The sequence below is a fragment of the Skermanella rosea genome (assembly GCF_016806835.2).
Classification (GTDB): domain Bacteria; phylum Pseudomonadota; class Alphaproteobacteria; order Azospirillales; family Azospirillaceae; genus Skermanella; species Skermanella rosea.
The window spans coordinates 2371530-2426542 of the sequence record NZ_CP086111.1; the positions used below are offsets into that span (position 1 = coordinate 2371530).

General features: G+C 67.3%; 59 protein-coding genes (2 of these 59 cut by a window edge). 37 read left to right on the forward strand and 22 right to left on the reverse strand.

Annotated elements, in window-relative coordinates; translation table 11 throughout:
• From JL101_RS10815 to JL101_RS10825, 3 genes are all read left to right on the forward strand, one after another.
• Positions 1 to 10: the final stretch of an RT0821/Lpp0805 family surface protein gene (locus JL101_RS10815; protein WP_203098972.1), read on the forward strand. 467 nt of this gene lie to the left of the window's left edge; only the last 10 of its 477 coding nucleotides appear in the window; its start codon lies beyond the left edge, outside the window; the stop codon is at positions 8 to 10.
• Positions 11 to 57: 47 nt separating this feature from the next.
• On the forward strand, positions 58 to 621 hold the full coding sequence (locus JL101_RS10820) for an RT0821/Lpp0805 family surface protein (RefSeq protein WP_228435401.1): 564 nt from the start codon (positions 58 to 60) through the stop codon (positions 619 to 621).
• Between the two features lie 86 nt (positions 622 to 707).
• Entirely contained in the window at positions 708 to 1391 is a 684-nt protein-coding gene (locus tag JL101_RS10825) for a response regulator transcription factor (protein WP_203098971.1), read from the forward strand.
• Positions 1392 to 1417: 26 nt separating this feature from the next.
• Here JL101_RS10825 and JL101_RS10830 read toward each other — a convergent pair whose 3' ends face one another.
• Positions 1418 to 4792, reverse strand: a complete 3375-nt coding sequence (locus JL101_RS10830) for a PAS domain-containing hybrid sensor histidine kinase/response regulator (RefSeq protein ID WP_203098970.1) — start codon at positions 4790 to 4792, stop codon at positions 1418 to 1420.
• A 129-nt stretch (positions 4793 to 4921) separates the two neighbouring features.
• On the opposite strand from JL101_RS10830, the gene JL101_RS10835 reads away from it, so the two are divergent.
• The 3 genes from JL101_RS10835 (at position 4922) to JL101_RS10845 (ending at position 7591) form a co-directional block, all read left to right on the forward strand.
• Positions 4922 to 5227, forward strand: coding sequence for a DUF485 domain-containing protein (locus tag JL101_RS10835; protein WP_203098969.1), 306 nt, complete (start codon positions 4922 to 4924; stop codon positions 5225 to 5227).
• Positions 5224 to 6945, forward strand: coding sequence for a cation acetate symporter (locus JL101_RS10840; RefSeq protein WP_203098968.1), 1722 nt, complete (start codon positions 5224 to 5226; stop codon positions 6943 to 6945). Before JL101_RS10835 ends, JL101_RS10840 begins: the two co-directional genes overlap by 4 nt.
• Before the next feature lie 229 nt (positions 6946 to 7174).
• Positions 7175 to 7591, forward strand: a complete 417-nt coding sequence (locus JL101_RS10845; protein WP_203098967.1) for a DUF2934 domain-containing protein — start codon at positions 7175 to 7177, stop codon at positions 7589 to 7591.
• Positions 7592 to 7697: 106 nt separating this feature from the next.
• Here the strand turns inward: JL101_RS10845 and JL101_RS10850 are convergent, their stop codons facing one another.
• The 3 genes from JL101_RS10850 to JL101_RS10860 all read right to left on the reverse strand — a co-directional run bounded on the left by JL101_RS10850 (position 7698) and on the right by JL101_RS10860 (position 9979).
• Positions 7698 to 8144, reverse strand: coding sequence for a DUF4383 domain-containing protein (locus JL101_RS10850; RefSeq protein ID WP_203098966.1), 447 nt, complete (start codon positions 8142 to 8144; stop codon positions 7698 to 7700).
• A 113-nt stretch (positions 8145 to 8257) separates the two neighbouring features.
• Positions 8258 to 9220, reverse strand: a complete 963-nt coding sequence (locus JL101_RS10855; protein ID WP_203098965.1) for an Rpn family recombination-promoting nuclease/putative transposase — start codon at positions 9218 to 9220, stop codon at positions 8258 to 8260.
• A gap of 75 nt (positions 9221 to 9295) precedes the next feature.
• Positions 9296 to 9979, reverse strand: coding sequence for a FadR/GntR family transcriptional regulator (locus JL101_RS10860; protein ID WP_203098964.1), 684 nt, complete (start codon positions 9977 to 9979; stop codon positions 9296 to 9298).
• Between the two features lie 193 nt (positions 9980 to 10172).
• Here JL101_RS10860 and JL101_RS10865 point away from each other — a divergent pair, with 193 nt between their 5' ends.
• From JL101_RS10865 to JL101_RS10925, 13 genes are all read left to right on the forward strand, one after another.
• Complete coding sequence (locus JL101_RS10865) at positions 10173 to 11189, forward strand: ABC transporter substrate-binding protein (protein ID WP_203098963.1); 1017 nt, start codon at positions 10173 to 10175, stop codon at positions 11187 to 11189.
• Positions 11190 to 11220: 31 nt separating this feature from the next.
• On the forward strand, positions 11221 to 12048 hold the full coding sequence (locus JL101_RS10870; RefSeq protein ID WP_203098962.1) for an ABC transporter permease: 828 nt from the start codon (positions 11221 to 11223) through the stop codon (positions 12046 to 12048).
• Positions 12048 to 12851 (forward strand): ABC transporter ATP-binding protein, encoded by an 804-nt coding sequence (locus tag JL101_RS10875; protein WP_203098961.1) that lies wholly within the window; start codon positions 12048 to 12050, stop codon positions 12849 to 12851. Before JL101_RS10870 ends, JL101_RS10875 begins: the two co-directional genes overlap by 1 nt.
• A 22-nt stretch (positions 12852 to 12873) precedes the next feature.
• Entirely contained in the window at positions 12874 to 13629 is a 756-nt protein-coding gene (locus tag JL101_RS10880) for an ABC transporter permease (protein WP_203098960.1), read from the forward strand.
• On the forward strand, positions 13626 to 14327 hold the full coding sequence (locus JL101_RS10885) for a fumarylacetoacetate hydrolase family protein (RefSeq protein ID WP_203098959.1): 702 nt from the start codon (positions 13626 to 13628) through the stop codon (positions 14325 to 14327). The genes JL101_RS10880 and JL101_RS10885 overlap by 4 nt, the downstream gene beginning before the upstream one ends.
• 124 nt (positions 14328 to 14451) lie before the next feature.
• Positions 14452 to 15621: an aminotransferase gene (locus JL101_RS10890; protein WP_203098958.1), complete on the forward strand. Its 1170-nt coding sequence runs from the start codon at positions 14452 to 14454 to the stop codon at positions 15619 to 15621.
• Between the two features lie 8 nt (positions 15622 to 15629).
• Complete coding sequence (speB, locus tag JL101_RS10895; RefSeq protein ID WP_203098957.1) at positions 15630 to 16682, forward strand: agmatinase; 1053 nt, start codon at positions 15630 to 15632, stop codon at positions 16680 to 16682.
• A 45-nt stretch (positions 16683 to 16727) separates the two neighbouring features.
• Positions 16728 to 17819 carry an ABC transporter substrate-binding protein gene (locus tag JL101_RS10900; protein ID WP_228435402.1) on the forward strand — a complete coding sequence of 364 codons (1092 nt, stop codon included), beginning with the start codon at positions 16728 to 16730 and terminating at the stop codon, positions 17817 to 17819.
• Between the two features lie 22 nt (positions 17820 to 17841).
• Positions 17842 to 18888, forward strand: coding sequence for an ABC transporter ATP-binding protein (locus tag JL101_RS10905; RefSeq protein WP_203098956.1), 1047 nt, complete (start codon positions 17842 to 17844; stop codon positions 18886 to 18888).
• Positions 18885 to 19739 carry an ABC transporter permease gene (locus JL101_RS10910; RefSeq protein ID WP_228435403.1) on the forward strand — a complete coding sequence of 285 codons (855 nt, stop codon included), beginning with the start codon at positions 18885 to 18887 and terminating at the stop codon, positions 19737 to 19739. Before JL101_RS10905 ends, JL101_RS10910 begins: the two co-directional genes overlap by 4 nt.
• Complete coding sequence (locus JL101_RS10915; RefSeq protein WP_203098955.1) at positions 19736 to 20536, forward strand: ABC transporter permease; 801 nt, start codon at positions 19736 to 19738, stop codon at positions 20534 to 20536. The genes JL101_RS10910 and JL101_RS10915 overlap by 4 nt, the downstream gene beginning before the upstream one ends.
• Positions 20533 to 21348: a carbon-nitrogen hydrolase family protein gene (locus JL101_RS10920; RefSeq protein ID WP_203098954.1), complete on the forward strand. Its 816-nt coding sequence runs from the start codon at positions 20533 to 20535 to the stop codon at positions 21346 to 21348. The genes JL101_RS10915 and JL101_RS10920 overlap by 4 nt, the downstream gene beginning before the upstream one ends.
• A 15-nt stretch (positions 21349 to 21363) precedes the next feature.
• Positions 21364 to 22602: a PQQ-dependent sugar dehydrogenase gene (locus tag JL101_RS10925; protein ID WP_203098953.1), complete on the forward strand. Its 1239-nt coding sequence runs from the start codon at positions 21364 to 21366 to the stop codon at positions 22600 to 22602.
• Positions 22603 to 22776: 174 nt separating this feature from the next.
• Here JL101_RS10925 and JL101_RS10930 read toward each other — a convergent pair whose 3' ends face one another.
• A complete protein-coding gene (locus JL101_RS10930; RefSeq protein WP_203098952.1) occupies positions 22777 to 23274 on the reverse strand; it encodes a hypothetical protein in 498 nt (165 codons plus the stop codon).
• 112 nt (positions 23275 to 23386) lie between these two features.
• On the opposite strand from JL101_RS10930, the gene JL101_RS10935 reads away from it, so the two are divergent.
• Positions 23387 to 24229, forward strand: coding sequence for a PfkB family carbohydrate kinase (locus JL101_RS10935; RefSeq protein ID WP_203098951.1), 843 nt, complete (start codon positions 23387 to 23389; stop codon positions 24227 to 24229).
• A 2-nt stretch (positions 24230 to 24231) separates the two neighbouring features.
• Here the strand turns inward: JL101_RS10935 and JL101_RS10940 are convergent, their stop codons facing one another.
• Positions 24232 to 25782, reverse strand: coding sequence for a Ppx/GppA phosphatase family protein (locus JL101_RS10940; RefSeq protein WP_203098950.1), 1551 nt, complete (start codon positions 25780 to 25782; stop codon positions 24232 to 24234).
• Positions 25783 to 25906: 124 nt separating this feature from the next.
• Positions 25907 to 26347 (reverse strand): CBS domain-containing protein, encoded by a 441-nt coding sequence (locus JL101_RS10945; RefSeq protein WP_203098949.1) that lies wholly within the window; start codon positions 26345 to 26347, stop codon positions 25907 to 25909.
• Between the two features lie 438 nt (positions 26348 to 26785).
• On the opposite strand from JL101_RS10945, the gene JL101_RS10950 reads away from it, so the two are divergent.
• On the forward strand, positions 26786 to 27256 hold the full coding sequence (locus JL101_RS10950) for a GerW family sporulation protein (protein WP_203098948.1): 471 nt from the start codon (positions 26786 to 26788) through the stop codon (positions 27254 to 27256).
• A 9-nt stretch (positions 27257 to 27265) separates the two neighbouring features.
• On the opposite strand, the gene JL101_RS10955 is transcribed toward JL101_RS10950, so the two are convergent.
• Positions 27266 to 27970 carry a glutathione binding-like protein gene (locus tag JL101_RS10955; protein ID WP_203098947.1) on the reverse strand — a complete coding sequence of 235 codons (705 nt, stop codon included), beginning with the start codon at positions 27968 to 27970 and terminating at the stop codon, positions 27266 to 27268.
• A 129-nt stretch (positions 27971 to 28099) separates the two neighbouring features.
• Positions 28100 to 30337 carry a methyl-accepting chemotaxis protein gene (locus JL101_RS10960; RefSeq protein WP_203098946.1) on the reverse strand — a complete coding sequence of 746 codons (2238 nt, stop codon included), beginning with the start codon at positions 30335 to 30337 and terminating at the stop codon, positions 28100 to 28102.
• A gap of 324 nt (positions 30338 to 30661) precedes the next feature.
• On the opposite strand from JL101_RS10960, the gene JL101_RS10965 reads away from it, so the two are divergent.
• The 3 genes from JL101_RS10965 (at position 30662) to JL101_RS10975 (ending at position 34162) form a co-directional block, all read left to right on the forward strand.
• The gene (locus JL101_RS10965; protein ID WP_203098945.1) at positions 30662 to 31498 is read left to right on the forward strand and encodes an aldo/keto reductase; all 837 of its coding nucleotides are present in this window, start codon (positions 30662 to 30664) and stop codon (positions 31496 to 31498) included.
• Between the two features lie 598 nt (positions 31499 to 32096).
• A complete protein-coding gene (locus tag JL101_RS10970) occupies positions 32097 to 33386 on the forward strand; it encodes an IS4 family transposase (RefSeq protein WP_228434914.1) in 1290 nt (429 codons plus the stop codon).
• Between the two features lie 125 nt (positions 33387 to 33511).
• Entirely contained in the window at positions 33512 to 34162 is a 651-nt protein-coding gene (locus tag JL101_RS10975) for a terminase small subunit (protein ID WP_203095095.1), read from the forward strand.
• Positions 34163 to 34210: 48 nt separating this feature from the next.
• Here the strand turns inward: JL101_RS10975 and JL101_RS10980 are convergent, their stop codons facing one another.
• The gene (locus JL101_RS10980) at positions 34211 to 34963 is read right to left on the reverse strand and encodes a GNAT family N-acetyltransferase (protein WP_203095096.1); all 753 of its coding nucleotides are present in this window, start codon (positions 34961 to 34963) and stop codon (positions 34211 to 34213) included.
• Positions 34964 to 35088: 125 nt separating this feature from the next.
• Between JL101_RS10980 and JL101_RS10985 the strand changes: the two genes are divergently transcribed.
• On the forward strand, positions 35089 to 35940 hold the full coding sequence (locus JL101_RS10985; protein WP_203095097.1) for a glucose 1-dehydrogenase: 852 nt from the start codon (positions 35089 to 35091) through the stop codon (positions 35938 to 35940).
• Between the two features lie 12 nt (positions 35941 to 35952).
• Here the strand turns inward: JL101_RS10985 and JL101_RS10990 are convergent, their stop codons facing one another.
• Together JL101_RS10990 and JL101_RS10995 are read right to left on the reverse strand one after the other, a co-directional pair.
• The gene (locus JL101_RS10990; RefSeq protein WP_211111076.1) at positions 35953 to 37257 is read right to left on the reverse strand and encodes an Hsp70 family protein; all 1305 of its coding nucleotides are present in this window, start codon (positions 37255 to 37257) and stop codon (positions 35953 to 35955) included.
• Positions 37258 to 37303: 46 nt separating this feature from the next.
• Positions 37304 to 38275 (reverse strand): phosphoribosylaminoimidazolesuccinocarboxamide synthase, encoded by a 972-nt coding sequence (locus tag JL101_RS10995; RefSeq protein ID WP_228435404.1) that lies wholly within the window; start codon positions 38273 to 38275, stop codon positions 37304 to 37306.
• A gap of 144 nt (positions 38276 to 38419) precedes the next feature.
• Here JL101_RS10995 and JL101_RS11000 point away from each other — a divergent pair, with 144 nt between their 5' ends.
• The 3 genes from JL101_RS11000 to JL101_RS11010 are packed head-to-tail and all read left to right on the forward strand — an operon-like array spanning position 38420 to position 39939.
• Complete coding sequence (locus tag JL101_RS11000; protein ID WP_203095099.1) at positions 38420 to 38905, forward strand: YchJ family protein; 486 nt, start codon at positions 38420 to 38422, stop codon at positions 38903 to 38905.
• Positions 38906 to 39145 (forward strand): hypothetical protein, encoded by a 240-nt coding sequence (locus tag JL101_RS11005; protein WP_203095100.1) that lies wholly within the window; start codon positions 38906 to 38908, stop codon positions 39143 to 39145.
• A 17-nt stretch (positions 39146 to 39162) separates the two neighbouring features.
• Positions 39163 to 39939, forward strand: coding sequence for a SapC family protein (locus JL101_RS11010; RefSeq protein ID WP_203095101.1), 777 nt, complete (start codon positions 39163 to 39165; stop codon positions 39937 to 39939).
• Between the two features lie 50 nt (positions 39940 to 39989).
• Here JL101_RS11010 and JL101_RS11015 read toward each other — a convergent pair whose 3' ends face one another.
• Positions 39990 to 40763 carry a ferredoxin--NADP reductase gene (locus JL101_RS11015; protein ID WP_203095102.1) on the reverse strand — a complete coding sequence of 258 codons (774 nt, stop codon included), beginning with the start codon at positions 40761 to 40763 and terminating at the stop codon, positions 39990 to 39992.
• 320 nt (positions 40764 to 41083) lie between these two features.
• Here JL101_RS11015 and JL101_RS11020 point away from each other — a divergent pair, with 320 nt between their 5' ends.
• Positions 41084 to 42250, forward strand: a complete 1167-nt coding sequence (locus JL101_RS11020) for a GNAT family N-acetyltransferase (protein ID WP_203095103.1) — start codon at positions 41084 to 41086, stop codon at positions 42248 to 42250.
• Positions 42251 to 42266: 16 nt separating this feature from the next.
• Here the strand turns inward: JL101_RS11020 and JL101_RS11025 are convergent, their stop codons facing one another.
• From JL101_RS11025 to JL101_RS11035, 3 genes are read right to left on the reverse strand one after another with little or no spacing between them, the layout of a single operon-like run.
• Positions 42267 to 43067 carry a metallophosphoesterase family protein gene (locus JL101_RS11025; protein ID WP_203095104.1) on the reverse strand — a complete coding sequence of 267 codons (801 nt, stop codon included), beginning with the start codon at positions 43065 to 43067 and terminating at the stop codon, positions 42267 to 42269.
• On the reverse strand, positions 43064 to 44227 hold the full coding sequence (locus JL101_RS11030) for a carboxylate--amine ligase (protein WP_203095105.1): 1164 nt from the start codon (positions 44225 to 44227) through the stop codon (positions 43064 to 43066). The genes JL101_RS11025 and JL101_RS11030 overlap by 4 nt, the downstream gene beginning before the upstream one ends.
• Positions 44228 to 44257: 30 nt before the next feature.
• The gene (locus JL101_RS11035; RefSeq protein WP_203095106.1) at positions 44258 to 44989 is read right to left on the reverse strand and encodes a CPBP family intramembrane glutamic endopeptidase; all 732 of its coding nucleotides are present in this window, start codon (positions 44987 to 44989) and stop codon (positions 44258 to 44260) included.
• Between the two features lie 293 nt (positions 44990 to 45282).
• Between JL101_RS11035 and JL101_RS11040 the strand changes: the two genes are divergently transcribed.
• Positions 45283 to 46515, forward strand: a complete 1233-nt coding sequence (locus tag JL101_RS11040) for an ArgE/DapE family deacylase (protein ID WP_203095107.1) — start codon at positions 45283 to 45285, stop codon at positions 46513 to 46515.
• A gap of 428 nt (positions 46516 to 46943) precedes the next feature.
• On the opposite strand, the gene JL101_RS11045 is transcribed toward JL101_RS11040, so the two are convergent.
• Positions 46944 to 47951 (reverse strand): SDR family oxidoreductase, encoded by a 1008-nt coding sequence (locus JL101_RS11045; protein WP_203095108.1) that lies wholly within the window; start codon positions 47949 to 47951, stop codon positions 46944 to 46946.
• Positions 47952 to 48141: 190 nt separating this feature from the next.
• Here JL101_RS11045 and JL101_RS11050 point away from each other — a divergent pair, with 190 nt between their 5' ends.
• On the forward strand, positions 48142 to 48534 hold the full coding sequence (locus tag JL101_RS11050) for a response regulator (protein WP_203095109.1): 393 nt from the start codon (positions 48142 to 48144) through the stop codon (positions 48532 to 48534).
• Here the strand turns inward: JL101_RS11050 and JL101_RS11055 are convergent.
• From JL101_RS11055 to JL101_RS11070, 4 genes are all read right to left on the reverse strand, one after another.
• Complete coding sequence (locus JL101_RS11055; RefSeq protein ID WP_203095110.1) at positions 48518 to 49225, reverse strand: SDR family NAD(P)-dependent oxidoreductase; 708 nt, start codon at positions 49223 to 49225, stop codon at positions 48518 to 48520. The genes JL101_RS11050 and JL101_RS11055 overlap by 17 nt on opposite strands.
• A 28-nt stretch (positions 49226 to 49253) precedes the next feature.
• Positions 49254 to 50132, reverse strand: a complete 879-nt coding sequence (phhA, locus tag JL101_RS11060; RefSeq protein WP_203095111.1) for a phenylalanine 4-monooxygenase — start codon at positions 50130 to 50132, stop codon at positions 49254 to 49256.
• 173 nt (positions 50133 to 50305) lie between these two features.
• Positions 50306 to 50716: a DUF5872 domain-containing protein gene (locus JL101_RS11065; protein WP_203095112.1), complete on the reverse strand. Its 411-nt coding sequence runs from the start codon at positions 50714 to 50716 to the stop codon at positions 50306 to 50308.
• Between the two features lie 49 nt (positions 50717 to 50765).
• A complete protein-coding gene (locus JL101_RS11070; RefSeq protein WP_203095113.1) occupies positions 50766 to 51302 on the reverse strand; it encodes a glycine cleavage system protein R in 537 nt (178 codons plus the stop codon).
• A 441-nt stretch (positions 51303 to 51743) separates the two neighbouring features.
• On the opposite strand from JL101_RS11070, the gene JL101_RS11075 reads away from it, so the two are divergent.
• From JL101_RS11075 to JL101_RS11085, 3 genes are all read left to right on the forward strand, one after another.
• A complete protein-coding gene (locus JL101_RS11075) occupies positions 51744 to 51983 on the forward strand; it encodes a DUF1127 domain-containing protein (RefSeq protein WP_203095114.1) in 240 nt (79 codons plus the stop codon).
• Positions 51984 to 52071: 88 nt separating this feature from the next.
• Positions 52072 to 52362 (forward strand): hypothetical protein, encoded by a 291-nt coding sequence (locus tag JL101_RS11080; protein ID WP_203095115.1) that lies wholly within the window; start codon positions 52072 to 52074, stop codon positions 52360 to 52362.
• 116 nt (positions 52363 to 52478) lie between these two features.
• Positions 52479 to 52871, forward strand: coding sequence for a DUF1127 domain-containing protein (locus JL101_RS11085; protein WP_203096003.1), 393 nt, complete (start codon positions 52479 to 52481; stop codon positions 52869 to 52871).
• Positions 52872 to 53035: 164 nt separating this feature from the next.
• On the opposite strand, the gene JL101_RS11090 is transcribed toward JL101_RS11085, so the two are convergent.
• The gene (locus JL101_RS11090; protein WP_203095116.1) at positions 53036 to 53353 is read right to left on the reverse strand and encodes a hypothetical protein; all 318 of its coding nucleotides are present in this window, start codon (positions 53351 to 53353) and stop codon (positions 53036 to 53038) included.
• Between the two features lie 146 nt (positions 53354 to 53499).
• Here JL101_RS11090 and JL101_RS11095 point away from each other — a divergent pair, with 146 nt between their 5' ends.
• The 3 genes from JL101_RS11095 to JL101_RS11105 all read left to right on the forward strand — a co-directional run.
• Entirely contained in the window at positions 53500 to 54027 is a 528-nt protein-coding gene (locus JL101_RS11095; RefSeq protein WP_203095117.1) for a sigma-70 family RNA polymerase sigma factor, read from the forward strand.
• A 3-nt stretch (positions 54028 to 54030) separates the two neighbouring features.
• A complete protein-coding gene (locus JL101_RS11100) occupies positions 54031 to 54801 on the forward strand; it encodes an anti-sigma factor family protein (RefSeq protein ID WP_203095118.1) in 771 nt (256 codons plus the stop codon).
• A gap of 61 nt (positions 54802 to 54862) precedes the next feature.
• Positions 54863 to 55013: the 5' end (the start) of a Bax inhibitor-1/YccA family protein gene (locus JL101_RS11105; RefSeq protein ID WP_203095119.1), read on the forward strand. The gene runs 587 nt beyond the window's last position; only the first 151 of its 738 coding nucleotides appear in the window; the start codon lies at positions 54863 to 54865; its stop codon lies beyond the right edge, outside the window.

Genomic DNA, 55013 nt, shown 5'->3' on the forward strand with positions numbered 1-55013 from the left:
CGTCCCCTGACGCTGCCGGGCATCCGGGAGCGGAGGAACCGCCGGGGAGGGGACTCCATGAGAAATCCGATCGCGGCGATCACCGTCATGGCACTGGTCGCCGGATGCACGCCCTACGCCGGCGTCGGCTATGGCACCGGCTACAAAGGCTTCAACGTGGGAACCGGGGTCAGTCTCTCCCCCGGTCTCCTGTCCGGCGGCGCCCTCGGGCTCGGCTCGGGAACCAAGCAGACCTTCGGGACGCTGGGCGGCGCGGCATTGGGCGGCTTCGCCGGGTCCCGCATCGGCGGCGGGACCGGCAGGCTGGCGGCGGTCGGTGCCGGCACGCTGCTGGGCGCCTTTCTCGGCTCCGGCATCGGCGGATCGCTGGACCGGGCCGACGAGGCCTACGCCCGCCAGGCGGCGGCGCACGCCTATTCGGCGCCGATCGGGATGCCGGTCCAGTGGAGCAATCCCCAGACCGGGAACATGGGCGCCATCCGGACCACGCGGGACGGGTGGTCTACCTCGGGCGCCTATTGCCGGGAGTTCCAGCAGCAGGTGGTCGTCGGCGGCAGGGTGCAGTCGGCTTTCGGGCAGGCCTGCCAGCAGCCGGACGGGACCTGGAGAATCGTCGGCTGATGCGGATATAGCCGTATGCTTTCGTTGTCGCGGCCGGCCCGAAATCCGATAATCGGCTTCCGGGAGCGAAACGCGAAAGAGCCGACATGCCGGCATATCGTATACTCATAGCCGACGACCATCCGCTGATGCGGGCGGCTCTCCGGCACGCCGTCGCCCAGTCCCTGCCGGACGCCGCCCTGATCGAGGCCGGGAACTTCGACCAGGTGATGGACATCGTCGGCAGCCGGCGTGACGCCATCGACCTGATTCTGCTCGACCTGCACATGCCGGGCATGAACGGCTTCATCGGCCTGTTCCTTCTGCGCGGCGAACATCCGGCGATCCCGGTGATCGTCGTCTCCGCGCTGGAGGACGGGATGACCATCCAGCGCTCGCTGGAATACGGCGCATCGGGCTTCGTTCCGAAATCGGCGCCGATCGAGACGATCTCCGAGGCGCTGCACGCCGTCCTGGAAGGCGGCGACTGGTTTCCCGCGATCGAGGGGGAAGCCCCGCCCGAACCGGTTCCCGATTCGGACTTCGCGGAACGCATCGCCTCCCTGACGCCGCAGCAGCTCCGCGTCCTCTCGGGGATCACGGCGGGCAAGCTGAACAAGCAGATCGCCTTCGAACTCGCCGTATCCGAGGCGACCGTGAAGGCCCACGTGACCGTCATCCTGCGCAAGCTGGGCCTGCACAGCCGCACGCAGGTGATCATCGCCGCCGGGCGCCTCGTGGTCGAGGCTCCCCGCGAGGAGTCCGCGACCGGGCGGATCTCGCCGGCTTGACGGGATCGCCGGTCGCAAGGGGCGGACTACTCCGCGGCCTGGCGGGCGCGTGCGACCAGCTGCGCCACGAGGGCCCGCAAGGCGCCGGGGCGGAGCGGTTTGCGGGCCAGCGCGATGCCCCGGGCGGCAACCTCTTCCTGGACCGCGTGACCGTGGTCGGCGGTGATCAGGGCGGCCGGAACGGACGTTCCCAGGTGCTTCTCCAGTTCGCTCAGCGCCTCGAGCCCGGTCGAGCCGAAATCGAGGTGGTAATCGGTCAGGATGGCGTCGGGAATCCGCCCGTCCAGCGCCGCCAGCGCGCTCCCGGCGTCGGCGGCGGTCACCACGCGGCAGCCCCAGCCCTCCAGAAGCGTCGCCATGCCGCGCGACACGGCGGGGTCGTTGTCGATGCACAGGACGAGCGCCGCGCCGAAATCCCGGCTGGGTCGCCGGGAAGGCTGGCGCCGCAGGATCACGGCGGCGGCGGCGTAGGGCACTTCGATCGCGAAGCAGCTTCCGCGGCCGCGCTCTGACCGGACCGTCACCTTTTGGCCCAGGATGCCGGCCAGGCGCTCGACGATGCTCAAGCCCAGCCCCAGCCCCTTGCCGCGTTCCGCCGGGACGTCGTCGAGCTGCCGGAACTCCACGAAGATATCCTTCAGCTTGTCGTCGGGAATGCCGACGCCGGTGTCCCATACCTCGATCCGCAATCCGCCGCGCTTCCGGCGGCAGCCGAGCAGGACCCGGCCGGACCCGGTATAGCGGATCGCGTTCGCCAGGAAATTCTGCAGGATACGGCGGAGAAGGGCTGGATCGCTGCTCACCGCCGCGGTCGAGGCGACCATGCGAAGACCCAGCCCGTGCCGCGCGGCGAGCACGGTGAACTCGTCGCGGAGCGGACCCAGCACGTCGTCGATCCGGAAATCGACCGTCTTGGCGGTCACGACGCCGGAATCCAGTTTGGAGACGTCAAGCAATTCGCCGAGCAGTTCCTCCACCGACCGCAGGGACGCGTCGACCTGGCCGATCAGCGGATCGGCGTCCCGCTCCGCCAGGGCCGAAAGGAACAGGCGTGCCGCGTGGAGAGGCTGCATCAGGTCGTGACCGGCCGCCGCCAGGAAGCGGGTCTTGCTCCGGTTGGCCCGTTCGGCCTCGGCCTTGGCCGCGGCAAGGTCGGAGGTGCGCTCCTCGATCCGCCGCTCCAGCCCCTCGTTCGCCTCCCGCAGCGCGGCGGCTGTCCGGTGGCGCTCGGTCACGTCGGTGCAGGTCATCACGAAGCCGCCGTTCGGCATCGGATCCGCCGCCACCTCCAGGACGGTGCCGTCGGGCTGCCGCCGCTCGAACCGGCCGGAGCGCACAAGCCCGCTTCCCATGATCTCGGACAGCGGCATGTCGGCCTTCAGCAGACCCTCGGGCAGTCCGTTCAGGGCGACGAACCGCCGGTTCCAGGTCATCACCCTGTCGTCGTGATCGACGACGCAGACACCCTGGTGGATGTTCTCCAGCGTCGCGCGCAGCAGGTCATGCTTGGCGAGGATCGCCCGGGAAGCCTCGTCCAGCATCGACCGCGCGTCGAGCGGGGACAGACGGCCGCCCTTCAGCATGCCGGCGACGACGATGCGGGCGGAGGCCGACCCCAGGGCTCCTGCCAGCAGGTGCTCGGTGAGCCGCACCGCTTCGGCATCGGCCTTGTCGAGCCATCCGGTCCGGCCGGCGAAGACGGCGTCGGCCCTCTCGGTGCCGACATAGCGGGCCGCCAGGGCATGCAGATCGGCCACGCGGGTCATGCCCCGGACCGCGCCGGACCTGCCGTCGGACCGCATCGCGACGAACCGTTCCGCCTGCTGACGCTCGACGTCGCGCTGCGGAACCAGGAACGACAGGACGATGTAGCAGGCCAGGTTCAGTCCGAGGCTCCACAGGACCGAATGGGTCAGCGGATCGGGGCCGGGCATGCCCAGCAGGGCGCGGGGATTCAGCCAGCCCACGCCCAACGGTCCTTCCACCAGCAGGGCAGCGTCCATCCACCCGGCATCCGCCAAGGACGGCAGCAGGGCGGTATAGGTCCAGACCGAGAAACCCGCGGCGATGCCGCCGATGGCCCCGGCGCGGTTGCCGCGCCGCCAGACCAATCCGCCGAACAGGGCCGGTGCGAACTGGGCCACGGCGGCGAACGAGACGAGGCCGATGGTGGTCAGCGGGTATGCGGCGCCGATCAGCCGGTGGAAGCCATACGCGAGCGCCAGGATGCCGACCACGGCGGACCGCCGGATGAGCAGCAGCATGCGCGCCGGATCGTCGCGCCACGCGGCGGCGCCCGGCCGCAGGCGGAGCAGGGCGGGAACGACCACGTCGTTGCAGACCATGGTGCTGAGCGTCACCGCGGCGACGATGATCATTCCGGTCCCGGCCGACAGTCCGCCGACGAAGGCGATCAGGGCGACGGTCGGCCAGCCCTCGGCCATCGGGATCGACACCATGAAGGTGTCGGCGCTGACGGTGCCGTCCGGGAACAGCAGGACGCCGGCCAGCGCCACGGGCATCACGAACAGGTTGATCACGACGAGATAGAGCGGGAACAGCCTGGATGCGGCCCTTACGTCGTCGACATGGACGTTCTCCACCACCGCCACGTGGAACTGGCGGGGCAGGCACAGGATCGCGAAGGCGGAAAGCAGCGTCATGGTCCACCAGCTCCAGCGCCCCAGGTCCGGCACGAGCATCCCGCGCAGGTCGGGATGGGCCGAGACCCTCTCCCAAAGGGCACCGGGGCCGCCCATGATCGCGAAGGTGACCACCCCGCCGACGATCAGGAAAGCCGCCAGCTTCACCACCGATTCGAAGGCGACCGCCAGCACGAGGCCGCGATGGTGTTCGTTGGCGTGGATGTGCCGCACGCCGAACAGGATCGAGAACACCGCCATCGCCGCGGTCACCAGCATCACGGTGTCGGTCGAGATCAGGCGGTCGCCGGCGTCCGCCCCGGTCAGAGCCTCGAAGCTGATCGTGATGGCCTTCAGCTGGAGCGCCAGATAGGGCATCACGCCGACCACCGCCGTGACGGTGACCAGCGCCGCGACGGTCTGGCTCTTGCCGTAGCGCGCCGCCAGGAAGTCGGAGATCGAGACGACGTTCTCCGCCTTGGCGATGCGGACCATGCGCGCAAGCACCCGCGAGCCGAGGCCCAGCATCAGGATCGGGCCGAGATATATGGGCAGGAAATCGAAGCCGCTGACGCTGGCCCGGCCGACCGACCCGTAGAAGGTCCACGACGTGCAATAGACCGCCAGGCTCAGGGAGTAGAGGATCGGCGCCCTGGGAGCGCCCCGGCCGGCCGTGGACCAGCGGTCGCCCTGCCAAGCGACGGCGAACAACACGCAGAGGGTCCCGAGCGACACGAGCGCAACGATCCAGGTCTCCATCACCCCCTACCCGCACAATAATTTCGACCCCCTAGACCAAGGTCGGGGCTCCCAACGACCGGGCTCTAGTATTAAAGCTTGTTCACGATGAGGGCGGCCACGAAAAACAGCCTTCCGAGGAGACCCCAAATGCGACAAGAATTGACGCACAAGATCAGAAATAATCCCAAATTCGCCGAGTTAACCCAAAAGCGCACAAAGTTCGGTTGGCAACTGTCCATCCTGATGCTGGCGCTCTACTACGGCTTCATCCTGATCGTTGCCTTTTTCCCCTCCCTGCTCGGCGTTCCGGTCTATGGCGTGATCACGCTGGGCATTCCCTTCGGCATCGTGATCATCCTCGCGGCGTTCCTGCTGACCGGCATCTACGTGCGCCGCGCCAACAGCGAATTCGACGAGCTGAACCGGCAGATCATCGAGGAGAGCAGGCAATGAGAACGACCTCGCGGGGAAGCATCGCGTCGGGTGCCCTGGCGACCCTTGGCGCCGCCTCCATCCTGACCGCTGCCGGCTCGGCCTTCGCCGCCGACGCGATCAGCGGCGCCGTCCAGCAGCAGGCGACCAACTGGACCGCCATCGTCATGTTCCTGATCTTCGTGGCGGGGACGCTGGGGATCACCTACTGGGCCGCGTCCAAGACCAAGTCGGCCAAGGACTTCTACGCCGCCGGCGGCGGCATCACCGGTTTCCAGAACGGCCTGGCGATCGCCGGCGACTACATGTCGGCCGCCTCGTTCCTCGGCATCTCGGCGCTGGTCTACACCTCGGGCTTCGACGGGCTGATCTACTCGATCGGCTTCCTGGTCGGCTGGCCGATCATCCTGTTCCTGATCGCGGAGCAGTTGCGCAACCTCGGCAAATACACCTTCGCCGACGTCGCCTCCTACCGCCTGCGGCAGACCCCGATCCGCACCCTGGCGGCCTCCGGCTCGCTGGTCGTCGTGGCGCTCTACCTGATCGCCCAGATGGTCGGCGCCGGCAAGCTCATCCAGCTCCTGTTCGGCCTGCAATACGTGTATGCGGTGGTCCTGGTCGGTATCCTGATGATCCTGTACGTCACCTTCGGCGGCATGCTCGCCACCACCTGGGTGCAGATCATCAAGGCGGTCCTGCTGCTATCCGGCGCGTCCTTCATGGCGATCATGGTGCTGGTCAACTACAACTTCAACGTCGGCGCCCTGTTCCAGGCGGCCGTGGACATGCATCCGAAGCATGTCGCGATCATGCAGCCGGGTACCCTGGTGAGCGATCCGGTCTCGGCGATCTCGCTGGGCATCGCGCTGATGTTCGGGACCGCCGGCCTGCCGCACATCCTGATGCGCTTCTTCACCGTCGCCGACGCCAAGGAGGCCCGCAAGTCGGTCTTCTACGCCACCGGCTTCATCGGCTACTTCTACATCCTGACCTTCATCATCGGCTTCGGCGCCATCGTCCTGCTGATGAACAACCCGGAATTCTTCCGGCCCGGCCCCGACGGCACGGTGAACCCGATCACCAACATGATCGGCGGCACCAACATGGCGGCCATCCACCTGGCCCGCGCGGTCGGCGGCGACCTGTTCCTCGGCTTCATCTCGGCCGTCGCCTTCGCGACCATCCTGGCGGTGGTGTCGGGCCTGACGCTGGCCGGCGCGTCCGCCGTGTCGCACGACCTCTACGCCTCGGTGTTCCGCCGCGGCCGGGTCAACGAGCAGCAGGAGATCCGGGTTTCCAAGATCGCCACCGTCTGCCTCGGCATCCTGGCGATCATCCTGGGCATCGCGTTCGAGCAGCAGAACATCGCCTTCATGGTGGGTCTCGCCTTCGCCATCGCCGCCTCGGCCAACTTCCCGATCATCTTCCTGTCGATGTTCTGGAGCAAGCTGACCACCCGCGGCGCCCTGATCGGCGGTTTCATGGGCCTGATCAGCGCCACCGTGATGGTGATCCTCGGGCCGACCGTGTGGGAAAGCGTGCTCGCCCACCCCAAGGGCAGCGCTCCCTTCCCCTACGACAACCCGGCGATCTTCTCGGTCACCCTGGCCTTCTTCGGATCCTGGCTGTTCTCGGTACTGGACAAGAGCCAGAACGCGGCCGACGAGGAGCGGGCCTTCGAAGCCCAGTACATCCGCTCCCAGACCGGCATCGGCGCGGAAGGAGCATCGGCCCACTGAGCTTCAACCATCGGGCCTTGGAAGGGCGTTCGACAGGCCCTTCCGACCCACCATCCTCGACGCCCCGGGAAGATATCTTCCCGGGGCGTTCCCTTTGTGCCACCCTCGTGACGCTGGGACACCGGTAAGCCTTTGAAACCGTCGATTTTCCTTTCCAGGAACATCGTGAGGTGGCATGTGTTTTGGGCCAAAACAACCTGATCCGAAACAAGCAGACGAGGAGGATTTCATGTCGCCTGAACAGGAAGACCGGATCAAGCAGCGCGCTTACGAAATCTGGGAGCGCGAAGGGCGGCCGGACGGGCGCGGCGATGTGCACTGGCACATGGCCGTGCAGGAGATCAGGGCCGAGGACGGCTGGGTCGACGATGCTGCCGATCCTGCCGCACCGACCGACGATCTCGGCCGTCAACTGGGTTCCGCGGAAGCGGCCCTGTCTCCCGAAGGCGCCGCCGCGGAGGAGACGCCGCCGGCCGAAGCTCCGCCGGCCCGCAAGCCCCGCGCCCGGAAAGCCGCGGAGCCCAAGACCGAGGAGGCGCCGCCGGCCGAGCCGAAGGCGAAGGGCAAGAAGGCGGCGGCACCCAAGGCCGCGTCGGACGCGCCCAAGGGCGCTTCGGAGAAGCCGAAACGTTCGGCCAAGGCCTGACGCGGCCGCCGCATCACCGCTTGCCCCGGTCGGAGCGATGCCGCCCGGTCGTGCCGGACGGCATCATACGGCCTTTCCCTCCAGGTCCGCCTCCTGGACCCGGACCTCAGATCCGGTGCGTGGTCGTCGTCGTCGTGGTGTTGCGGCCCACCTCGGTGTCCTTCGCGGCGAACCCGAAGTAAGCGGCGGCAATGGCGATGACGGCATGCAGCCAGATGTCGTTGCCGTAAAGCGGGATCAGGCCGAAGGTCGTGTTCAGCCCCGGGATGAAGCCCATGACCGCCAGGACGGCATAGATCACCGCCACGGCCCGGGAATAGACGCGTGCGCCGGCATAGCTCCGGTAAGCCGCGATGCCCCAGATGCCGAAGATGATATGCACGATGTTGTGAAGGATATTGACCGGGAACAGGCCGAACAGGCGACCGAAGTTCTCGGTCACTTCCACGTCGGCAGCCTGTTCAGGCATGTGCATCAGCCCGGGAATGAAGCCGGCGACGCCGACCAGAAGGAATACGATTCCCAAGACGAGTGAGAAGTAGCGTGTGCTCATGGCTGGATTTCCCCAAAGGTTGCACTAGACGTGTCTCGCCGCCCAACAGTGCGAAATCCCTAGGGTTCCCAAAATCCTTCGCGCCCCGAGTCGTCTCGGATCCGCCGGATCCGTCAGTCTTTCCGCGGGTTCAGAGCCTGTTCCAGGGACGCCGCCTCCAGGGCCCGTCGAACCATGAGGGTGATGGAACCGGGATCCAGGCGTGATACGCGACTGCGCACTTCGTTCGGAACCGGGCCGAAGCGGTATTCGAGCATCTCAAGCAACAGTTCCGTCTTGCCTTCGGTTCGACCTTCCGCGCGCCCATCGGCTTTGCCGTCCGCGTAGAGTCGTTGCGCCATCGTCGCCACTTCGTCGCGCTCCTCTTTCGACAAGGGGGCGGCAAGCATGTCCAGGGTCGGCCGGTCCAGATCAGTATAGACATTGATCATGTAGATAAAAAGCTGGACGATCCTGTCGTCGCGATCGACCTCGTCGGTGGCCAGGGCAAGCAGCCGGCGTCGAAAGTCCCGCCGGCCGCGCGCCAGCTTCATGACCGCCAGACCGAACCGCAGGAAGGGATCGCATGACCGTTCCTCGTCCACCGTCGTGCGCATGTCGAAAACGGTATAGGCGAACTTCGGCACGAAGGGCGCCAGTTCCGGGCCTACGTCATACAGGCCGGAGTAGTCCGGCGGTTCCGCCCAGGGCCTGGTACCGTGACAGATCACCAGCGGAATGACGGGGGGCAGCGGAGGCTTTCCTCCGCTGGCAAAATGGTCCTCTCCGGTCAGCGCGATGTAGCGCAGGAGCTTGGACAGCACGGCGGATGTCGGTCGCCTGCGGCCGTCATGTTCGATCAGGACCTGGGCAAGCGCGCAGCCGCCGCTTCGCAGGCCTATGCGGCAGAGAAGGTCCGTGTCGCTGTCGCGTTGGTCGGAATCGATGAAGGAGCCCGATAGCCGCACGGGCGGATCGGGTGACATGAGGGCCACGATCGCGGGCGGCAGTCGCTCGCGCAGGAAGGTCGCGGCGGTGGCGGGGCGGCCGAGCAAAGTCTTTGCGATGTGATCGTGGTGGGAACTGCCGCGTGTCATGCGGCTCTTCCGGACTACATCGGTATGCCCCGCAAGGCGGTCCAGGTGCGTCCGGCTGTCGCCCGAGGGTTCCTGCTACTGATGCTGGTTCAGGAGCTTGCGCTCCACCGTCTGGAGGTGGCGGCGCATCGCCTGGGCGGCCTGCTCCATGTCCCGATCCGCGATGGCGGCCACAATCGCCTCGTGCTCGACGAAGCTGTGGTGCTGGGGATCGGGCTGGGTCCTGTTGGCGCGAAGGCGGCCCCAGGCCACCGCGCGCCGGACGGCGTTGAGCGTGTCGAAGATGGTCAGCAGGAGCGTGTTGCGCGTGGCCTCGGCGATCGACCGGTGAAGGCGGTTGTCCCAGCTCTCGTACTGGCGCCAGGTTGTCGCCGTCCGTGACCGCGCCATGCAGGTCCGCATTTCCGCGATGTCCGCCGCCGTCGCGTTGAGCGCCGCCATCCGCGCGATCTCCGGCTCGATCAGCAGTCGCGTCTGCATCACCTCGGCCGGATTGGTCCTGCTGGTCGTGACGGAAAGGTCGGCCAGGCTCTCCGTCGGCCGGCTGCCGATGAAGGTGCCCTTGCCGACATGGCGCCACAACTGACCTTCCGCCTCCAGGGTCGCCAGGGCCTTGCGCAGTTCGCCGCGGCTGACTCCCAGTTGCCGGCAGAGTTCGCGCTCGGGCGGCAGGCGGCTGTCCACCGTCAGCGGCGCCTGTGCCAGGAATGCCCGGAGCTGGGTCAGCGTGCCTTGCGGATCGACACCGTTGGTCGTCATAGAGCCTCAACCAATTTGACGATTGGTCCCCCATGATCGTCAACGCCGAGGCCGAAATCAAGCCATATCGCTTGACTCCATCTCAAACCAAGCTTTACCATTTTGTCATTGGTCAAGAATGGTCGGGATCAACCCGGCCCGCGAGCAGGTCTCGCAGATATCCGGTGACTGGCGAACCTATAGGGAGGAAGCCATGGCTCTGTTGAATCGGAACGTCCTGTCCAAATCAGTGGCTCGCGCCGGCGCGGCGCTCGTCGTGGCCATCGGCCTGTCGGCGATACCGATCGCCGCAGAAGCGGCCGGAAAGATCCGCATCGCCTTCGGCGACATCGCTTCGGTCGAGGCGCTTGGCTTCCTGACCGCGATCGAGCGGGCCAAGGAGCGCGGCGTGGAGATCGACATCACCTACCTGAAGTCGGAGGACATCGCCGCCCAGGCCGTGGTCGGCGGGCAGGCGGACATCGGCGTCGGCACGCCATACGCGCTTCTCCAGAAGGTCCGCGCACCGATTCGGATCTTCTACCAGATGAGCACGCTGCGCTTCTATCCGGTGGTCAACACGGAGTTCTATCAGGACTGGAAGGATCTGAATGGCCAGGAGATCGCGGTCCATTCCCGCGGGTCCGGCACCGAGGCGATCATGAACCTGCTGGCCAAGAAGAACGACATCCGTTACGGCCAGGTCAGCTACGTCCCGGGCTCGGAGGTCCGCACCGGAGCTCTCCTCCAGGGCAACGTCAAGGCGACCATCGTCGATTCAGCCGGCTGGCGCCTGCTCCAGGCGCAGGCTCCCGGCAAGTTCAAGGTGCTGCCGGTGGAGGGCATAGACGCCAGCGACGAGGCGCTCTACGCCAACACCAACTTCCTGGAACGCGAGCGGGAATCGGTCAACATCCTGACCGAGGAGCTGCTGAACACCTTCCGGGAAATCGACGCCAAGCCCGCCGTCGTCACCGAGTTCCGCCAGAAATACAACCTGCTCCCGGACCTGCCGGCCGAAGTCGTCGCCGACATGGAGCCCTACTACAAGGATGCGGCGGATGTCGGCCTGTTCCCGGCCAACGGCGGCGGGGAAGATGCGGCCCGGGACGATTTCGAGTTCTACAGCGTGGCCGGCCAGCTCCAGGGCGATCCGGCGAGCCTGAAGGTGGCGGATTTCTGGACGCTGGAGCCCTTGTCCCAAGCGCTCCAGAAGGTCGGCCGGCGCTGACGCCGGCCGCTGCCGTAAACAAGGACCCGTCATGTCCCAGCTTCTCGTCCACAAGGCCGGTCCCCCGATCGGTCCCGCCCCCGCTTTCGTCCGCTGGGCCGCCACGCGCGACCATACCCTGTTGTGGCGGCTGCTCTCCCTGGCGCTGTTCTGCGGCGTCTGGGAGGTGGCGGGACAGATCCCGGTCAATTATGCGCTGCCGCCTTTCTCCCAGACCTTCAAGGCGTTCGTCGGGATGGTCCTGGACGGCAGCCTGATTTCCGCCTACGCCACCACGCTCCAGCCGCTGGTCATCGGGGTCGTCATCTCCGCCGTCATCGGCGTCGGCATCGGCATCCTGATGGGGCTGAAGCCGATGGCCGAGTGGCTGGCGGCGCCGGTCTTCATCGTGATGCAGGCGGCGCCCATGGCGGCGCTGATCCCGCTGATCACCTTCGTCTACGGCATCGGCATGACGTCCAAGGTCCTGTCGGTCTGCGTCCTGGCGCTGCCGGTGATCGTGCTCAACTGCTACAAGGCGGTCCGCAACGTCAATCCGTCGCTGGTCGCCATGTGCCGCTCCTTCCAGGGCACCCGGTGGCAGCAGGTCGCGAAGATCGTCATTCCCGACGCCAGCCCGCTGATCTTCGCCGGTCTCCGGCTGGGCATCTCCGCCGGCTTCATCGGCATCGTGCTGGCCGAGCTCCTGATCACGCCGACCGGCATCGGCGACCTGATCACCTACCACCGCTCGGTCGCGAACTATGCCGAGATGTACGCGACCATCACCTCCATCATCGTTTTCTCCGCGGTCACGGTCGGGTGCTTGCAGCGCCTCGAAGTGTCGCTGTTCCGTCCCGAGAAGAGGGAGATCGCCTGATGCCGGCCGCCATGCCTCGCATCCACGAAATGCCCGCCCCGGCCAAGGCCGACAACATCGTCGAGGTCCGCGGCCTGTCGAAGTTCTACGGCACCTTCGAGGCGCTGAAGGAAATCGACCTGGACTTCCCCCGCGGCGAACTGATCTCGCTGCTCGGACCCAGCGGCTGCGGCAAGACCACCCTGCTGAAGATGATCGCCGGCCTGATCGAGCCGTCGAAAGGCGAGGTCCTGGTCAAGGGACGTCCGGTCACGGGGCCGGGGCCGGAGCGCGCCTTCGTCTTCCAGGACTTCGCGCTGATGCCCTGGGCGACCGTGATCCGCAACGTCGCATTCGGGCTGGAGCTCCGGGGGATGCCGAAGGCGCAGCGCCACGAGATCGCCCGGCGCTACATCGCCGAAGTCGGTCTTGCCGGTTTCGAGGAGCGCTATCCGCACGAACTGTCCGGCGGCATGCGCCAGCGGGTGGGGCTGGCCCGCGCGCTGTCCGTGGATGCCGACGTGCTGCTGATGGACGAGCCGTTCTCGGCCGTGGACGAGCAGACCCGCCGCAAGTTCCAGGAGGACCTGCTGAGCCTGCGCCGGGTGCAGCGCAAGACCTTCATCTTCGTGACCCACAGCATCGAGGAGGCCGTCTATGTCTCCGACCGGATCGTCCTGCTGTCGCGCGGTCCCGGCCGGGTGTCGCGGATCATCAAGCCCGACATCCCGCGCGACGGCACCCCCGACGAGATCCGCCGCGACAGGCGCTACCTGGATACCATCGAGGATATCTGGGACGGCCTGAAGCGGTTCGTCGAGTGAGCGGGGAAGGGGGAGGACGGCCATGACCCTGTTCGGCTACCGCGTGCCCATGATGTCCTCGCTGCTGGTCTGGTGCCTGCTGTGGGAACTGGTCGGCCGCCTGGACCTGATGTTCCTGGTCCCGCCCTTCACCGCGGTCCTGGCGGCCATGGTGGAGCTGGTGCAGTCGCCGCAGTTCCAGTCTGCCACGGTGGTGACGCTGCGCAGCTTCGTTCTCGGCATGGTGCTGGCGATCGTGGTCGGCGTGGCGCTGGGCGTCCTGATGGGGCGGTTCCGCGCCGCCGACCGGCTGCTCGGCATGTGGGTGAACCTGTTCGTCAGCGCTCCGCTGTCGGCGCTGGTGCCGATCCTGATGATCCTGTTCGGCCTGGGCGACGCCACCATCGTCGCGACGGTCTTCCTGTTCGCGGTCTGGATCATCGCGCTGGACACCCAGGCCGGAGTGAAGCACATCTCCGGCTCGCTGGTGGAGATGAGCCGGTCGTTCGGCGCCCGGCAACGGGACGTGTATCTGAAAATCCTGCTGTGGGCGGCCCTGCCGGAGATCCTCGCCGGCATCCGCCTGGGCATGATCCGCGGCGTGAAGGGGGTGGTGATCGGACAGCTTCTCGTCTCGATCATCGGTTATGGTGAGCTGTTCGAACTGTACTCCCGCAACTTCCTGATGGAGCGGTTCTGGGCGCTGACCATCCTTGTCTTCGCTTTCGCCATCCTGGTGTCCGAACTGGTCGGCGCCATCGAAAAACGCATCGAATACTACGCTGGAGTCCGTCAATGAGTGCAAACAGCAACGGCCGCTGGGCCTTCGAACCCGCTGCCATCCCCAGCCTGCCGATCCGCGGCTCCGACGCGCGCTTTCCGGTCCATCGCATCTACTGCATCGGCCGCAACTTCGCCGCCCACGCGATCGAGATGGGGCACGACCCCAACCGCGAGCCGCCGTTCTTCTTCCAGAAGAACCCGGACAACCTGGTCACCGACGGCAAGTTCCCGTACCCGGACCGGTCCGAGGACGTGCATTTCGAGATCGAGATGGTCGTGGCGCTGTCCAGGGGCGGCAAGAACATCCCGATCGACCAGGCGCTCGACCATGTCTTCGGCTACGGCGTCGGCCTCGACATGACCCGGCGCGACCTGCAGGGCGAGGCCAAGAAGCTCGGCCGCCCGTGGGAGATCGGCAAGGCGTTCGAGGCATCCGCCCCGTGCAGCGAGATCATCCCGGTCACGGAGATCGGCCACCCGGCCCAGGGCCGCGTCTGGATGAAGTGCGACGGCGAGCAGCGGCAGGAAGGCGACCTCAACCAGATGATCTGGAAGGTGCCGGAAATGATCAGCTACCTGTCCGACTACTTCACCCTGGCCGCCGGCGACGTCATCTTCACCGGGACGCCGGCCGGCGTGGGCGGCGTGAAGCGCGGGAACGTGCTGGTCGGCGGCGTCGACGGTGTCACCGAGCTGAACGTCACCGTGGTCTGAGCCTTCCGGCCCGAACCGCCGAAAGGGAGCATCGTCCGCCGACGATGCTCCCTGGATTTCGATTTTTCGACGCTGTATCAGGGTATGGCCGGCTGCATCCAAGTCCCGCGCCTGGAGTTCCCTCGTGATACGCGTCAATCCTTTCCTGCACGACACCGCCAGTCCGCCGATCCCGGAAGCCCAGGGCTGGGCGCGGCGCTACGGCGGCGGCCGCGGTCCGCTGGTGGACCTGGCGCAGGCCGTTCCCGGATACCCTCCGCACCCCGACATCCTGGAAGCCTTGGCGAGCGCGGCGGCGTCGCCGCTGCTTGCCGGCTACGGCGGGATCCTGGGGGACCAGGATCTGCGGACCGCCTATGCCGGGCATGTCGCCGGCATCTTCGGAGTTCCGATCCGGCCCGCCGAGGTCGCGATCACGTCGGGCTGCAACCAGGCCTTCTTCGCCGCGGTCCTGGCCCTGGCGAAGGCCGGTGATGCCGTCATCCTGCCCAGCCCCTGGTACTTCAACCACAAGATGACGCTGGACATGCTCGGGATCGAGGCCCGGGCGGTGCCGGCCTCGGCGGAGGATGGGTTCGTGCCGGACCCGGGCCGGATATCCGAGGCCATCGACGGGCGCGTCCGGGCCGTCGTCCTGATCAGCCCCAACAATCCGACGGGCGCTGTCTATTCTCCGGAAACCCTGCGCGCGATCCATCGCATCTGCCGCGACCGGGGCGTGGCGCTGGTGCTGGACGAGACCTACCGGGATTTCCTGGCCGATGCCCGGACGCGGCCCCATGACCTGTTCGGGCAGCCGGACTGGCAGGATACGCTGGTCGAGCTGTACAGCTTCTCGAAATCCTTCTGCATTCCCGGCCATCGGCTCGGGGCCGTGATCGCCGGGGAGGCCTTCCTCGCCGAGTTCGCCAAGGTGATCGATTGCATCCAGATCTGCGCGCCGCGGGTGGGCCAGCACGCGCTGGCGGCCACGCTGGAGCCCATGGCCGCCTGGCGGGAGGAGAACCGGCGGGAGATCATCGGCCGGGCCGAGGCCTTCCGGTCGGCGGCGGCACGGTTTGACGGCTGGCGGCTTGACGCCATCGGCGCCTATTTCGCCTTTCTCCGGCATCCCTTCGACGTGCCGGCCGCCGCCGTCGCCGAGCGGCTCGCGGAGGAGCGGGGCGTCCTGTGCCTGCCCGGCAGCTATTTCGGTCCGGGCAACGAAAGCCATCTCCGCATCGCCTTCGCCAACGCGGATCGGGCTGCCATCGAGGGGCTGCCCGACCGCTTCCTGAACCTGACGATAGGGTAGGAAGAGCCATGGACCAGGAAGAACTGGAGCGCCTGCGCGCGAAGTACGGCCAGCTGCACGGCGGCGAGGTCTTCGACCCGACCTTCCGCAAGGTCGCGGACACCATCTTCTCGAAGAGCGGCACGCGGCTCGCCCCCTATGCCGGAATGCCGACCTTCCTGTCGGCGCCGCACCGGCCGATCGATCCGCAGGCCCCGGACTTCGGCGACCTTCAGGTGACGATGCTCGGCGTGCCGATGGACCTGGGCGTGACCAATCGGAATGGTTCGCGCTTCGGCCCCCGCGCGCTGCGGACCATAGAACGCATCGGTCCCTACAACCACGTGCTCCAGACCGCTCCGGTGTCGGAGCTGCGGGTGGCCGACATCGGGGACGTGCCGTTCCGCAGCCGCTTCAGCCTGGACTCCTCCCACGAGGATATCGAGGCCCATGTGGCGAAGATCGTGGCGGCAGGCGTCGCCCCCCTGTCGGTCGGCGGCGACCATTCCATCTCCCTCCCGATCCTGAAGGCGCTGGGCAAGGACCGACCGGTCGGCATGATCCATATCGACGCCCATTGCGATACCAGCGGCGGGTTCGACCAGACCAAGTTCCACCACGGCGGCCCGTTCCGCCAGGCGGTGCTGGAAGGCGTGCTGAACCCGAAGCGGGTGATCCAGATCGGTATCCGCGGCTCGGCCGAATACCTGTGGGAATTCTCCTACGACAGCGGCATGACCGTCATCCACGCGGAGGAGATCACCGGCCTCGGCATGCCGGCGGTGATCGAGCGCGCCCGCGCGGTGGCCGGCGACGGGCCGACCTATGTCTCCTTCGATATCGACAGCCTCGACCCGGCCTTCGCGCCCGGCACCGGAACCCCGGAAGTGGGCGGCCTGACCACGCGCGAGGCGCTGGAGCTGCTGCGCGGCCTGAAGGGCCTGGACATCGTCGGCGGCGACGTGGTCGAAGTCGCCCCGCAGTACGACGCCACGACCAACACGGCGCAGGCGGGCGCCCAGATGCTGTTCGAGATCCTCAGCCTGATGGTCTACAGCCCGTCGATCGGCGCCAAGGAATAAACGACCAAGCAAGAAATCGAACGAACAGAACAGGAAGGTGAAGCGATGACCGAAATGACCAAGTCCGGGATCACCCGGCGTTCCGTGCTGGCCGGCGCCGCGGCGGGCGCGGCCCTGCTGGCCATGCCGTCGATCCTGCGGGCGGCCGACCGCTCGCTGAAGGTCGGCGTCTACGGCGGGTACTTTCAGGAGTCCTTCGACGAGCACATCTTTCCCGACTTCACCAGCGCCACCGGGATCGAGGTGGAGTCCATCTCCGAGCCGACCGGAGAGGCCTGGCTGGTCCAGCTCTCCCAGGCCGCCCGGGCGGGCCAAGCTCCGGCCGATGTGTCGATGATGTCCCAGGTCGCCATTCTGAAAGGGCAGGCGATCGATCTCTGGGCACCGCTCGACCCGGCCAAGATCCCCAACCTGGGCAACCTGCTGCCGCAGTTCGTCAACAGGTATCCCGACGGGCGGATCGCCGGTGTCGGCGCCGTCGCCTGGTACATCACGCTGGTGACGAATACCGATGTCTATCCGGAGGCGCCGGATTCCTGGGCCGCCCTGTGGGACCCCGCCAACCGGGACCGCCTGGGCCTGCTGGCGCTGGTCTCCAACTCCTTCCTGCTCGAGGTGACCGCCAAGACCTTCTTCGGCGGCCCGGCCAAGCTCGACACCGAGGAAGGCATCCTGGAGGTCATGGACAAGCTGGCCGAGGTCAAGCCGAACGTCCGGCTGTGGTATCGGGACGAGGCGCAGTTCGAGCAGGCGCTCAAGTCGGGCGAGATCCCCATGGGCCAGTATTACCATGACGTGACGGGGCTCGCCGCCGCCGACGGCAACCCCGTCCGCTCCACCTTCCCCAAGGAGGGCGGCATCCTGGATTCCGGCTCCTGGGCGGTGTCCGCCGCTTCCAAGAAGACCGCGGAGGCGCACGAGTTCATCAACTACATGAGCCAGCCGCAGATCCAGGCGAAGCTGTCGCGCAACGTCGGCACGGCCCCGACCGTGGCCCGCAGCCTGACCGACCTGACGGACCAGGAGTTCGCGGCGGTATCGAGCGAGATCGAGCCGATCATCCCGCGCTACGACCTGTACCAGACCAAGTCCGACTGGCTGAACCAGAAATGGACCGAGCTGATCGTCGCCGGCTGACTTGACCTGGAGGAGGCTATCCATGTCCGGCCTGGTACTGGAGGGCATATCGAAGCGGTTCGGTGGCGTCGCCGCCGTGGACCATGTCGACCTCGCCGTTCCGAACGGAACCTTCGTCTGCATGCTGGGGCCGTCCGGCTGCGGCAAGACGACCCTGCTGAGAACCATCGCCGGGCTGGAGGAGCCGACCTCCGGCCGGATCCTGATCGACGGCAAGGACATGACCCGGGTGCCGGCGCACCGGCGCGACTTCGGCATGGTGTTCCAGTCTCTGGCCCTGTTCCCGCACCTGAACGTCGGCGAGAACGTCGCGTATCCCTTGCGGATCCGCGGCGTCGGCCGGGCCGAGCAGGCGAAACGGGCGGAGGAGTTGCTGGCCCTGGTAGACCTGGGCGGCTACGCGGGCCGGCCGGTGTCGCAGCTTTCCGGAGGACAGCGCCAGCGCGTGGCCATCGCTCGGGCCCTGGCGCTGTCGCCCAAGCTGTTCCTGCTCGACGATCCGCTGTCCGCGCTCGACGCCAAGCTGCGCGAGGCGATGCAGGTGGAACTGCGCAAGCTCCAGCAGCGCCTGGGCATCACGACGATCGTAGTGACCCACGACCAGCGGGAGGCGATGACCATGGCCGACCTTGTCGTCGTGATGGGGCAGGGGCGAATCCAGCAGGCGGCGTCGCCGGTCGAGATCTATCGACGTCCGGTCAACAGCTTCGTCGCCGATTTCATTGGCTCCACCAACCTGATCATCGTCCGGGCGGGCGGGCAGGGGGGCGGGCAGGGCGTCGAGGCTCCCGGCGGCACGATCCCGGGAGTGAGCCTGGCGCCCGGACAGTCGCAGGCGACCCTGTCGGTCCGGCCGGAGGACATCCACCTCGTCCCGGCCGGCGAGGCTCCGCTGACCGGCAGGATCAGCTTCATCCGGGACCTGGGCGCCAGCATCGAGACCTTCGTCGATGCGGACGGCACCCAGATCGTCGCGGTCGCGTCCCCGCGCGAGCGGGCGCATTTCCGGATCGGCGATACCGTGGGCCTGAGGCTCGATCCCGAGGCCTGCCGGGTGCTCGCGTCGTGAGGGCGGATGCTCCGAAGCGGGCGGCGGATTATGCCCCGCTGGCCTTCCCCGCCCTGATGCTGACCGTCTTCTTCGTGGTGCCGTTCGGCATCATGGTGATGGTCAGCTTCTTCCAGCGCCAGCCCGGCGGCTTCTACACGCCGGACTTCGTGTTCAGCAGCTACGAACGCTTCCTCTCCGCCTTCTTCGGCGGCGTGCTGGGGTTCTCCCTGGGGCTGGCGGCGCTGGTGGCCGTGATCTGCGTGGCGGTCGGGTTTCCCTTCGCCTACGAACTGGCCCGGACCCGCCGCCGGGTCCAGGTCGCCTGGCTGGTGGCGCTGCTCGCCGTGCTGTCCCTGTCGGAGGTGATCATCGGCTTCGCCTGGTCCACGCTGCTGTCGCGGACCGCGGGGATCTCCAACCTGCTGGTCTGGCTCGGCCTCATGGAAAAGCCGACGGCGCTGACGCCCAATTTCGGCGCCGTGCTGACCGGCATGGTCTACCAGGCGTTCCCCTATACCGTGCTGGTCCTCTACCCGGCGATGGCGCGGCTCGACCCGACCTTGATGGAGGCGTCGCGGACCCTGGGCGCCCACCCGCTCCGCGCATTCCTGACCGTCGTCGTGCCGGCGCTGCGGAACACGATCCTGGCGACCTTCATCATGGTCTTCGTCTTCGCGCTCGGTTCTTACCTGCTGCCCCAGCTCCTGGGCCGTCCGCAGCACTGGACCCTGTCGGTGCTGATCACGGACCAGGCGGTCTATCAGTCGAACCTGCCGTTCGCCGCCGCCATGGCGGTGTTCCTGGTGCTGGTGACGCTGTCGCTGGTGGGGCTCGCCCTGCTGGTCGGCCGCAAGGAGAGCGCGGCATGAGCGGCAAGCTGTTCCGGCGTATCCTGTTCACCCTGGTGGCCCTGTTCATGGCGGCACCGCTGATCGTCATCGCCGGAGTGTCCGTCAATGCGCAGCGATCGCTGGTCTTCCCGCCGGCGGGCTTCTCCGCCCGCTGGTACGGCGAGATCTTCACCGATGCCGCCTGGCGGGGAGCCCTGACGGCGTCGGTGACCGTCGCGGCGCTCTCCGCGGCGGTGGCGGTGGCGATCGCGTTCCCGCTCTCCTGGTTCCTGTGGCGGCGCCATGCTCCCTGGGCGCGCGTGTTCCAGATGCTCGGCACGGCGCCCTTCATCCTGCCGCCGGTCATCACGGCCCTGGGCTTCCTGACGTTCTGGACGACGGTCGGGGCCTATGGGCAACCCTGGACGGTGGTGGTGGCCCACGGCATCTTCTTCGTGACCCTGCCGCTGGTCACGCTGTCCCTGGGATTCGCCTCGATCGACCGGGCGCTGGTCGAGGCGGCGGCGACCATGGGGGCCGACGACCGGACCATCCTGCGGACGATCGTGCTGCCCCTGATCCGGCCCTACATCGTATCGGGGTTCGCCTTCGCCTTCGTGCTGTCGCTGAACGAGTACATCGTCGCCTACATGACCGTAGGCTTCACGCTGGAGACGCTGCCGATCAAGATCTTCAACTCGCTGCGCTACGGCTACACTCCGACCATGGCGGCGGTCAGCATCCTGTTCGTCGCGGTGGCGGTCCTCGTCTTCGGCCTGATCGCCCGCTTCGGCGACCTGCCGAAACTGCTCGGTGCCTGGAGTTCACGGGATTGACGAAAGCACCCTTGCGCCTCGCCCTGCTGCAGATGGAAGCGGTCGCGGGCGATGTCGCCGCCAACCTGGACCGCATCGCCGCCGCTGCCGAAGAGGCCGCTGCGGCAGGGGCCGGCTGCCTGCTCGCACCCGAACTGGCGCTGACGGGCTACGGCGCCGGCGCCGCCATCCGGGCCTTGGCCGAACCCGCCGATGGCGCGCAGGTCGCGGCCCTGGGCGCGATCGCCGCGCGCACCGGGATCGCGGTGGCCTGCGGCTTCGCGGAGGCGGCGGATGGAGCCGTCTACAACAGCGCCGCCGCGGTTTTCCCCGACGGCACCCGCCATGTCTTTCGCAAGCTGCACCTGTACGGCGACTACGAGAAGGGCCTGTTCCGCCCCGGCGCCGCCGCTCCGGCGGTGTTCCCGCTGGGCGGCCTGAAGGCCGGCCTGCTGATCTGCTACGACGTCGAGTTCCCGGAGACGGTGCGCCACCTGGCATCCTCGGACGCGGACCTGATCCTGGTGCCGACGGCCCTGCCGGCCAGCGAGCACGCGGGCTTCATCGCGCGGTCGATCATCCCGGTACGGGCCTTCGAGAACCAAGTCTTCGTCGCCTACGCCAACCATGCCGGCCGGGATGCCGCGTTCTCCTATGCCGGCCTGGCCGGCATCGCTGCGCCGGACGGTTCCGATCTCGCCCGCGCACCGGCCACGGGCACCCATCTGCTGATCGCCGACATCGACCCCGCCGCTTTCGGTGACGCACGCGCGGCCAACCCGTACCTGATCGACCGCCGAATGCGTTTCATCAGCGGACCCAACCAGACCTGAAGAGGAACGCCTCCCATGACCGCGACCCCGTTTCCGGAACCGGCCGTGCCCCCTCTGCCTGAGCCTTACCAGACTCCCTCGGCGCTCAACTTCTCCACCGTGGTCGGCTGGCCCGAGGGTCGGAAGCCGGCCGCTCCTGACGGCTTCGAGGTGACGCTCTACGCCGACGGGCTGGACTATCCGCGCTGGTTCCATCTGCTGCCAAACGGCGACGTCCTGGTGTCCGAAGCCCGGACCCAGCTGAAGCCGGACCATAACCCGAACTCGCCGGCGGTGCAGGGCGACAAGCGATCCCGCGCGCTCGGGCAGAGCGCCAACCGCATCACCCTGCTGCGCGACGCAGATGGCGACGGTTTTCCGGAGACCCGCGAGACCTTCCTGGAGGGGCTGAGGCAGCCTTTCGGGATGGCGCTGCTGGGCGACACGCTCTACGTCGCCAACACCGACGGCGTCCTGGCCTTTCCCTACAAGGAGGGGCAGATCCGCATGGAGGCCCAAGGCCGCAAGATCCTCGACCTGCCGGCCGGCGGCTACAACAACCACTGGACCCGAAACATCCGCGTCGGTCCCGACGGGACGAAGCTTTACGTGACCGTCGGCTCCGCCAGCAATGTGGCCGAGTACGGCATTGAGGAGGAGCATCGCCGCGCCGCGATCCTGGAGATCAATCCCGACGGCAGCGGCGAACGCATCTTTGCAAGCGGCCTGCGCAACCCCGTCGGCCTGGATTGGGAGCCGGAGACCGGCGTGATGTGGACGGCGGTCAACGAGCGGGACGAGCTGGGCGACGAGCTGGTGCCCGACTACATGACCAGCGTCCAGGACGGCGGCTTCTACGGCTGGCCCTATTCCTATTTCGGCAAGATCGAGGACCCGCGGCTGCGCGGGCAGCGGCCCGATCTGGTGGCGAAGTCGATCGTGCCCGACATGGCGTTGGGCTCCCACACCGCGTCGCTGGGGCTGGCCTTCTATCGCGGAACCGCCTTTCCCGAGCGCTACCGCGGCGGTGCCTTCATCGGTCAGCACGGGTCATGGAACCGGTCCGAGCTGTCGGGCTACAAGGTCCTGTTCGTCCCCTTCGCCAATGGCCGACCGAGCGGACCGGGCGAGGATTTCCTGACCGGTTTCGTGGCCGAGCAGTCCAGGAGCGAAGTGTACGGCCGGCCCTGCGGCATCGCGGAGCTGCCCGACGGGTCGCTGCTGGTGGCCGACGATGCCGCCGACAGGATCTGGCGCGTCGCGGCCGTCCGCTAGTGGTCCGGCACAGTGTTTTTGATTGATTCATCGTAGGTCGGCCCCGGCCGAAGGCCGACGCCGACAGCGTGGCCGGAGCGTTGACGCAGGGTGTCGGCATTCGCCCTGACGGGCGAAGGCCGACCTAACGCACTCCGCTCCGCCGAACGTCATCAAAAACACTATGCTGGACCGCTAGGCGGAGCCCGCCTGGCTGCTTCCGGAGTCGACCGCGAAGTCGAGCTGGAGGCTGACGAGGTCGATCCCGCGCTCGTCCGGCTCGCTCTCCGCCAGGAGGAACGGTCCGTAGTCCGCCCGCTCGGTGCGGGCGATCAGCACTACGCCCGCGGGGAGCACGATGACCTGCCACAGCACGTCCTCGTGCTCCCGGCTGGCGGTCACGGGATCGATGCCGCTGGCCCCATGGGCGGCCATGCGGGAGAAGGCGACCATTCCCGCGGCGTCCCGCATGGCCGGCCGGTAGGAGGGATGCCGCGACAGGGCGGCATCGCCCATCCGGGGCGGCAGGTCCAGCGTGGCGATAATCCTCGGGCCGAACGGGGTGTCCCGCAGGCAGCCGTCGATCAGCACGGCCGGCGCGCCGAGATCGCGCATTATGGAGCGGCAATGGGCCAGCAGGGGACGCCATAGGGGCGGCGGATTGGAGACCAGGATCGGGATGCATCGAGCCATGGTTTGAAAGGTAAGGAGCGGGCGGGCGAAAATCGAGAGTTGTTGACCGCAGGTCCGCGAGCCGCCAAACATCGCACTCCCGTTCCATTCCGGTTCCTGCACGCTCCGCACCATGGCCCGCATCCAGATCGTCGCCCGAATCAACCTCGATGTCGTGGTCAGGCTGGACGGTCCCGTCGCCAGCGGGGCACAGCTGAAGGGGCAGTTCGGCCAGGGCCGCCTAGGCGGCGGCGGATCGAACACCGGCGTGGCGCTGGCCTATGCCGGGCACGACGTGGCGCTGTTCGCCGATGTCGGCGGGGATGCCGGCGGTGCGGCAATGCTTGCAGAACTCTCCGCCCTGGGCATCGATGTCTCGCGCGTGCGGCGCCTCCCCGAACCGACGCCGCCGGTCCTCGTCCTGCTGGACCCGGACGGCGAACGGACGATCATCCGCGGCCGGCCCTCCCTGGTCCTGCCTCCGGCCCTGCCCGATCCCGCGGAGCCGGCGGACGCCCTCTACGTCAAAGCCTACGGGCCCGAGGTGGCGGACCTGCTCCGTGCCCGCCTGGAAACCTGCCTGGTGGTCAGCCACGCGCCACCCGCCGGTACGACAGGCTGGCCGGCGCATGTGGTCGTGGACTCCGCCGCCCACATGACCGACGAGGCGTTGGCCGATCCCTATGCGGCGGCCCGGCGCTTCGCCGGGGAAAGGCTGCGCTGGATGGTGGTGACCGACGGCTCCAGGGGGGCGACGGCCTTCGGCCCTTCCGGTCCGGTCCATGTTCCGGCGGTGCCGGCCACCGTGGTGGACAGCACGGGTGCCGGCGACGTCTTCACCGCCGGTCTGATCCATGGTCTGGCCGGCGGTGCGCCGATCCGCGAGGCCCTGTCGATCGGAGCCCGCTGGGCGGCGCTGGCGGTCACGTCGCCGACATCGGTGCCGCCGCCTTCGCTCCGCGACCTGACGGCCTGACCTCAGGCCCCGGCGAATTCGGTCTTGGGCACGCCCAGGATCTTCGCCAGCTGCTTCATCCTTATCTGCACGGCATCGCTGTCGGGGACGTCCTCGCTGCCTTCCGCGACCTCCAGGCGGACGGCATCGGCGGTGATCCGCAGCCGCGCCATGTCGAGGATACCCGGCACGCTGCCGGAGAAGCGATGGCCGAGCTGCATCGCGCGGCCGAGGATCTGGGCGCGACGATGCACGGCCGGGGTCAGCAGCGACAGCGCGGGCTGAAGGCACGCATCATCCGGTTTGCCGCCGTAACGGGCATGCAGGGTCGCCGCGATGAACACCCGCTCCGTGTGCGTTACGCCGATGAACGGGAAATGGACGACCCGCGCGAAGCACTGGTGTGCCTTGACGTCGGCATGGTCCGCCCAGGCCATGTCGGAGAGCGCGCAGGCCGCAAGCCTGAGCCGGCGTTCCCCAGCGGTTTCGTCGGGGAACAGGGATTCCGTCCAGCGTACCAGCGCCGGCGCGAAGGCCGGGACCCGCGCGATGGGGAGGCCGAATGCCTGGGTGCCCTCGATCAGCGGATCGCGTTGCCGCAGGGCGGGGGAGAGCCGCGAATAGAGCCATCCCTCGCGCAGGCCCAGGGCGGAGAAGACGACCCGCTCCGGGCGCAGGTTCTTCAGCAGCCTGTCCATCACCAGTGCCGCAGCCGGAAGCGTCTTAGCCCGCCGGCCGGGCACTCCGGGAAGCGCCGAGATCTTTTCCGGCGTCATCTTCCAGACCAACTTGGCGAAGCTTCTCAGGTCGTTCGCATCCACGTCGTAGCCGTGCGCGACCTTCAGGGGAGCATTGACCGATTCCATGTGGGCGCGGGCCAGGGCGCGCCAGCCGCCGCCGACGGCATAGAATACCGGCTTGGTCAGCAGCGGCGGAAGCTGGCCTTTCATGACCTCGTCGATCTGCCGCTTGGCACTTTCCGCCGAGTCCTCCAGCATCGCTTCGACCGGCAAGGCGCCCAGGGGAAGGCTGACCGAGCGCTCGCCGACATGGTCTTCCAGTGCTTCGGCGACCTCGAGGCTGCCGCCGCCCATGTCGCCGACCAGTCCCTTCGGCCGGTAGAAGCCGGAGATGACGCCGAGCGTGGCGAAATGCGCCTCCTCCGATCCCGACAGCAGGCGCAGCTCGCGACCCGTCCGCTTCCTGATGGCCTTGATCAGGTTCTCGCCGTTCGTGGCCCTGCGCACCGCCTCGGTCGCGATGATGTCGATCCGGGATGCCCCCATGGCCTCGGCGATGGCGCAGAAGCGGTGGGCCGCCTGCACCGTGCAGGCCATGGGTCCCGCCGCAAGCTCGCCCGTCTTGTCCAGTCCGGAACCAAGGCCGCACAGGGACTTCTCGTTGAACCGGGGGAGAGGTGCCCTCCCGAGATCGTTGTAGACGACGAGGCGGACGGAGTTGGAGCCGATATCGATGACGGCATAATGGGCGTGATCGGCGGCGAGGACCTCATCCGGATCTAGCTCCTGATGAAGGCCGGTCAGGTCGGCGCGCTGGCCGGTAGCGTCGAGCATCTGTCCCTCCGGTGGCGGGCTGGATCCATGCCCCTTCAACTCCGGACAGGTCGCTTTGATCCCGCAGCCCGAAGATTATGTCAGGAAAACGTCATCCAGCCCGACCGGCTCCGGCCTGCGCCGATCAGGCCTTGATCAGGTTCAGGTCCCGCAGTACCGCGACCTCGCTGGCCTGCTCGTCCAGCCGCGCCTTCACCGCGTCGCCGATCGAGACGACGCCGATCAGCTCTCCGGTCGTATCGCACACCGGGACATGGCGGTGGCGGCGCAGCGTCATCATCCGCATCAGGTCCTTGACCGTCTCCGTCGGCAGGCAGGTCTTGACTTCCTTGGTCATCAGATCCTCGACGCGGAGGCCCAGCGCGGCGGCCCCGCGATCCGCGATGGCGCGGACGATGTCGCGCTCCGACAGGATGCCGGCGAGCTTGCCGCGGCGGTCGCGCACGACGACGGCGCCGATGCGCTTCTCCGTCAGCAGCCTGGATGCCGACTCCAAGGTCTCCGTCGGCAGGATGGAGACGATGGTGCGGCCCTTTGAATTCAGGAGATCGGAAACGGTGGTCATATCTTCCCCATGAGGTTGACGGCGCGGGTGAACTGACCGCTGCACCTGGGATCTGTCGGCCCGGTGCATTCAGTATCGCATCCTTCGCATTCACCGGAAATGCGAGGCAGTAACCTGGGCTAATCCGATATGCCGGCCGGAAATGGGGCACCCACTGGGGCCTGTCACGTGTTAACCCATTGGGCGATTTTATCACCGTGCCGCGCTTGACGGCAATTAACTTCTCGCAACACAGGTTTCTTTTATAACTAAATTTCCATTTTCGAGGCGCGGCATGCCCTTGGTTCCTGAAGAACGGGCTCGCGCCGCGGCCGGGGCGTCGCTGTGCAGACCATCCGCGGGACAAGGTCGATCGGAATTCGCGCAGCTTGCGGAAGAGACTCGCATCCGGAACGCCCGTGATGATAAGCATTGTCCGGCCGCTTACGGAGATCCCCGATGCTGACGAATCCCTTCATGCCCGATCCGGTGCAGGACCTGATGGTCTCGACTCTGCAGGAATTTCAGAAGATCCTGGGAAAGGGCGTCGCGGGAACGCCGATCCAGGTGGGTGACACGACGCTGGTCCCGATCTATGTCACGACCTTCGGAGTCGGCGCGGGGGGAGGCTCGGTCTTCGGCGAGGCTTGCGGTGGCGGCGGCGGGGGCGGCGTGGTTCCCTGCGCGATCATCGTCGTCCGCCCGGACGGGGTGACCGTCCAGCATCTCGACTCCCAGTTCGTGACGTCGGCGGCCAAAGCCCATTCCGACGTCGCGAACGAGTTGAGCAACGCCTACCGCCGGGACAAGTCGGCGGCAGCGGGATCTGCAGCGGCCAAGCCGGCGGCGGAACCGGCACCGGCAGCGGTCCCGGCGCCCGCCCCGGCACCGTCGGAATCCACGGCGGTCGCCGTCGCCGCGCTGGACTGAACGGCGGCGCTACTTGGACGTGCCCGTGGTCGCGGCAGTCTGGCCGAACATGATCTTCTTGGCTTCCTCGGTCATGGTCGGCTGGCTGTTGATCTCGGCGGCGCGTTCGTAGGCGCGGATGACGGCCGGCCGCTCCCGTATGGCCTCGAACCAGCGCTTGAGGTTCGGGAAGTCGTCCAGGTTCTGCTGCTGGCGCTCGTACGGGACGATCCACGGATAGGACGCCATGTCGGCGATGGAGTAGTCGCCCGCGACGAACTGCCGGTCGGCCAGCCGCCGGTCCAGCACGCCGTAAAGTCGGTTCGTCTCCTTGACGTAGCGCTCCATGGCATAGGGGATGCGTTCCGGCGCGTACTGGACGAAATGATGGTTCTGGCCCGCCATCGGTCCGAGCCCGCCCATCTGCCACATCAGCCATTGCAGCACCTCGGCCCGGCCCCGCGGGTCCTTGGGCAGGAACTTCCCGGTCTTCTCGGCCAGATAGATCAGGATCGCCCCGGACTCGAAGACGGAGATCGGTTCCCCGCCGCCGGCCGGGTCGTTGTCCACGATCGCGGGGATGCGGTTGTTCGGGGCGATCTTCAGGAATTCCGGCTTGAACTGCTCGCCGGCGCTGATGTTGACCGGGATGATCCGATAGGGGAGACCGGTCTCCTCCAGGAACATCGTGACCTTGTGGCCGTTGGGCGTCGTCCAGTAATGCAGATCGATCATATCGATGGCCTTCCGAAGCTGGGGGGCGGCGGGACATGTTATGGACTGATCGTTCCATAACATGTCCCGCCGCCCCCGGCAACCATCGGCAGGCCGTTCCGTTCCAGGAGCCGGCCGTCGGAGGCCGGGTCAGGCGGCAAGCTCCTTCTCGAACAGGCGTTCCACCTGCGCCCTGGTCTCGGCGTCGAACCGGAACTGGATGCGGACCAGTCCGTCATGCTCCTCGACGAGGCGGCCGGCGATCCGGTGCCCGGCGAAGACCAGCGTCAAAGCCGTGCCGATCGGCCAACTGCCATCGACCCGAACCGCGGCACCGCCGCTGGAGATGTCGACCATCCGCCCGGCGATCGACTGGCCCCCCATGATGACCGTGATCGGGGCGTCGTGCGGCCGCCGCTCGTAGGTGCGGCGTTCCCCGGCGCTGGCCATGGCCGACAGGAACTGGTCGACCTCGCCGCGCAGCGTCTCCGCCTGGATCGACAGTTCGGATGCGGCCGACAGAAGCTCCGTCGCCGCGGCCCTGGTGAAGTCGGTCGTATCCTTGACCATGCCGATGTTGCCGGACGCATGCATGCTCTTGTCCGCCGCCTCCTTGACGTTGCGGCTGATCTCCGACGTCGAGGCGTCCTGCTCCGTCACGGCGGCGGCGATCATGCCGGAGCTTTCGTCGATGGCGCCGATCGTCCGGGAAATCTCGCCGATCAGCCCGGCGACCCCATTCGCCGATTCGACGACCGCGTTGACCCTGGCGGTCACTTCCTCGGTCGCCTTGGAAGTCTGGGTCGCGAGGTTCTTGACCTCGCCCGCGACGACGGCGAAGCCCTTGCCCGCCTCGCCGGCGCGGGCCGCCTCGATCGTCGCGTTGAGGGCCAGGAGATTGGTCTGCGAGGCGATGTCCTGGATGAACTGGACGATCTGCGTGACGCCGGCCGCGACGCTCGTCAGTTCCCGGGTGGTGGATTCGGCGCGTCCGGCCTGTTCGACCGCAGCCCGCGTCGTCAGCGTCGTGCGTTCGACCTGCACGCCGATCTCGCTGCTGGCCCCGGCCAACTCGTCCGCCGCGGCCGAGACGAGCTCGGCGTTGCGCGCCGCGGCATCCGCGCTTTCCGCCGCCTGCACGGCCTGCTCCGACGCCCGCTCCGCTTCAGCGTTCAGGGATCCCGCCGTTGCCTGCAACTGGGTCGCGGCGGCTGCCACCGCCCGGAGTTGCCCTGAAATGGCCGCCTGGAAATCATGGGTCAGGGCTTCCAGGGCATCCTGGCGCCGTGCCCTGTTCGCCTGCTGCTGGGCCTGTTCCGCCTCCAGTTCCCGGTTCCGCCGCGCGGCGTCGCGGAATATCGCGGTGGCGGAGGCCATGGCGCCAACCTCGTCGCTCCGCCCGATGCCGGGAACGGCGCAGTCCAGATCGCCCTGGGCGAGGCGCTGCATGGCCTGGGTCAGGCCGAGCAGCGGCGCCAGGACGCCACGCCGGACGACCAGGAGGACGGCGAGTGCCGCCCCGCCGAACAGCAGCGCCGTGATCAGCAGGGTCCAGAACTGGGACGACCGGAAACCGCCGATCCGGGCTTCCAGCAACCGTTCCAGGTCGGACGATGCCGCGCGGTAGAAGCTGCTCCATTCGGCGACCAGGGCTTCCACCGCCGCCGGCTCCGGCGCACCGCGCTCGATCGAGGCCAGCAGGGCGGTCAAGTCGCCGATCAGGGCGCCTGCGGGCCCGTCGAGCGCAGCCTTGACCGATCCGTCCGCGCTGCCGCTGTAGGCCGAGGCGAGCGATGACCCGAGGCCGTCGGTCACCGTCTTCAGTCCGCCCAGCTCGACATAGAAGGCGACCCGTTCCTCCGGGTCCAGCGTGCCGTCGGCGAAGGTCCGGCGGGCCAACGTCACCATGGCGACGATCCGGTCTAGCGCCTCGGGCAGCTTCACCAGCATGAGGTCCATGACATAGAAGGAGTCGAGGTCCGGATCGAGGATCAGGTTGCTCTTGTCGCCGACCCGGGCGGTCAGCGCCCTCAACGCCGCCCGCGCCTCGTCGAGGCCGTTCCCGCTCGCCGCCGAGGACCGTACTGCCGCCACCGCGGCGCGGGTCAGTTCCGCGCTTTCCATTCCATCGCCGAAGCTTCGCTCGGCCGACTCCAGCGCCGCGATGCCGCCGTCGGCCGGCTTGCCGCCCCGGAGGCTCGCAAGTGCCAGATCCTTGTGGACCGCCGCGACCTCCCTAAGCTGGAACGTACCGGTGAGCTCCTTCTCGCTGAACCGGATCGTCGTGTTCTGGTTGCCGATAAGCGCCGCCAGGACGAATCCTACCGGAGCCAGGAACAGCAGCGCAGCGATCGCCAACCGCTGTGCGATCCCGAGGGAACGGAACATCCATCTCTCCAACGATCGGGAGTTGAGTTGTCGAAAGGATTACCATGATCGTTCAATCGAATGAAGGTTTTGTGGTATAAATTTCCTGCCTAATCGGTTGGCATTATTCCGCAGGCCAATAGTAGGGGTGGAAAACCACCTGCCTCGACCCCTCGGCGAAGTTCCCGTCATTTTATTACTTATGAAATTTTGCTTTGTTGCCGATCGGATCGGATGCGAAGAGGGACTGTCGGCGCGTCAGGCAACCGGATCCGTCCGATTCGCGTTCGTTTCCCGATGAGCAACGCGACCATAGAACCAGTGAAAAGCGACAAGGAGACCGACATGCCGATCCGTTCCATTTCCCTGGCATCCATGCAGGTGCCCGGCCTGGGGCAGGGTACTTGGGGAATGGGGGAGGACCGGCGTCAGCGCGACCGCGAGGTCCGTGCGCTCCGGCTGGGCCTGGATCTCGGCCTGACCTTGATCGACACGGCGGAAATGTACGGGGACGGCGGAGCCGAGGAGGTCGTCGGCGAGGCTCTTGCCGGGCGCCGGGACGAGTGCTTCCTGGTCAGCAAGGTCTATCCGCACAATGCCGGGCGGCGCAGTGCCGTCGAAGCCTGCGAACGGAGCCTGAAACGTCTCCGCACCGACCGGATGGACCTGTACCTGCTGCATTGGCGCGGCGGAGTCCCCCTGGCCGAAACCGTCGAGACCTTCGAGCGGCTGAAGGAGCAGGGCAAGATCCGCGCCTGGGGCGTCAGCAACCTGGACCCCGACGACATGGCCGAACTGATGGAGGTGCCGGGCGGCGAAGCCTGCGCCACCAACCAGGTTCTCTACAATCTCACCCGGCGCGGCATCGAATGGGATCTGCTCCCCTGGTGCGTCGAGCGCTCCATCCCGGTCATGGCCTACAGTCCGATCGAGCAGGGGCGGATGCCGGCCAAGGGCGCGTTGCGGACGATCGCCGAACGCCTCGGCGCCAGCATGTTCCAGGTGGCGCTCGCCTGGGTGCTTCGGCACGAGGGCGTCGTCGCCATCCCGAAGGCCAGCGATCCGGACCACGTGAAGGCCAACCGCGCCGCCGCCGACCTGGTCCTGAGCGACGAGGACATGGCGGCGCTCGACCGGGCGTTCCCGCCGCCGACCGGACCCCGGTCGCTGGAAATGCTCTGATCCTGCCGCTCCCCCCGCCGCGATGCGTTGGGCCAAGGCTCAACCTGTGGTTCGATGCAGGGTGGAAGTGATGCGGGCCGTCGATCTGCACTCATACGCTCCCGACGAGGGCCATTGGGGGCTGCCGCCCGGCACGCCGGCGCTTCTCGCAGTTCGATCTGGAGGATCACCACCTGCGCGCGGTACGCTGGCATCCCGCGCGAACTCTTGGACCTGATGACCGCTCCCAACGGGGGCATAGCCAGCGCCCGAGTCCGGGTCCCTCCGGGGAGCGCTTCGACGCTCCCGGCGGCATGCACGGGTTTTCGCCCGACCCCCTCACCCCGACCCTCTCCTCCAGGGGGGCGAGGGGGATTTGCTCGCGACGATCGCTTTCCATACAGCGCCCCCTCGCCCCTTGGGCTAATCTATCAACAGATCTTTTTAGGTGCGGCAGGTTGACTCGGGTTTGTCGCTGTAGTTGCGTAGTTTGGCGGGGATGTGATTCTGTTCGTGACGTTCTCAGGCGGAGGGCGTCACGAATGGACATTCAGGTTGATATCGTCGGCCGTTTCAACGATGAACGGCTGAAAAAAGGGGGCGGCAACTGCTGCAAAGGATGGTCGAGCGCTCGACCGTCCGCATTCGGCGTTTGTCGAACGACCGGATCGAAGAGGCTCGCTTCGGGCGTTGGCTGAACAATGCCAAGGTAAGACTGGTGGAAATGGAATGCACGATCGGCGAGCAGATGCGGGCGCGCGTCGTCGGCCTGCATGTTCTGGCCATCCAGGACACCAGCGAATTGAACTATCAGGCCCATGCCGGACGAACGCGGGGCCTGGGCACCGTGGGCAATGGCCGGGACGCCGGGCTGTTCGTCCATCCGGTGCTGGCGGTCGAGGCCGAAAGCGGAGCTTGTCTGGGACTTGTCGGAGCGCAGGTCTACGCCCGTCATGAAACCGCGGCCAAGCACCGTCGGGCTCTGCCGATCGAGAGCAAGGAATCGATGCGCTGGCTGGAGGGCGCGCAGACAGCCAAGCACTATCTCGATACGGCCCGGCACGTCACGGTCGTCGCCGACCGCGAAAGCGACATCTACGAGGAATGGGAGCGGCTGCCGGAAACGGGTTTCGATCTTCTGACGCGGGCCTGCCGCGACAGGGCGCTGGCCGGAGGCGGCTACTTATACGCCTGGAGCGACGCGCTGGCGGTGGCGGAGCGCTTCACGCTGGACCTTCCCGAACGCCCCGGCAAGCGCTCGGCCCGCACGGCGACCCTGGAACTGCGCTACGGCGCGGTCGCGGTGAAACGGCCCAGGAACGGGACACACCCCGGCGCCGCACCGGCGCTCGCCCTTCGAATGGTCGATGTTCGCGAAGTGGACGCCCCCGCCGGAGAAGACCCGGTACATTGGCGGCTGCTGACGACACATCAGGTCGAGGACACCGCAAAAGCCTTGGAAATCGTGCTTTGGTACCGGCGGCGCTGGACCATCGAGCAGCTTTTCCGTACTCTCAAGACGCAGGGGCTGGATATCGAGTCGAGCCAGGTCGAAAGCGCCGACGCCCTTCAGCGGCTGGCTTTCGTCGCCCTGGTCGCCGCCACGCACATCCTGCAACTGCTCGGCGTTCGCGACGGCGTCCTGGTTCGCCCGATCGACGACACTTTCTCCGCACAGCAGGTCAGCGTCCTGATCGCCCTACAACCACGTCTGGAAGGCCGCACCGCCGCCCGCAAAAACCCACATCCGCCCGACACGCTGGCTTGGGCCGCATGGTTTATCGCCCGTTTGGGCGGCTGGGACGGCTATCCCAAATCCAAGCCGGCTGGACCCATCACTTTTGCCAGAGGCTACGCCCGTTTCGCAACAATGTGCGAGGGCGTAGCTCTCCGGCAAAAGATCTGTTGATAGACTAGCCCCTTGGGGGAGAGGGTCGGGGTGAGGGGGTCAGCGCCACCTCAGCGTGGCTTGAATGCAACGCGAATTCACGCTAATGTTCATGAATTGTTCCCTTCCGGCCAAGGCGCCCAGCCATGCTCGACCACCAGCCCCAGACACAAGCCGCCTCCGCCCAGCCCGTGATCGTGCTTTCTTCCCGCCAGGAAGCCTTCTGCCAAGCCATGGCCCGCAACGTCGGCGCGGCGGAGGCGGCGCGGCGGGCGGGCTATTCGCCCAAGGGCGCGAAGCAGCGCGGGGTGGTCCTGATGGGCCAGCCGGAAATCCAGGTCCGCGTGGCCCAACTCCGCGCCGACCGCCGCGCCGGCCATCAGGCCGACCTGGAGGAGGCGGCCGCCCTGGTCCGGACGATCATGGAAGAGGCGCTGGAGCGCAAGAGCCTCGGGCTGAGCCTGCGCGCCGTCGAGCTGTGGCTGAAGCTCCGCGGCGTGGTCCAGGACAAGCGCATACCGCACCACTTCCTCGGCGACAAGCCCCATCCCGACGCCGACCTGGAGAGCCTGGACTGCGACCCGGACGACGAACCCGTCGCGGCGAAGGTCCCCGCAGGTCCCGACTCGGCCGGCAAGCGGGGCAGGAGGCGAAATAGTGACCTTTCCGCCCTTCCGATAGTGACCTCGGCCGCTTCCGCCGGTCTTTTCGCCTCCACCGCGCTGTCTTCTCCGGCATCGGCCTTTCAGGCTGCCGTTCCGCTCCCCGCGATGCGCGGTGTTGGGGCCATGGCTTGACGCATCGGTTCGGCTGCCCCGGGCGGACCGACCTGATCGGGCACAGCTCTAGATCCCGGCGGCCCGGATCCGGTAATGGTACCGGTAAGCCTCCCGGAAGCCCGCCGCCTCATAAAGGTTGAGCGCCCGTTCGTTGGACGCGACGACCTGGAGATAGGCGCGGTCGGCGTTCCGGGCGCCACCCCAGGCGAGAAGGGCTGCGACCATCCGGCGGGCGAGGCCGCGACGCCGGAACTCAGGCACCGTCACGATGTCGAAGAGGCCGACCATGCCGCGTTCGGCGACCGCCAGGCCGTATCCCGCTGCCCGCCCGCCATCGAAGACGGTGGCGAAGGCGGTCGGCAGCAGGATGGAGCCCAGCATCCGGTCATGGATGTCCCGCATCGACGTGTTGATCCCGTTCGCCGCGGCGAAACCCTCGCTCCAGGAGGGATCGGGAAATTCGGTGATCGCCACCTCCGGATCGGCAGGCATCCTGTCGCCCAGGGATGCCGTCATCACCAGGGTCTCGTCCATCCGCCGGTAGCCGACCCGGTGGAGGATATCGTCCGGCTCGTCGCCGGCCAGGGGCGACAGCCGGAAGATCACCGGCAGGCGCTGGCGGGGATACAGGTCCTCGGCCAGACCCAGCGTGTCCCGGAACGGGCCGGCGGGCTGCAGCGCGTTGACGGAATTGGCCCGCTTGGTCAATCCTTGGGAAAATCGGAACAGCCAGCCGTCGCACTGGACGGATGCGAGCGCCGGCCAGGCGTTGAAGGCGCGCTCCTCGATGTCGCGCACCGTAGCAATCCGGTCATCCATTCCCGTCTCCGTCCATCCGCCGTCCCTGGTGAGACTATCCTCGACATCCGGCCGGAGACAAAACGGTTCCGGCAAACGTTACTCCGTCAACCAGCACCCGACAGGATCGAGAGGTAGCAAGTCACATGTCCGATAGTTCAGCGCCGGAAGGCCGTCCGGCAACCGCTCCCCGGCTCCGGGGGCGCCATGCCCTGATCACCGGAGCATCCCGGGGCATCGGAAGCGCCGTCGCCGTCCGCTATGCCGAAGAGGGCGCCGTCGTGGCGATCAACTATGCCGGGTCGGAGGATGCGGCGAACGAGACGCTGCGGCAGGCACGCGATGCCTCCACCCGGGCGGGCTTCAGCGAGGCCGCTGGCCGCCACAGGACCATCCAGGCCGACGTCGGCGACGAGCGGGCTGCGCTGGCGATGGTGGACGACGTGCTGGCCGACTGGGGACGCCTCGACATCCTGGTGAACAATGCGGGCGTCCAGTCGGAGGCCGAGAGCCACGACTACACCATGGAAGAGTTCCACAGGATCCTGAACATCAACCTGACCGGTGCCCTGGTGTGCTCGCAGGCAGCCATCAGGCACTTCCTGTCCCGGCCGGGCGGCGGGATCATCGTGAACTGCTCCAGCGTCCACCAGATGATCCCGAAGCCGGGCTTCATCGCCTATTCGATCTCCAAGGGAGGACTGGGCAACATGACCCGGACCCTGGCGCTCGAATATGCCGACCGCGGCATCCGGGTCAACGCGGTGGCCCCGGGCGCCATCCTGACCGACATCAACAACGCCTGGCGCAACGACGAGGAGGCCCGCGACAACGTCGAGTCCCACATTCCCATGGGCCGCGCCGGCACGCCGGAGGAAATGGCCTCGGTCTTCGCGTTCCTCGCCTCGGACGAGGCATCCTACATCACCGGCCAGACCATCTATGCCTGCGGCGGCCTGACGCTGTTCGGCGATTTCAAGCAGAACTGGGCTTCCTGAACGGAAGCCCCCTCATCGGGCAAGGTTGCGGGCGGCAAGCGCGAGGCCGCTCGCGACCGATGTCAGCTCGCCGCCGGTCCTCAGCTTGTCCTCACCGAACCGGTCGGCGAACAACCTGCGGATCACCGGGATGAACGACGATCCGCCGGTCAGGAACACCCGGTCCACCCCGGCCGCGCCGACGCCGGTGCGCGCCATCAGGTCGTCGACGCAGGCGGCGATGGCCTCGGTCTCCGGCCTCACCCAGTCCTCGAACTCGGCTCGGCGGATCGGCGTCTCGATGACGGTGCCGGGCAGGGCGAACCGGAACAGGGTCTGGGGCTCCGCCGACAGCGCCACCTTGGCCTGCTCCACCGCGCGGTGGAGATGGAAGCCCAGGCCCTCCTCGATCACGGTGATCAGGGCGCGGACCCGCTCCGGCTCCTCCGCGGTGCGCAGGATGTCGGCCAGCATGCGCCGGGTCTGGCCGGTGTTCAGGAACGACAGCAGGTGCCAGCGGCGCATGTACTCGAAGGGCCAGACCGGCATAGGCAGCATCTGCCCGTCCATCGCCCGGTAGCGCGTTCCCCTGCCCAGATGCGGCGTCACGCAGTGCTCGACGATCCGGCTGTCGAAGCTGTCGCCGGCGATCCCGACGCCGCCCACGCCCAGGATGTCGCCGGCGCGGTCTTCCCCGGCCTCCGCCCGCGCACGGGCCTTCGGCCCTACCCGCAGCAGGCAGAAGTCGCTCGTGCCGCCGCCGAAATCGGCGATCAGCACCGTCTCGTCGCGGTCGAGGCCGCTCTCGTAATGATATGCCGCGGCGACCGGCTCCAGTTCGAACCGGATATCGGTCATGCCGGCCCGCCCGAAGGCGTCGCGCAGCCGGTCCAGCGCCAGGGCCTCGGCGTCCTCGCCCGCCTCGCCCACGAAATGCGCGGGACGCCCGACCACGACGGCGGAGGGCAGCGGGCCGGCCGAGGCTTCGGCCTTCGCCTTCAGGTCCTTCAGGATCAGCGATACAAGCGGCTCGATGCCGAACTGCTTGCCCAGGATGCTGGTGCCGGTGAAGTCCTTCGCGGCCAGGTAGGACTTCACCGACTGGACGAACCGGCCCTCGCCGTCGCTGTCCAGATAGGCTTCGATGGCTTCGGGTCCCGCCCGGTGGACCAGCGTCGATCCCAGCCGATCCTCATGCTTCTCGAAGAACAGGACGGAGCGGAAGGTGTCGAAGGTCCGGCCGGCGGCCGCCAGCGGCACCAGCCGCGACGGGCCGGACGCCTCCGCCACGGCGACCGCGCTGTTGGTGGTGCCGAAATCGATGCCGACGTAGGTCAACGGTCAAACCCTGCGGTGACGGGGAGGAAGCCCGCCGGCGGAGCGGTCAGAAATAGCGCGCGAGGTTGGCGCGGATCCGCTCCAGGACCGGCGTCGGGTCATCGGGAATGGGGAAATCCGTCCCGGTGATCCGCTGGAAGACGTCGGTATAGAGGGCGGCCGCCTGGAGCACAACCTCGTCCGGGATGTCCGGGATCGGGTCCTTGTACGGATCGCAGCGCGCGGTCACCCAGGTGCGGACGAAGTCCTTGTCGAAGCTCTCCGGCCGCTCGCCCGCCGCGACCCGCCGACCATAGCTTTCGCCGAACCAGTAGCGGCTGCTGTCGGGGGTGTGGATCTCGTCCGCCAGGATGATCCGGCCGTCGGCATCGAACCCGAACTCGTACTTCGTATCGACCAGGATCAGGCCCTGCCGCGCCGCGATCTCGCGCCCGCGGTCGAACAGCGCCAGCGCCAGCGCCGACACCTCGTCCCACTGCGCCCGGGTCAGCAGCCCGCGCCCCGTGATCTCCGCCGGGGTCAGCGGCTCGTCGTGGCCGGCGTCGAACGCCTTGGTGGTGGGGGTGATGATGGTGTCCGGCAGCTTCTGGTGCTCGGTCATGCCGTCCGGCAGGCGGACGCCGTACATCTCGCGTTGGCCCGTCTTGTACATCGACCAGATCGACGTGCTGGTGGTGCCGGTGAGGTAGTCGCGGACGACGATCTCGACGGGCATGATGTCCAGCCGGCGGCACACGACGACATTCGGATCGGGATAGTCGATCACGTGGTTGGGGCACACGTCGGCGGTCCGCTCGAACCAGAAGCGGGCGATCTGGGTCAGCGCCTCCCCCTTGAACGGCACGGCGGTCAGGATGCGGTCGAACGCGCTGAGCCGATCGGTGGCGATGATGATGCGCCGTCCGTCGGGCAGATCGTAGTTGTCGCGGACCTTGCCCCGGTAATGGCCGGGCAGTTCGGGGATCGTCGCGTCGCGCAGCACGTTGCCGAGATGCGCTTGGGAAATCTTGTTGGTCACCACAGGGCCCCGGTCGGGAAATGAGGCGCGCATGATAGCCCGGCGGGGTCGTTGCGCCTACCGCGCCGTTTGCAGCCCTGTTGCCCGTGGCATCAAAGGATCGGTTCCGCTAAACCAATCCCCCGAAACAGGGAGACCCGACTTATGACCGACTGCTACTGCAAATCAGGCCGCGCCTTCGACGAGTGCTGCGGTCCCTACCTTGCCGGCACGGCTGCGGCGCCCACGGCAGAAGCCCTGATGCGCTCGCGCTACTCCGCCTTCGCGACGGCCAACGTCGATTACCTGGAGAACTCCCTGCTGCCGGAGACCCGCGACGACTTCAGCCGGGCCGACACCGAGCAGTGGGCCAAGGGCAGCGAGTGGACCGGGCTGGAGGTTCGCTCGACCACCGACGGCGGCGAGGGCGACTCAGAGGGGTTCGTCGAGTTCGTGGCCCACTTCACGATGCAGGGCAAGCCCCATGTGCATCACGAGACAGGCCGCTTCGCCCGGCGCGACGACCGCTGGTACTATGTAGACGGCATCATGGGACCGCGACCCCGTGTCGCGTCGAAGATCGGACGGAACGACCCGTGCCCTTGCGGCAGCGGCAAGAAGTACAAGAAGTGCCATGGAGCGGCGGCCTAGATGTTCAGGCGATACAAGGTCCACTTCTCGCAGCCGGCGCCGGCGCGATCGCGCGGGCGCCAGGAACGCGACGTAAACGTGGAAATTCTTAAGGAGTTTCTGTCAGCCAATGGCCTCGTGGGGGAACTCGACAGGGTTCTCCCCTCTTCGGCCTTCGGTATCCTGGAAGTGAACTGCACGCCGCTGCTTGCCGAGCGGCTGAGCGACATGCCGGAGGTCGAGGTCGTCCTGGAAGCCTGAGAACAGGAGCACCACGCGTGACCGACAGCATCGCCGTCCAAAACTCCGGCAGCCCCGAAACGGCAGCCGATTCGGCATCCACACTGCCTCTTTTCTACCGCAGGCCCGTTCCGCTCGACCGGAACCGCCACGGAGCGGCCCGCCTGCGCGCGCCGTCGGATCTCGGCTTCGCGGCCGAGGCCAACAGCTTGCCCGTGATGATCGAGGAGTTCGCCCTGTCGGCGCGCGATTACCCGATCCTGTTCACCGACGGCCCCGTCTGCATGCCGATCGTCCTGCTGGGGCTGCGCGATCGGCAGAACCTGTTCCTGCGCGAGCAGGACGGCCGGCCGGCGTGGCGGGCGGACACCTATGTGCCCGCCTATGTCAGGCGCTATCCGCTGGTGCTGATGGAAACCGCGAAGGCCGGCGAGTTCACCGTCTGCATCGACGAGGCGGCGGAATTCCCGGACGGCCCGCTGGTTTTAGAGGCAGGCGGCGAGCTCTCGAAAGCGGGCCAGGAGGCCATGGAGTTCTGTCGGGCCTACCAGAACCAGATCGCCGACACCCGGCAGTTCGCCGAGGCTCTCAAGAGCCATGACCTGCTGGACCGCTATTCGGCGGAAATCAAGCTGAACGGCGGGGAGGTGTTCAACCTGACCGGCTTCCTGGCGATCAACCCTGGGAAGTTCGACGCCCTGCCGGACGACGTGTACCTGGACTTCCGCCGGAAGGGCTGGATCGGTCTGATCCACCTCCAGATCGCGTCATCGCTCAACTGGCAGCGGTTGATGGCGCTGGCGTCGGGATACTGACGGTTCGGGGACCGGACGGCCGGCCGAGGCCGCCGTCCGGTCCCCATGGGTCAGCGCTGGGCGAAAGCCTTCTCGATGACGAAGGTGCCCGGCTTGTTGTTGGCACCCATCTCGAACCCGAGCTCTTCCATGTACTGGGTCAGCTCGGAGGTCATGTGCGGGTTGCCGCAGATCATGACGCGGTCGCCGGCGGGGTCCAGCGGCGTCAGCCCGAGGTCCTGGTACACCTTGCCGGATCGCAGGAGGTCGGTGATCCGGCCTTCGTTGCGGAATGCCTCCCGCGTCACGGTCGGATAGTAGACCAGCCTCTCGGCGGCCAGCTCGCCGATATATTCGTTCTCGCGAAGGATCTCCAACGCCTTCTCCCCGCACTCCAGCTCCGCCTTGTGGCGGACGGTGTGGGTGAGGACGATCCGGTCGAACCTGTCATAGACGGTCGGGTCCTTAGCGATCGACAGGAAGGGCGCCAGGCCGGTGCCGGTGGACAGCAGCCACAGGGTCTTGCCCGGCAGCAGATTGTGCAGCAGCAGAGTTCCCGTGGCCTTCCGGTTAATCAGGATGGTGTCGCCCGGCTTGACGTGCTGCAGGCGGCTGGTCAGGGGGCCGTTGGGAACCTTGATCGACAGGAACTCCAACTGCTCCTCGTAGGGGGAGCTGACCACGCTGTAGGCGCGCAGCAACGGACGCCCGTCGACTTCGAGTCCCATCATGGCGAACTCGCCGCTGTCGAAGCGGAAGCCGGGATCGCGCGTGGTTTTCAGGCTGAACAGGCTGTCGGTCCAGTGGTGGACCTCAAGGACCGTCTCTCTCAGAATATTGGACATCGCGTCTTATCTGGCTGTCACCGGGTTTGCCGTCATATATGTACAAACGCAGCGCACCGCACAACAATATTTTCCGCGGCAGGGCGCCGCAGATGGTCTCGGTATGACATGGCTGGTATGTAATTAGACCGCTGCAGGACCTCCCCGAGGGGAAGCGCACGTCCGTCAAGATAGGTTCCGCAGCCGGGGGCGCCACGCCCGACAACAGTCGTACGTCCAATGAACGCTGGCTTCGCGGCCCCGTCGGGTTGTTATGCAACGTCGTTCCGCTCAGGGTGAATTTGGAAGACAGCTGCGCGATCAAGATGGATGGTGGTTCGTTGAGACAAGACCTGGCGGTGGAAATCGAATTCCTGCCGGCCGGCCGCATGCCCGGCCTGGAAACCGCCTGGAAGGATCTGGAGTCGCGGGCCGACGGCTCGTTCTTCCTGTCGTGGCACTGGATCGGTTGCTGGCTGGATCATCTGCCGGACTGGGCCAGGCCCCACGTGATCGTGGCGAGGCGCGCCGGGCAGGTGGTCGGCTTGGCGATCCTGTGCAGGCGCACGGTCTGGCGCTACGGCGTGGTCCGGACACCATCCTGGCTGCTCCACGAGACCGGCGACCGCGGAATAGACAACCTGACGATCGAGTACAACGGGATCCTCGCGGACCGGTCCTGCGCGGACGAGGTGACCTCGACCTGCCTGCTCTGGATGGCGCGCAATCTTCCCGGATGCGACGAGTTGGTACTGGCGGGCCTGGATCAGCGGACGGAGCGGTGCGCGCGCGCCCTGGCGGACCAGCTCGGATTCCGGCTGCAGGTGCGGCGCTCGGACTCGGCCAAGTGGGTCGATCTCGATGTCGTGCGCGGGCAGGGCGGGAACTATCGCGCCGGCCTCGGCAAGAGCACCCGCGCGGGCGTCAACCGGGCGATCCGTCTGTACGAGGCGCGCGGCGGCGTCGATTTCCAGGTGGCCTCCGACGAGCGGCAGGCCTTGGCCTTCTTCGACGGGCTTGAAACCCTGCACCGCCAAGTATGGGCGGCGCGTGGGAAGACCGATGCCTTCAGCAATCCCGTGTTCGGCCCGTTCCATCGCGAACTGATCCGGCGCGGCATCGGCTCCGGCGTCGTGCGGCTGTGCCGCGCCGCGGCCGGCGGGACGGATTTCGGCTATCTCTACAATTTCGTATGGCGCGGCACGGTGCTGAACTACCAGAGCGGGTTCGCCTACGAATCCGACAACAGGATGAAGCCCGGCCTTGTCAGCCATGTCCTCGCCATCGAGGATGCCCTGGCCCGCGGGGAGGCCGCGTACGACTTCATGGCCGGGTCGTCGGGCCACAAGGCCCATCTGTCCAATGAACAGTCACCCATGACCTGGGTTTCCATCGGTCCCGACCGGCTGGCCCGGAAGGTCGAGGCCGGTCTCGGCCGGGTCGACAGGTCGCTCAGGCTGCTGCGCCGCCGGCTGCTGAAGCCGAAGGCGGCGCCAAGCGGTTCATGACCGTTCCGCCGCTCCGCTACGCCCGGCCGCGGAGGGCGTGATAGATCCGGCGGATCGGTCCCCTCAGGGGCTCCGGCACCCGGGACAGACGCGCGGCCAAGCCGGCCTTCCGGGTCTTCGCCATCGCTGCCCGGTAATCGTAGGGAACGCGGCGCAGCTGGACGGTCCGGGCCGCGGGATCGATCAGCATGAAGCTGGCGCGACGGTCCGAAGTCCGAGGCTGGCCGACGGTCCCGGGGTTGACGAGGTAGTACGAACCGTCCCGGATGGCCACGCCGTCGCCCTGGTGGGCGGTCATTGCACCGTCCCGCATCTCGAAGATCCCGATACGGTGGGTGTGTCCGAAGGCGCAGATCCGGGCGCCTGTCGGGTGGCTCTCGAGCGCCTCGAAGCTCAGCGCGCGCTTGTCGTCGGTGTCCAGCCGGACCAGTTCGCAGCCGGTTTCGGGATGAAGCGCACCATGGACGGCCACGATGCCGGGGCCGTCCTCCCCGGCCAGATCGAGCTTGAGGGGGAGGCGCCGCAGCCAGTCCATGTCGCCGGGGCCGAGTTGCGTCCTGGTCCACTCGACCGCCCGGGCGGCGAGCGGGTTGAAGCCTTCGGTCGTGATCTGGCCGGTCACGGCACGGTCGTGGTTCCCGGCGACGCAGACGGCGCCGGCCTCTCTCAACCGGCGGATGCACCCGGCAGGATCGGCATTGTAGCCGACGATGTCGCCGAGGCAGAGGATACGCCCGACCCTCTCGTCCCGGATCGCATCGAGCGTCGCGTCGAGGGCTTCCAGGTTGGCATGGATGTCCGAGATGACGGCGATCATCGCCAGCGCGCCGGCAGTACGCGCGACACATGTTTTCGCAGGAACGGCATGGGATCCCTCAGGGTGATCGACTTGGCCTCGCACCGGATCATCCAGGCCCACCACTCCGCCATGGGCACTCCGCTCTCCCGGGCCGCCAGCTTGTCCCGGGTGATGTTGCACCAGGAGGCGCCTGCCCGGGCGCGGGGCACCGGGGGACGGCGCAGGCCCAGCAGGTCGCCGTAGACCAGGGCAGGGAGGTTGACTCCGGCGACCGCCCCGACATAGTGCCACAGGTTGTAACGGGGATTGACCTCCAGCAGGTGCAGCGTGCCGTCCGGCGCGCGCTTGAAGTCGAACTTGGCGACCCCGGTCAGGGCCAGCTTGTCGACCATCTCCCGTCCCAGCGTCCTGACGTCGGCCTCGTCGGTTATGGTCAGGGCCGTGCTGTGCCCGAGGGCTTCGGGATAGGTCCTGATCTTGCGCCCGCTATACTCGCCGACCACGCTGCCAGCGCCGTCGACATAGCAGTGGTAGCTCTCGATCCGGGTTTCCGGACCGGGGATCATCTCCTGGGCGAGCAGGTCCATTCCGCCGGCGATCAGGTCGGGCCACAGCGCCTGGAGTTCACCCGGGCTCTCGATCCGAAGCGCCTTGCCGGCGCCCCCGATGGCGCCCCATGCGATGTAGCGGGTCAGCGGCTTGACGACGATCGGGAAGCGCAGGTCGATGTCCGACGGGCCCGTGTCCGGCGCACCGACGGAAAAGTCGATCCGCCGGGTGCGCGGAACCGGCAGCCGCAGGCGTTCCGCAAGGATCTGGAACCGGGCCTTGTCCACCAAGTCCTCGACCAGTTCCGCCTCCGGCACGACGAACCTGAAGGACTTGGCCAGCCTGTCGCGGTGCCTCGACACCATCAGCAGCTGGGCATCCTGCTGATAGTAGAGGACGGGCGGTTCGGGCTGGCGGGACGCGAAATCGACCAGGAGGTCGATCAGTTCGGCGTGGCGGTTCTCGAAATCGTCCCAGAAGACGGCCTGCCGCGTGTAGCGCGAATGGAGGGCGGGGTCGCCGGGCTGCGTTACCAGGGCGCAGCCGATACCGCCCATCCCCAGGGCGCGCACCATGTTCATGTCGCCCATGACGCAGGCCAGTGCCCGCTTGTCCTGTTTCTCACTCATGCAACTTCACTCATTCCGGAAAGGGGTCCCTCATGCATTGGCCGCGACGGCGAAGACGAGCAGGGTCGAGATCGCGTTGAAGCATCCGTGCAGCAGGATGCAGGGAAGCAGCGAACCGCTCCGCTCGTAGACCCAGGCTAGCACCAGACCGACCAGGAACGTTCCGGGCAATAGGATCAGGCTTCCGTGCAAGATGGCGAACACCATGGCGCTCGCCAGGGCCGACAGGAGCGGGCCGGCATGGCGGCGGAGCCAGCCATAGAGTACCGCCCTCAGGGCAAGCTCCTCGGCGACGGGAGCGAGCAGCGAGGTCGCCAGCAGGATGCCGACCATGGCGGTCCAGTCGCCCGGGTCGGGCATGATCAGGGCGATCTGCGGATTGTCGAACGGCTCGCCCAGGGCCAGCGAAATGAGGACGTTGGTCAGGATGACCGCGACCTGGACCAGCAGGGCCAGGGGAACGACCCTGCGGTACCACCGTCCGCCGGGGGAGACGAACCCCAGTGCGTGCCAGGGCGTGCGCCGCCAGACGACCGCGATCAGCCAGATGATCGCCACCAGGGCCACGTTCTGGCCGATCAGGAACGATATCACCAAGCCGCTGGTGATCTCCCGGGGGCTCAGGAACAGCCGGAGGGCCAGCAGTGCGCCGATCGCCAGCGCGACGATGATTACCAGGTCCGCCAGCCGCAAGGGCAGGTCGGCCCAGGGGTGGCGGGCCGGCGGATCGAAGCCGGGTTCCGTCGGTCCGGTCATGGTCATGGGGCTGCCCGATCCGGCAGGCCGGATATCGTCAATTGCTCCGCATCCTGCTGCGCGCGGGGTCCGCTACGGCCGCAGTCGTGGAAAATGTCGGCTCGGGCATTCGTCGCATCGCCTCGGCATGATGCCGGCCCAACGGTCGAGCGGATTCCTTTGTTCCGGGTCGCCCCGTTTCCCGGCGTTTGCTGGCCCCAAAAACTCATTTTCAGCATTCCTCATTATTGAAAACTTCGTTTTAAAGCGTTACTTTCGCGGATCCCGAAGGCGAACGCCACGCGCAGAATGAGGACGCCATGACCCCCGACCAGCAGCAGACGATCCGAGACAGCATAGACCGCCGGCACAAGGCCCAGACCGAGTTTCTGGCCGAACTGGTCAAGGTGCCGTCGGACAACCCGCCGGGCGACTGCGTCGCCCACGCCGAGCGTGCCGCCGAATTGCTGGAGGGGATGGGCTTCACCGTCGAGAGGCATGCCGTGCCCGAGGCGACGGTCAAGGCGAACGGCATGATCAGCGCCACGAACCTCGTGATCCGCAAGAAGTTCGGGCCGGGGCCGGTGGTGGCGCTGAATGCCCATGGCGACGTGGTGCCGCCGGGCGAAGGCTGGTCGACAGACCCCTATGGCGCGGAGATCCGCGACGGCGTCATGTACGGGCGGGGGGTCGCCGTCTCGAAGTCGGACTTCGCGACCTACGCCTTCGCGCTGAAGGCCCTGGAGGAAAGCGGGCTGCCGCTGGCCGGCACCATCGAACTGCACCTGACCTATGACGAGGAGGCCGGCGGGCTGATCGGTCCCGGCTGGCTGCTGGAGCAGGGGATCAGCAAGCCGGACTTCGCGATCAGCGCCGGTTTCTCCTACAACGTCGTCGTCGCGCACAACGGTTGCCTGCACCTGGAAGTGCGGATCGAAGGCAAATCGGCCCATGCCGCCCGGCCGGATACCGGTGTGGATGCCCTGCGGGCCGCCAACCGGCTGCTGACCGCGCTCTATGCCCTCAACGACGATTTCGGGAGCATCAAGTCGGAAGTGGACGGCATCGATCACCCGACCCTGGTGGTCGGGCTGATCAGCGGCGGCATCAATACCAACGTCGTGCCGGACGTGGTGACGCTCCGGATCGACCGCCGCATGATCCCGGAGGAGAACCCGGAGCAGGTGGAAGCCGACATGCGCGCCTTCATCGAGAGGACCTGCGCCGAAACGCCCGGCATCCGGGTCGCGATTCGCCGAATCCTCCTTGCCCGGCCGCTCACTCCGCTGCCGGGCCACGAGACGCTGGCGGCGCTGATCCAGCGCCACGCGCGCGCGATCGTCGGCGAGGAGATCCCGGCGAACGGCGTGCCGCTCTACACCGATGCCCGGCTGTACAGCGCGGCGGGCATTCCGACCGTGCTGTACGGCGCGGGACCGCGCTCGCTGCTGGAGGCCAACGGGCATCGGGCGGACGAGAAGCTGGTCCTGGAAGACCTGCGGAAGGCGACGCAGGTGATCGCCCTGACGCTGGCCGACCTGCTGGCCGCCTGAGGCGACCGGGCGGAGCCTCGCGCGGCTCCGCCCGCCATCGTCACTTCCGCCACAGCTTGGTCAGCCAAGGCCGCCGCGCGTCCTCCAACTCGGCGCGCAGGCGCCTGAGCGTGGATTCCAGCCGTTCGACCTCGATCTGGTGGCGGTCGGCATCCGCCACCCTCTGGTCGTTCGCTTCCTCCAGGCGCTGGGTGAGGCTTCCGACCTCCTGGCGCAGGCGGTCGATCTCGGCCCGCAGCCGGTCGCGCTCGATGGTCTCTCCCGTCTGCTGGGCGATGGAAGTCGCGGCGATCGACGCGGCGGAACCGCCGGCCTTGGCTTTACGGATAGCTATGGTCGCCTCCCCTACCTGCGGATGCTGAACACCTCAACGTTCCGTTGGGTTCAACCTATCCCGCGCGGACTGCCCGCTTCAACATCCATCAGCGTCAGAGAAGCCGACCGTCGCGCTGGTACCTGTAATAGGCGGCGAGCCCGATCGGCACGGCCAGCGCCAGCGCGCCTGCAACCGCCTTGCCGCTGCCGCTCCGGCTCTGGCGGCGCTGCCGTTCCCGCCAGCCCGCGGACGCCGAGGTGCCGGCCGGAACCGGGCGGATCAGGGCATTGTCCGAACGCGGCTCGCGTCCTTCCCCCAGGAGGCTCTTGGCCGTCTGCTTCGCCATCATGCGCTCGACCGTGCCTTGTGCAACCGCCATCCCAAGCTCCAGCAGCCACGGCGGAGCGCCGACGCCGACCTCGCGACGGGGACGCTCGATCAGGCGCAGGATGGCGTCAGCTACCTGTTCCGGCGGTTTGGCCGGGGAAAGGGCCTGGATCTCACGGCCGGTGAAGTTCGCCGAATGCTGCCAGAACGGGGTGTCGACCGGTCCGGGAAGCACGCTGCAGACATGGATGTCGTCCAGCTTGTCCAGCAGCAGTTCCTGGCGGACCGTCTCGACGAATCCGAGGACGGCGTGCTTCGCCGCGTTGTAGGGCGCCTGGAATGGGGTCGGCACGCGTCCGGCGACCGAGGCGGTCGTTATGATCGTGCCGCGCCTGCGCTCCCGGAAATGCGGAAGGACCGCCCGGAAGCCGTGGACGACGCCCTGGAACGTTGTGGCGATGACGGCGTCGAACGCCTCGGTCGGCGTTTCCTCGAACTTGCCGAAGCTGCCCAATCCCGCATTGTTGACCCAGACGTCGATTCCGCCGAACGCATCTATGGCGCGCCGCGCGAGATGCCGGACCTGCTCGCCGTCCCGCACGTCCGTCGGTATCGACATGGCCCGGCCTCCGGCCTCGATGATTTCGCCTGCGACGTCGTGGAGAGCCGTTTCGCGGCGGGCGGCGAGCACCACCGTCGCTCCGTGCCGTCCCAGGAGTCGCGCCGTCGCCCGGCCGATGCCGCTCGATGCGCCCGTGATGACGATGACCTTCCCGTCGAGTCTTCCCACCATCGATGCCCGCCTTTCGCTCTTCCGTTCGATTCGATCTTCGATGCGGCGCAAACAGGAGCGGGAGCGGAAGGTTACGGGGCGGTCGGCCGATGCCGTACCCCTGGCCGTCACGGTGTTCCGAACCCATAATAGGAGTGTCCTTCGGTTCCGGCCGCCCCGGTTCAGCGGTCCATGCAGTCACGAGGCGCATTTGAGCAACAGCCAGTCCAACCCAACGCCGTCGATCCTGGTCGTCGAGGACGAACTTCTGGTCGCGATGGTGGTCGAGAACATCCTGGAGGACCTGGGAGCCGGTCTCGTCGGTCCGGCCACCTCGGTCGGGCAGGCGCTCGAACTGGTCGAGGCGGGGGGCTTCGGCGGTGCGCTCCTCGACGTCAGCCTGGGAGGGGAACGGATCGATGCCGTCGCGGACGCCCTCGCCGCCAGGAGGATCCCGTTCATCTTCACCACGGGCCATGGCGCCGACGCCCTGCCAGACGCCCACCGCGACCGTCCCATTCTCACCAAGCCGTTCAGCGACGAGGGCCTCGTCGCGGCCTTGAGGAGGTACGTCCTCGACCGTGACCTCAGCTCAATCCCGTGACCGGCACGGCGGCCCCGTGGACGGCTCGGGCGGCGTCGGACGCCAGGAACAGGATGACGGCGGCAAGATCGGCGGGGGCGACCCAGCGGGAAGGGTCTGCCTTGGGCATGTCGGCCCGGTTCTCGGGCGTGTCGATGATGGTAGGCAGGACGCAGTTGACGTTGATGCCCCGCTCGCGAAGTTCAGCCGCCATCGCCTCGGTCAGCCGGATCACCGCGCCCTTGGCCGCGCAGTAGGCGCCCATTCCGGCTACCCCTTGCTGGGCCGCCCTGGCTCCCACATTGACGATCCTGCCGCCTCCCGCGCCCAGCATGTGCGGCACGACCGCCCCGGCGGCGTGGATCAGCGAGCGCGCGTTGATGTCCATCAGGAAATCCCATGTCGCGTCGCTGGTCTCGTGGACCGGATCGCCCATGCGGAACCCGCCCGCGATGTTGCACAGGACGTCGATGCGGCCGAACCGATCGACGACCTGCCGGACGGAACCCTCGACGGCCTTCCGGTCCAGCAGATCGACCGCGATCGTCAGGCGGGTATCGCTCGCATCCGAGAAGACCTTGTCGAGCATGCCCCGGTTGTGGTCGAGCAAAGCCAAGCGGGCACCGCGCTCCGCGAAGGCGACGGCGACAGCCCGGCCCAGGTTTCCCGCCGCTCCCGTGATGACGACGGTGCGGTTCTCGAAGTCCATCATCGCTCCTCGCAATCCTCTGCTGCCCGCCTCAAGCCACCCGCCGCCGGGCCGCGTGGTAGGCGCCGGTCCCCCTGTGCAGAAGGTCGTCGCCCGGGTCGATCGTTCCCGGTTCCAAGTCCGGCAGCGCCGCCACCCGCCGGTAGATCGGTCCGAAATCGATGTCGGCCAGGGCCAGCAGGTCGTCGAAACTCTCTATGACGAAGTAGGTTTCCTGGAAATCGTCGATCCTGTAAAGCGTCCGCATGACTCGCTCCAGGTCGAAGCGGACGCGGTTGGGCGATGGATCGTCGAGCGCGAAGATGGTTTCGGTGTAGGACGAGGCGATCCCCGAGCCGTAGATCCGGAGGGCGTCCCCGCTCCTGATCAGGCCGAACTCCACCGTGTACCAGTAGACACGAGCCAGATTGGCCAGAACGCCCAGACCCCGGGCCCGCAGGCCGCCCTTGCCGTAGGCTTCCATGTAGTCGGCGAAAACCGGATGGACCAGCATCGGAACATGGCCGAAGACGTCGTGGAAGACGTCGGGCTCCTCCAGATAGTCGAGCTGGTCGGGCCTGCGGATGAACTGCCCGGCCGGAAACCGCCGGTTTGCCAAGTGGTCGAAGAAGACCTCGTCGGGGACCAGCCCCGGAACCGCCACGACGCTCCAGCCGGTCCGCTTCTCCAGCACCTCGCTCAGGCGGCGGAAGTCGGGAATGCGGTCGGTATCCATCGACAAGGCGCGCATGCCCTGGACGAACTCGTCGCAGGCCCTGCCGGGCAGCAGCTTGCTCTGGCGTTCGTACAGGGTCTTCCAGACCGCGTGCTCCTCGGCGGTGTACGACTCCCATCCCTGGTCGATGGTCCAGTCCGCGCTGACCGGGGGCTTGGCATCACCGGCCGCCGCCCCGTGCTTCGTCGACTCCATCGCTTCCTCCCCTGTTCGGCGTTGGATACAGGATAGTCCGATGTCCGAGCCCGCTGGAGGCCCGGCTCAGCCGAAAACCGATCGGTCATGATCATATTGTGCCTGCCAAGGGCTACAGGCAGGGGGAAGCCGCTTGAAAAGAGGTCGCGGAAGGCTGGACCGATGCAGGGACGCTATTTCGCATCGCCTGTGCCGCGATGCTTCGCCGTCTTCCCGGCGACGTCGGGCGGCTGTCCCGAATACTGCCTGCCCTCGCGCATGTCCTTGCGCTTCTTCGCGGTCGTGCGTCGATACTCCTCCTGGCTCAGGGTGTCGCGCGCCTCCTTCGGGAGGTAGCGTTCCCCGGTCTCGGTGCTCTTCCCGCCCGACCGCGTTCCCCAGTCCTCCTCGGTCCACTGGCGAAGGCTGTTGTCCTTCTTCTTGCCGCCCTCGTAGCCGCCGCCGCGCCGCTTGTACTCCTGCACGGCGAACTGGGCCTTGCGGGCCGACCACTGGCCGGCGTGACCGCCCTTCTCGCCGGCGGTCACCTCCTGCTTCACCTTCTCCCAAAGCTCGGGGTCGGTCCGTTTCGCAGTGCTCGCCATGCCGTCATCCTGTCGTGATTGCACCGTCGCGGTGGGGTGTCCCGGGGGATCACGCCTCCTCGACGCTGCAATCAAGCCTAAGGCTGCCGGCCGTGTTGGCCACTGCCGAAAGGCAGATTTCGGCCCGGGCCGGCGGAATGGCGACTCCGAACCGCGTCATGTAGCGGTCCCCGCCGGAACCCGGGACCGTCTGCGCCTCGAGACGGACGATGTTCGCGCCGTACTCCCGGAAGACCTCCGCCAGCCGGGCGATCAGCCCCAGCTGGTCGCCGCCGCTCAGCTCGATGATGTGGGTCACGAGCGTTCCGGGACCCGGCGTCGCTTCATACTCGTAGTCGGTCACCTCCACCCTGGCCTCCGCCAGTTCGGGAAGGGCGCTCAGCTCGCGCTCCAGTTCGGCGGTCCCGAGGTCGCCCGGAAGCTCGCAGACGGCGCTGAACTCGGCGCCCTGGCCCATCGCCGCGAAAGTCGTGTCCCGCAGGTTGATGCCGAGGTCGTAGAGACGGCCGGCGATGGCGGAGACCAGGCCGACCCGGTCGGCCGCGAGTATCGAGACCAGCGCGAGCGGTGGCTTTGCTGAGGGCATCTGTGACTCCCGTTTGGTATTCTTCGTGATTCTTCGCAATGAACCTATAGGTGTCCTGACGGTTCCGTCAAACGGCCGGATCGCAGGCCCGGATCGTGGCCGCAACGGCCACGCCCGCGGAGCGCCCCGCCGAGCCTCGCCGCCGGATCGAGCGCTCCGCTCCCGGACCGGAAATGCTGCGCTGCAGCATCAGCCATATACTGGTTAACGCTCCGTTTTCACTGCGTCATTTGTTTCATCCCCCCATTCAATGCTGCCATGCAGCATATGCGTTGGCGAGGCTGTCGGGGCAAACATACCTTACTAAGCATCGGGCCGACCAAGAGCCACGCCCAGCCGGGGAGGGAAGACGCGCCACAAGGATGCGGCTTGCAATCTACTCCTGGCCATCGCGGGGCTCGATCGACCTCGCCGGCGCCAGTCAACGTCGGAGATCGAGTTATGAACCTCTTCAAGCATATCGGCCAGATCTGGAGCCAGTACCGCGCGTTCCGGTCCACCTATTCGGAACTGTCGCAGCTGTCCGATGCCGAACTCAAGGACATGGGCCTCTATCGCGGCGACATCGTGCGGATCGCCTACGACGCCGCCGAAACCAGCCTGACGCCCGCGAAGGCCGCCAACAGCCAGGGTGGCGAGAAGGCCGCCGGCACATTCGGCATCCTGCGTGAGAGCCACTGAGCCTCACGCCGCCAAAGCCAATCGAAGAAGAGCAAGTTACGGATATCCGGGAGAGAGGCGCCGTCCGCCAGTCAAAAGGAACGGCACTATGTCGAGCATGAACGTCACTCAGCACACCCACGTCGGGTTCTTCCACGCTGCCCGCCGGATGCTGGCGAATACCGTCGCCGGATGGTTCCACCGGGCCGAAGCACGCCTGGAGCAGCGTCGCCTGCAGGCCGAGCTGGACTCGCTCTCCCCCCGCGACCGCCAGGATATCGATGTCACCGGCGGCAATCTTTCCTGGGCTGCCGCCGCGCTGGAAGGCCGCCATGGCCTCCGTATCAACACCGGCGGCCTGAACAGCGTCGGGGCGCTGCGGGGCAACATCGGTAACTGAAGGGCTGGAACTTCCGGCCGCCCAGGCGGCCCAACCCGAACCGAACAAGCATTCGAACCGAAGAATCGAAGCAGGGAGAGAAGCGCTACCCGTACTGTTTTCATTGGGAGCGACTCATGACCGCCTACACCACCAATTCCAACGAGATGATCCAGCCGACCATTTCCGGCTTCCTCGGCTCCAGTCCCGAGACCGCGAAGCGGCCCGAGGATCGCAGCATCTTTGCCAGGATTTCCTCGTTCCTGTACCGGTACTGGACCGTTTACCAGACAAGGGCCCAGCTGGACCGCCTCAGCGACCGTGCCTTGAGCGACATCGGCATCGACCGTGACGGCATCCCGTCGATCGCGCGCCGGCAGCAGGGAGGCACCCTGGTACGCCACTCCGATCTCAACAAGCTGCTCAACATGACCGACGAAGATCTGGCGGACATCGGGGTCTGCCGCGGCGATCTCGAAGACTTCCAGGCCGGCCGCATCAAGTATGTCCGCCGCCGGCTGGCCGCTTGAGGAGACACGGCATGACCGGCTCCCCGCTCGAGACGGCCATCCTGCTGAGGGCCGTGTTCGGCTTGGCGATGATGAATGTCGGCCTATGGCTCGGATGAGTCCCGGGAAGACCCGGAAAGGGGAGTGCCGCAACGCTGGCGCTCCCCTTTTTCGTTGACCGGGCCTTACTGGCTCCTCGCCGCCCGCCGGCGGCGCCACTCCACCCAGCGGCGTTCCAGGCGGATCATCGCGCTGCTGGTCGGGCGCTTCAGGACGGGTATGTCCTGGGCCAGCAGCAGCAGGCCCAGGGGCAGCATCCAGATCCCGAGGATCGGCAGGAAGCTGAAGAGGCCGCCGATCACCAGCAGCACTCCCACGGGAATCCTCACCCAAGTGGACCGGGGATCGCGCAGCCAGCGCAGGACGCGCGCGGCAGTCGCAGGCAGTTGCCGCTCCAGTCGCTCGAAACGGCGATCGAGCCTGCGGTCGTCGATGTGTGTCATGGCCTCAATCTAAGGTCCCATATGGGATAATCAAAGGCTGTATCGTTGCCGGACGCGGGGGACGCCCGGCAAAAAGAAATTTTCCCGGATGGTGGAAGCTCCGGGAATAAATCGGCCGGCCGCGCGAATATGTGCGGAACGAGAAGATGGCCATGCACCCGCTGCTCAAAGACCATATCCTGCCGCTCCGCCGATACGCCCTGGCGCTGACCGGCAACAGCGACCAGTCCGACGATCTGGTCCAGGAAACCCTTGCGCGCGCGATCGAGGGCGCCGGATCGTGGGATCCGCGCCGGGATCTGCGCAAGTGGCTGTTCGGCATCATGCACAATACGCATGTTTCGGCCGTCCGGCGGCGCGTGCTCGAGGGCGAGGTCGCCGGCCAGATCGCGTCCCTCGCGTCGGAGGCCGTCCCGGCATCCCAGTTCACCCAGGTCCATTTCAGCGAGACCATCGCGTCGTTGATGCGCCTGCCGGACGACCAGCGCGAGGTGATGGTGCTGATCGCCGTCGAAAACTTCAGTTACAAGGATGCGGCGGAGCTGCTGGACATTCCGGTCGGCACCGTGATGTCGCGGCTGGCCCGTGCCCGCGAGGCCCTGCGAGGCAGCCCCGCGACGTCCCCCTCCGACGCGCCGGCCGCGAACAGACCCGCCCTGCGCCTGGTGAGGTGAGCCATGACCGAACCGATCTCCGAATTCGACCTGATGGCCTATGTCGACGACCAGCTCGACGCGGGGCGCCGCATCGAGGTCGAGGAATACCTGTCGCGGCATCCCCATCTCGCCGCGCAGGTCATGGACGACCTGTGCCGACGCGATGAATTGCGGCTGGCCCTGACCGAAGCCGCGACCGTCACCGGCGTGGACCGGGCGATCCTTCCCGCCGAGCGCCTCGGCCGCCGTCTGTCCCTGCGCAAGGTGCTCCATCGCAGCCGTCGCGCCATCGCCGCGTCATTTTTGCTCGCCACGGGCTGGCTCGCCCACGCGACCTTCGGCGGCTTCGGCGCGGACCCCGCGTCGGCGGCGCACATCATGCCCGTCTACGCCGACGAGGCGGTGGAAGCCCACCGGACGATCCTGGTGGAGGAGCGCAACGCCCTTTTCACCCGAACCGCCGCGGCACCGGAGCGGATCGCGGACCTTGCCACGGGCGGCAATCCGGCGATTCCGCTGCCGCACCTTCCCAGGACCTTCACGCCGGTCGCCTCGCACCTCGTCCCCTGGGACCACGGCAATGCGGTCCAGGTTCTGTTCCATAACCCGTCCGGGGATTCGCTGACCCTCTTCGCGGTCGAGACCGACAGCTTCAGCATCGAGCAGCCTTATGCCGAGGAGGTCGACGGCGTGACCATCGCCTATTGGCAGTCGGGGTGGTTCGCCTATGTGCTGGGCGGTTCGGGGGACCGGGACGACCTGCTGACGCTGGCCGTCCGGATCAGCCGGTGATTTAGGGCCTGTGACCAAGCATCGATCAACCTGTTGAGACAACCAGGATCAGGGAGCAACCATGTTCAACCAGTATCCAAACCGGCAGCCGCCCAACCAACCGGGCGCGTTCGGCCGTGCCGTCGACCAGGGCGCCTTCGACGAGGGCCTGCGCAAGCATATGCTGCGGGTCTACAATTTCATGGTGCTCGGTCTGGCCATCACCGGCCTGA

Coding starts and splice junctions, on each gene's coding strand:
- JL101_RS10820 (WP_228435401.1), top strand. CDS start 58: ATGAGAAATCCGATCGCGGCGATCACCGTCATGGCACTGGTCGCCGGA.
- JL101_RS10825 (WP_203098971.1), top strand. CDS start 708: ATGCCGGCATATCGTATACTCATAGCCGACGACCATCCGCTGATGCGG.
- JL101_RS10830 (WP_203098970.1), bottom strand. CDS start 4,792: ATGGAGACCTGGATCGTTGCGCTCGTGTCGCTCGGGACCCTCTGCGTG.
- JL101_RS10835 (WP_203098969.1), top strand. CDS start 4,922: ATGCGACAAGAATTGACGCACAAGATCAGAAATAATCCCAAATTCGCC.
- JL101_RS10840 (WP_203098968.1), top strand. CDS start 5,224: ATGAGAACGACCTCGCGGGGAAGCATCGCGTCGGGTGCCCTGGCGACC.
- JL101_RS10845 (WP_203098967.1), top strand. CDS start 7,175: ATGTCGCCTGAACAGGAAGACCGGATCAAGCAGCGCGCTTACGAAATC.
- JL101_RS10850 (WP_203098966.1), bottom strand. CDS start 8,144: ATGAGCACACGCTACTTCTCACTCGTCTTGGGAATCGTATTCCTTCTG.
- JL101_RS10855 (WP_203098965.1), bottom strand. CDS start 9,220: ATGACACGCGGCAGTTCCCACCACGATCACATCGCAAAGACTTTGCTC.
- JL101_RS10860 (WP_203098964.1), bottom strand. CDS start 9,979: ATGACGACCAACGGTGTCGATCCGCAAGGCACGCTGACCCAGCTCCGG.
- JL101_RS10865 (WP_203098963.1), top strand. CDS start 10,173: ATGGCTCTGTTGAATCGGAACGTCCTGTCCAAATCAGTGGCTCGCGCC.
- JL101_RS10870 (WP_203098962.1), top strand. CDS start 11,221: ATGTCCCAGCTTCTCGTCCACAAGGCCGGTCCCCCGATCGGTCCCGCC.
- JL101_RS10875 (WP_203098961.1), top strand. CDS start 12,048: ATGCCGGCCGCCATGCCTCGCATCCACGAAATGCCCGCCCCGGCCAAG.
- JL101_RS10880 (WP_203098960.1), top strand. CDS start 12,874: ATGACCCTGTTCGGCTACCGCGTGCCCATGATGTCCTCGCTGCTGGTC.
- JL101_RS10885 (WP_203098959.1), top strand. CDS start 13,626: ATGAGTGCAAACAGCAACGGCCGCTGGGCCTTCGAACCCGCTGCCATC.
- speB (WP_203098957.1), top strand. CDS start 15,630: ATGGACCAGGAAGAACTGGAGCGCCTGCGCGCGAAGTACGGCCAGCTG.
- JL101_RS10900 (WP_228435402.1), top strand. CDS start 16,728: ATGACCGAAATGACCAAGTCCGGGATCACCCGGCGTTCCGTGCTGGCC.
- JL101_RS10905 (WP_203098956.1), top strand. CDS start 17,842: ATGTCCGGCCTGGTACTGGAGGGCATATCGAAGCGGTTCGGTGGCGTC.
- JL101_RS10915 (WP_203098955.1), top strand. CDS start 19,736: ATGAGCGGCAAGCTGTTCCGGCGTATCCTGTTCACCCTGGTGGCCCTG.
- JL101_RS10925 (WP_203098953.1), top strand. CDS start 21,364: ATGACCGCGACCCCGTTTCCGGAACCGGCCGTGCCCCCTCTGCCTGAG.
- JL101_RS10930 (WP_203098952.1), bottom strand. CDS start 23,274: ATGGCTCGATGCATCCCGATCCTGGTCTCCAATCCGCCGCCCCTATGG.
- JL101_RS10935 (WP_203098951.1), top strand. CDS start 23,387: ATGGCCCGCATCCAGATCGTCGCCCGAATCAACCTCGATGTCGTGGTC.
- JL101_RS10940 (WP_203098950.1), bottom strand. CDS start 25,782: ATGCTCGACGCTACCGGCCAGCGCGCCGACCTGACCGGCCTTCATCAG.
- JL101_RS10945 (WP_203098949.1), bottom strand. CDS start 26,347: ATGACCACCGTTTCCGATCTCCTGAATTCAAAGGGCCGCACCATCGTC.
- JL101_RS10950 (WP_203098948.1), top strand. CDS start 26,786: ATGCTGACGAATCCCTTCATGCCCGATCCGGTGCAGGACCTGATGGTC.
- JL101_RS10955 (WP_203098947.1), bottom strand. CDS start 27,970: ATGATCGATCTGCATTACTGGACGACGCCCAACGGCCACAAGGTCACG.
- JL101_RS10960 (WP_203098946.1), bottom strand. CDS start 30,337: ATGTTCCGTTCCCTCGGGATCGCACAGCGGTTGGCGATCGCTGCGCTG.
- JL101_RS10965 (WP_203098945.1), top strand. CDS start 30,662: ATGCCGATCCGTTCCATTTCCCTGGCATCCATGCAGGTGCCCGGCCTG.
- JL101_RS10970 (WP_228434914.1), top strand. CDS start 32,097: ATGGTCGAGCGCTCGACCGTCCGCATTCGGCGTTTGTCGAACGACCGG.
- JL101_RS10975 (WP_203095095.1), top strand. CDS start 33,512: ATGCTCGACCACCAGCCCCAGACACAAGCCGCCTCCGCCCAGCCCGTG.
- JL101_RS10980 (WP_203095096.1), bottom strand. CDS start 34,963: ATGGATGACCGGATTGCTACGGTGCGCGACATCGAGGAGCGCGCCTTC.
- JL101_RS10985 (WP_203095097.1), top strand. CDS start 35,089: ATGTCCGATAGTTCAGCGCCGGAAGGCCGTCCGGCAACCGCTCCCCGG.
- JL101_RS11000 (WP_203095099.1), top strand. CDS start 38,420: ATGACCGACTGCTACTGCAAATCAGGCCGCGCCTTCGACGAGTGCTGC.
- JL101_RS11005 (WP_203095100.1), top strand. CDS start 38,906: ATGTTCAGGCGATACAAGGTCCACTTCTCGCAGCCGGCGCCGGCGCGA.
- JL101_RS11015 (WP_203095102.1), bottom strand. CDS start 40,763: ATGTCCAATATTCTGAGAGAGACGGTCCTTGAGGTCCACCACTGGACC.
- JL101_RS11025 (WP_203095104.1), bottom strand. CDS start 43,067: ATGATCGCCGTCATCTCGGACATCCATGCCAACCTGGAAGCCCTCGAC.
- JL101_RS11030 (WP_203095105.1), bottom strand. CDS start 44,227: ATGAGTGAGAAACAGGACAAGCGGGCACTGGCCTGCGTCATGGGCGAC.
- JL101_RS11035 (WP_203095106.1), bottom strand. CDS start 44,989: ATGACCATGACCGGACCGACGGAACCCGGCTTCGATCCGCCGGCCCGC.
- JL101_RS11040 (WP_203095107.1), top strand. CDS start 45,283: ATGACCCCCGACCAGCAGCAGACGATCCGAGACAGCATAGACCGCCGG.
- JL101_RS11045 (WP_203095108.1), bottom strand. CDS start 47,951: ATGGTGGGAAGACTCGACGGGAAGGTCATCGTCATCACGGGCGCATCG.
- JL101_RS11055 (WP_203095110.1), bottom strand. CDS start 49,225: ATGATGGACTTCGAGAACCGCACCGTCGTCATCACGGGAGCGGCGGGA.
- phhA (WP_203095111.1), bottom strand. CDS start 50,132: ATGGAGTCGACGAAGCACGGGGCGGCGGCCGGTGATGCCAAGCCCCCG.
- JL101_RS11065 (WP_203095112.1), bottom strand. CDS start 50,716: ATGGCGAGCACTGCGAAACGGACCGACCCCGAGCTTTGGGAGAAGGTG.
- JL101_RS11070 (WP_203095113.1), bottom strand. CDS start 51,302: ATGCCCTCAGCAAAGCCACCGCTCGCGCTGGTCTCGATACTCGCGGCC.
- JL101_RS11075 (WP_203095114.1), top strand. CDS start 51,744: ATGAACCTCTTCAAGCATATCGGCCAGATCTGGAGCCAGTACCGCGCG.
- JL101_RS11080 (WP_203095115.1), top strand. CDS start 52,072: ATGTCGAGCATGAACGTCACTCAGCACACCCACGTCGGGTTCTTCCAC.
- JL101_RS11085 (WP_203096003.1), top strand. CDS start 52,479: ATGACCGCCTACACCACCAATTCCAACGAGATGATCCAGCCGACCATT.
- JL101_RS11090 (WP_203095116.1), bottom strand. CDS start 53,353: ATGACACACATCGACGACCGCAGGCTCGATCGCCGTTTCGAGCGACTG.
- JL101_RS11095 (WP_203095117.1), top strand. CDS start 53,500: ATGGCCATGCACCCGCTGCTCAAAGACCATATCCTGCCGCTCCGCCGA.
- JL101_RS11100 (WP_203095118.1), top strand. CDS start 54,031: ATGACCGAACCGATCTCCGAATTCGACCTGATGGCCTATGTCGACGAC.